Here is a 55,413-nt window from a genome sequence, read left to right on the forward strand (position 1 = left end):
TACATGGACGGCAAGATCGAGATCGACCCGATGATCACCCACACCATGCCGCTCGACGACATCAACAAGGGCTTCGAGCTGATGCACTCGGGCGAGAGCATCAGAAGCGTCGTGATCTACTGACCACGCGCCAAAATGGGCCGCGTTTGAATGAATGCGCTCCGGTTCCACCGCAGAGGAGGGCGGTGCGGGGCGAGGCAAAGGGCAGAGGAGCCCGACACATAAGCGAATGAAGTTTTATCCAGGGAGGACACAATGAAGAAATCACTCTTGATGTCGGCGGCGTTCTTTGTCGGCGCATCCGGCATGGCCATGGCCAACAGCGATCTGCAGACGCGGATCGACGATCCCGCACAATGGGCGATCCAGACCGGCGACTATGCAAACACCCGCTATTCCGAGTTGGATCAGATCAACAAGGACAACGTGGGCAAGTTGCAGGTCGCGTGGACATTCTCGACCGGGGTTCTGCGCGGACATGAGGGCTCGCCCTTGGTGGTTGGGGATGTCATGTATGTTCACACGCCCTTTCCCAATATCGTTTATGCGCTGGATCTGAGCAATGATGGCAAGATCCTGTGGAAATACGAGCCCAAGCAAGATCCCAACGTCATTCCGGTGATGTGCTGCGACACGGTCAATCGGGGTGTGGCCTATGCGGATGGCAAGATTTTCCTGCATCAGGCCGATACCACGATTGTGGCGCTGGATGCCAAGACCGGCGCGGTCCAGTGGACGGCGGTGAATGGCGATCCGTCGATTGGCGAGACCAACACTGCGACGGTGCTGCCGGTCAAGGACAAGGTGATTGTCGGCATTTCAGGCGGTGAATTCGGTGTTCGCGGCTCGGTCACGGCCTATGACATGAACACCGGCGCGCAGGTCTGGCGGGCCTATTCGATGGGCCCCGACAGCGATACGTTGATTGATCCCGAGAACACCACCCATTTGGGCAAGCCGGTGGGAGCGGATTCGGGAATCAATACATGGGAAGGTGATCAGTGGAAGATCGGCGGCGGTTCGACCTGGGGCTGGTATTCCTATGACCCGGAGCTGGACCTGTTCTATTACGGCACCGGCAACCCCTCGACGTGGAACCCGGCGCAGCGCCCCGGCGACAATCGTTGGTCGATGACCATCATGGCGCGGGATCCCGATGATGGCAAGGCCAAGTGGCTCTATCAGATGACCCCGCATGACGAGTGGGATTACGACGGCGTCAACGAAATGATCCTGACGGATCAAGAGGTTGACGGCAAGATGCGCAAGCTCTTGACGCACCCGGATCGCAATGGTCTGGCGTATACGCTGGATCGCGAAACCGGCGAATTGCTGGTGGCCGAGAAGTTCGATCCGGCGGTGAACTGGACCACGGGTGTGGATATGGACCCCGCGTCCCCGACCTATGGCCGTCCGGCTGTCGTGGCCGCCTATTCCACCGAGCAGAATGGCGAGGATGTGAACTCGACCGGGATCTGTCCGGCGGCACTGGGCACCAAGGATCAGCAGCCTTCGGCCTATAGTCCCAAGACGGGTCTGTTCTATATCCCCACCAACCACGTCTGCATGGATTACGAGCCGTTCCGGGTGAGCTATACTGCCGGTCAGCCCTATGTGGGTGCCACGCTGGCGATGTATCCGGCACCGGGCAGCCATGGCGGCATGGGCAATTTCATCGCTTGGGACAATATCGAAGGCAAGATCAAGTGGTCGATCCCCGAGCAGTTCTCGGTCTGGTCGGGTGCTCTGGCCACGGCGGGCGATGTGGTGTTTTACGGCACGCTTGAAGGCTATCTCAAGGCGATTGATGCCTCTTCCGGTGACGAGCTTTACAGCTTTAAGACACCGTCGGGGATCATCGGCAACGTGATGACCTATGAGCATGGCGGCAAGCAATATGTCGGCATCCTGTCGGGTATCGGCGGTTGGGCCGGGATTGGCCTTGCGGCGGGTCTGACCGATCCGAATGCCGGTCTGGGCGCGGTGGGCGGCTATGCGGCGCTGAGCGACTATACTGCGCTGGGCGGCCAGCTGACCGTGTTCAAGCTGCCGGATTGATCGCTGATCTGATCCTGTGACCTGAGCGGCGTGGCACCTTGATGTGCCGCGCCGCCGCACCTAAAGCCCAAAAGGAGTTCCGAATGATGACGATCTGCCGCCTCTTGCCTGTTGGTTTGACCGGAGTTCTGGCGTTGGTTGCCTTGCCGGTCCTAGGCGAGGAGGCCCCGTCGCCCGATGATCCCGAGTTTGCGGCCTCCTATGCGCAAGAGGGACGCTATTTCACTGCCGATGACATTCCCACCTTCAACGTGGCCGAGGATGGCACGGTGGATTGGCGGACCTTTTCGGGGTTTCGCCGCTATCACGCGGAATGCCATGTCTGTCATGGGCCGGATGGCGAGGGGTCTACCTATGCGCCTGCCCTCAAGAATTCGGCTGTAGCGATGGATTATTACGATTTCTTCGGTGTTGTTGCCGAAGGTCGGCAAAAGGTGAATGCTTCGGAGAATTCGGTGATGCCGTCCTTTGGCGCCAACCCGAATGTGATGTGTTATCTGGATGATATTTACGTTTATCTCAAGGCCCGTGGGCTGGGCGTGGTCGAGCGTGGTCGACCGGCCAAGAAAGAGGCGAAATCAGAAAGCATACAGGCGGATGAAGATGCCTGCATGGGCTAAGGCGCTGGCCGTTGCCGTCGCCCTTTTGCCGGGGGCGGGGACGGCGCAGATGGCAGAGTTGGTTTCGCAATCAGCGTTGCGGGTCTGTGCCGATCCGGCCAATGATCCGATGTCGACCGAGGCCGGCACCGGGTTCGAAAACAAGATCGCCGAATTGCTGGCCGTGCAATTGGACAAGCCGGTTGCGTACACTTGGTTTCCCATGGCCACCGGGTTCGTGCGGCGCACTCTGGGTGAAAAACGGTGCGATGTGATCATCGGTTTTGCGCAGGGTCATGAGCTTGTGCAGAACACCAATCATTATATGACCTCGGCCTATACGATCATCCTGCCGCAGACGGGGGAATTGGCGGATGTGGTCACGCTGGCCGATCCGCGTCTCAAGGACAAGGTGGTGGGCATCATCGCAGGCAGCCCGCCGGGCACCCATATGGCGCGCAACGGCTTGATGGCCAAGGCGCGGGCCTATCCGCTGTTTGTGGACAGGCGGGTGCAATCGCCCGCGCTCGACATGCTGCGCGATCTGGAGGCCGGAGAAATTGACGCCGCCGTGCTCTGGGGGCCCATCGGCGGCCCGTTGGTCAAGCGCGAGCATCCGGGGCTGAAGGTGGTGCCGCTGATGCAGGAAGTGGGCGCGCCGAGGATGTTTTACCGGATCACCATGGGGGTGCGCATGGGCGAGGACCAGTGGAAGCGGCAGCTCAATTCCCTCATCCGGCGCAATCAGGCTGAGATTGACGCGATTTTGAGTGAGGCGGGTGTGCCGCTGCTCAATGACATGGGAACTGAGCCCAAGGTGTTGTCACAATGATCCGGGCCGGGCTGGTCGCGCTGATGCTGCTGGCCGCGCCGGTCGCGGCGCAGGGCGTTGCAGAGCCGGAGGGCTATCGTGGGCAACCCTACCGCGCGCCGGTGCCTGAGACATTGGCGGGGGCGGTTGTGGTTGATGCCGGGGCCGCGCATGCCCTGTGGCAGGCGGGTGATGTGGCGTTTGTCGATGTGTTGCCGCGTGCGCCCAAGCCCGCGAACCTGCCTGCTGGCACGATCTGGCGTGAGAAGCCTCGGCTGTCGATTCCGGGGGCTGTCTGGCTGCCCAACACCGGATATGAACGGATCGCGCCCGAAACCGAGGCCTATTTACGGGAGGGGCTGGACGAGGTGACGGGAGGCGATCTGGGCCATCCGGTGCTGTTTTTCTGTCTCGATGACTGTTGGATGTCGTGGAACGCGGCCAAGCGGGCGATGGAAATGGGCCATAGGCAGGTTTATTGGTTCCCCGAGGGCACGGATGGCTGGGACTTTGAGGGGTATCCGCTGGAACGGGTTGAGGCGCGGGCGGGCGAGCCGGGGTCGTAGGGCGGGTGCTGATTGCGGATGGGATTGAGCGTGTCTTCGTTTGGCACCCGCGCGAATAGCACCGCAGGTGCGGCGCGATCGCCAGACTGCCCCCTCGGTCCGGCGATTTTGAAGCATTGCGCAACGCTTGGGGCTTTTACGGTTTTTGCTGGCATAAAGCGGCCGTTCCCGCCGTTGCATCGCCAAACCGCGGTCTGACAATCGCGCGGCACGGTGCACGTCGGGCAATGGCTTGGCCTAGCACTGACCTGCGCGCCTCAATAGGCCGCGAGGCTGGTGCGGGCGCTGGTTTTCGTCCCATCGGTATCGCGCAGGCTGACCTCCGCCGCTGTGGTCCCTGACGGGATGGAGACCCGCAGGCGGGGGTTCTCCGAGAGGGAAATGCTGCCGGTTATGGTGAGGTAGGGCCTATTGTCGAGGCTGACGGTGAGGTCGTCCACCACGCGCATCGGGGTAAAGAGCAGCGTGATCTGATCCATCGCCAGCCCTGAATGGCTGGGATGGCTGATGTCGATATCAAGCGCATGCACCTTGCCTGCGAGTGTGGCAAGGCGGGTGTTCGCGCTCTTGCTTGGGGCTGTGATCGTGGGCAAAAAGGCCAATTCCATGTCGCCCAATGTTGCCAGAGCCGCCACCGGATCGGTACCCGGCGGTGCGGCGCAGGCCCCTTGGCCAGAGGTTTTGAGGAACGCCTCGGCCATGTGCCGCTCGCCCGCGTCGGTGAGGGCCACCAGATGCAGTGGGGTCTGACCGTTGAGGCGGGCGGTCAGGCTAAATGCGAATTCCGTCTGCGGTTGCGTAAGGTGGAATTCGGCCGCAACGGGGGCTGGGTTCTCGTCGATCACAAGCGTGATGACGGTGATACGTTGTCCGGCGGGGGCCGTGACATGGCCACCCAACACGGTGCGCGCATCATCGGTGGCGCGGTAGGGGGCATCCAGCGTGACCTGTGCGCTCTGTGCGATCACGGGCGCGTCGCCGTAAAGGGCGGATTGAATGTCAGGCCAAGTGGATTGCGCCAGCGCGGGACCGCAAAGCAGGAGGGCCGCAAGGGCCAGCGGCAGTCGTATCATGTCATCCCTCCGCAAAGATATGGGTTTTGAAGATATAGCGCATGCCGCGCAGCCATGAATCATCGGTATTCGAGCGGATATCGACCGCACGGGCGCGCACCACCACGCCACTTGGCACGGCGCGCAGCACGAGATTCATCGAGAGAATGAGGTTCGAGACCTTCTGTACCTCGCCCACCAGCACATAATCCGCATCGAGCCGCGCCGCGAGGCGGGTTTCGCAGCCATAGCAATCTGCGGGGTTGCTGACGGTCGCGAGATCCTCTGCGATGGGGCTGAGATCCAGCAGGGCAAAGCCACTCTCGGCAAAGCGGGACCGGACATAGTCCTGGACCAGCACCAGCCGGGCGGTTTCATCAGCGCGCACCGGATTATAGGCGCCTTCGGTCGAGGTATCTATAAAGGTGATCCCGAGAAAGGCGACGCTGGCACCATCGCGCCCCTGCGCCATGGCGGCGGAGACCGACAGAAACCCAGCCAGAAGCCCGAGGAAAAGCACCCGCATCATGCGGGCATGCTATGCGCGGGCGTGGTGGGGCGCTATGCGACTTTGGGGGGAGGGTGTGGGCGCTTTAGACGCCCACCTCAATCATCGCTTTGGCCAGAATCGGCACGGTGCGGGCGTTCAGCCCGGCGATATTGATACGGCTGTCACCGATCATGTAGATCGCATGTTCGGCGCGCAGGCGTTCAACCTGTTCGGGGCTGGCGCCCAAGCGCGAGAACATACCGCGATGCTGGGCGATAAAGCCGAAGCGATCCGAGCCGGAAATACGCTGCAATTCTGCCGCGAGGGATTCGCGCAGTTTGAGCATGCCAAGGCGCACCTCCTCAAGCTCTGACTGCCAATCGGCGCGCAGGGCGGGATCACTCAGCACCATTGTCACCAGTCGCGCGCCGTGATCGGGCGGAAAGGAATAGTTCTGGCGGTTGAGATAGGCGAGATTGCCTTGGGTGATCTTTTGCAGGCTCTTGTCCTGCGCCACCGCCATCAGGATGCCGGTACGTTCGCGGTAGATGCCGAAATTCTTGGAGCAGCTCGCGGCAATCAGCATCTCGGGGCAATTTTCAGCGACAAAGCGCACGGCGGCGGCATCCGCCTCGAGCCCGTCACCGAAACCCTGATAGGCGATGTCAATCATCGGCAGCGCGCCGCGCGCATTGAGCAGGTCCACCACCGCCCGCCATTCGGTCATGTTGAGATTGGCGCCGGTCGGATTGTGGCAGCAGCCGTGCAAAAGCACCACATCGCCCGCACGCAAACCGTCGAGATCGGCCATCATGCCGGTGAAATCGACGCCCACGGTCTCGGGATCGAAATAGCGATACATCACCACCTCAATGCCCATATGTGCGAGGATGCTCAGGTGGTTGGGCCATGTCGGATCGGAGACAAAGACGCGCGCGCCGGGGCTGGCCATCTTGATCAGATCAAACGCCTGACGCACAGCGCCGGTGCCGCCGGGCGTGGCAATGGCCGACACCTGATCGCGCGCAACCGCATCGCCCAGAACGAGGGCGATCATCGCATCGGCAAAGGCGGGATCACCAGCAAGAGCGGTATAGGCCTTGGAGGTCTCGGCCTCCCACAACTGTTTCTCGGCGGCCTTGACGGCGCGCATCACAGGGGTCACGCCTTCGGGGGTCTTGTAGACGCCGACACCCAGATCAATCTTGCTCTCGCGGGGGTCCTCGCGGAATGCTTGCCCGAGGGCCAGAATCTTGTCGGCGGGTTTTTCTTTCAAGGCGTCAAACATCAGGCTTCTCCAGTGGCGACGGGCAGAGTCGGGAAGGCGCCCCATTCTGTCCATGACCCGTCATAAAGTGCATGGTCGGTCTTGCCGATCCGTTCCAGCGCCAGATTGATGATGGCGGCGGTCACGCCCGAGCCGCAGGAGGTAATGACCGGCTTGGTCATGTCCACACCGGCAGTGGCAAAGACGGCGCGCAGGGCATCGGGGTCCTTCATCGTCATGTCGGCGTTCAAGAGATCGGTGTAGGGCACGTTCTTGGAGCCGGGAATATGGCCAGCGCGCAGACCGGCGCGCGGCTCAGGAACCTCGCCGCGAAAGCGGGGCGCGGAGCGCGCATCGAGGATTTCGTAATCGCCCAGTTTGGCGGCGGCCGCGACTTGGGTCACGTCCTTGACCATGTGGTTCTGGCGGCGCACGGTCATGTGGCGATCGCGGATGACGGGCGGCATGTCCTCGATGGCGCGGCCCTCGGCCTGCCATTTCGGGAAACCACCGTCCAGAACGGCGATATTGTCCTGCCCCATCAGCCGGAACAGCCACCAGACGCGGGCCGCTGAAAACAGGCCCTTGGCGTCATAGACCACCACCTGATGCCCGTCGCCGACGCCCATGGCGCGCAGTTTCGACATGAATTTCTCGACCGGCGGGGCCATGTGGGGCAATTCCGAGCGCGCATCGCTGATGTCGTCGATGTCAAAGAAGCGCGCGCCGGGGATATGCGCCGCCTCGTATTCGGCATGCCCTTGGCGCCCTTCGGCGGCCATGAACATGGTGCCATCCAGAATGCGCAGGTCGGGGTCCTTCATATGGGCCGCGAGCCAGTCGGTGGAAACAAGCGTTTTCGGATCATCAGTGGCCATGTGCGCCCCCCGGGTTCAAACGCTTTCTGCCTACAGTCTGAGGGGCAAAAGGGCAAGACCGGGAAGATTTTGTCAGGCGCTCATCGGCGCAGCATTTGTGCAGCGGTGCCCAAGAGCCAGACCGAGGCCAAACCGCAGAGCGCGGCGGCGAGGGTGACACGCAAGAGATAGCCCACGTCACCGCCCCCGGTGAGGGCGGCAATGACCCCGGGCGGTGCAAGCGAGAACAAAAACAGGCCCAAGGCCCCGCCCGCGCCACCGATCATCGCATGCAAGAGCCAGCCAAGGCTGGAGCTGTGCCATAAACCGGCTGCGATCATCCCGACCGTTGCCCCGGTAAAGAGTGCGATCAAGAGTTCCATCCGCGCCCTTCTGGCCCTAGCCGTGATCCTTCAGCAGGCGCTGCTTTTGCCGGGCCCAGTCGCGCTTGGCCTCGGTTTCGCGCTTGTCGTGATTCTTCTTGCCCTTGGCGATGCCGATCTTGAGTTTGGCGATGCCGCGATGGTTGAAATAGAGCACCAAGGGCACAAGGGTCATGCCCTTACGCTGGGTTTCGCTCCAGAGTCGGGACATTTCCTTTTTCGAGACCAGCAGTTTGCGCCGCCGCTTTTCCTCGTGGCCAAAGGTTTTGGCCTGCTCGTAGGGGGCGATGTAGGAATTCACCAACCACAGTTCACCGTTTTCGACCATGGCGTAGCTTTCGGCGATATTGGCGCTGTTGACGCGCAGCGATTTCACCTCGGAGCCCTCAAGGATGATGCCGCATTCGAGATCGTCCTCAATGGCGTAGTCATACCGTGCACGCCGGTTTTCGGCGATCACCTTGTAGTTTGGATTTTCCTTTGCCTTGGCCATTCCGCCTACCTAATGGCGCGCGTGGATACTGTCCAGCGGGACCCCTGCTTCATCGTTCCAAAAATACTCATTCAACCTCATGCCACAGAGCGGGCGCTCGGACGTGGGGCTATTCCGCGGCGCGGCGGAGGCTGGCCATCAGAAGGTGGAATTTTTCGCCCTGAATGGCCACATGGCCGCGCAACACCTCTGCTGCGCGTTGTGCATCACCCGCGCGCAGGGCGGTTACGACCGCCTCATGTTCGGCCATGGATTGCGCCATGCGGCCCCGCAGGCGCAACTGCATGCGACGAAACGGTTTGAGGCGACGGTGCAGGCGCAGCGCCTCTTGTTCAAGAAACGCATTGCCCGCGTGGCGATAGATCATGTGATGAAACTGCTCGTTCTCGCGGTAATAGCCATCGGCGTCGTCGGCTATGATCGCTTCGGTGCACCGTGCATTCGCGGCGTCGAGATCAGCGAGAGCCGATTCGGAGATGCGATGCGCGGCAAGGCGTCCGCAGACGCCCTCGATTTCGGCCATGGTTTCAAACATTTCCATCAGTTCGACCAGACCCGGCTGTCGGATGAATACGCCCCGGCGCGGGATTTGTTCGGCGAGGCCGGAGGCGACAAGCCGTCCCAAGGCCTCACGGATGGGGGTGCGTGAGACATTGAACTGACGCGCGAGGCGAATTTCGTCCAGCCGGTCGCCATCGCTGAAATTGCCGGTAAAGACCAACTCTTCCAGTGCATCAGCGATCTTATCAGCTCGGCGTATCTCCATGAAAAAATCCTAGCGAGAGCGGAGTTTGTGCGCAAGTGGGAAACTCTTGTATACAAAAATCTTGACTCTGAATTCAAAACACCAAAGACTTGGCAGCACGGTCCGGGCTACACCGCCTGGGCACAATGGGAGGAAGATATGAAGAAGATGACTTTCACGGCAGCCGCTGTTGCCGGGATCATGCTGCTGAGCAGCGTTGCCAATGCCGCCGAGTTGCGCCTGTCGCATCAGTGGTCCAACAACGACGTGCGTCACAAGGTGGCGCAGATGGTGGCCGATGATGTGGCCGCCGCCGGTGTCGATCTGGATATCAAGATCTTTGGCTCGCAATCGCTGTTCAAGGCGCGCGAGCAGTATACGCCGCTGAGCCGGGGTCAACTTGACATGACCGTGTTGCCGCTGAGCTATGCCGGGGGCCAGCAGCCTGCCTATAACCTCACGCTGATGCCGGGTCTGGTCAAGAACCACGACCACGCGGCGCGTTTGTCCGCCAGCCCGTTCATGGAAACGATCGAGGCCAAGATGGCCGAGGATGACGTGATGGTTCTGGTGCATGGCTATCTGGCCGGCGGCTTTGCCAGCGCGGACAAGTGCATTACCAAGCCTGAGGATGTGGCTGGTCTTCAGACCCGTGCGGCGGGCAAGGCGTTTGAGCAGATGCTTGCGGGTGCGGGCGCGTCGATTGCCTCGATGGCCAGCTCGGAAATCTACAATGCGATGCAAACCGGGGTTCTGGATGCGGTCAACACCTCGTCCTCGTCCTTTGTGTCCTATCGCATTTATGAGCAGGTGAAATGCTATACCCCGGCCGGCGATGTCGCGCTGTGGTTCATGTATCAGCCGCTCCTGATGAACAAATCCACCTTTGAAGGTCTGAGCGCCGAGCAGCAGGCAGCGTTGCTGGCTGCGGCGGAAAAGGCCGAGGCGTTCTATCTGGAAGAAGCCAAGAAAGAGGATGCCGCGTCGGTTGATGTGTTCCGCGATGCAGGCGTCGAGATTGCGTCGATGACCGAAGAGGATTTCGCCGCATGGCGGGCGCTGGCGACCGAGACCTCTTACAAGGCCTTTGTCGAAAGCGTGCCGGACGGGCAGGCGCTGCTTGATATGGCATTCGCCGTCGAGTGATTGCACAGGCCGCCGCGCCCGCTGAGGCGCGGCGGCTCTCCTTGATATTTTTCCTGACACGAGGACTGACCATGGCTGGCCATGCATCGGGTGCGGTCGCACGCACCGGACAAAATCCTTATCTTCGCTTTGTTGCAGCGCTCTCGACCCTTGCGGGCTGGGTCTCGGCCGGAATGATTGTCACGTCTGTTATCATCACCTGCCAGATGATCTGGATACGCTTTGTTCTCAACGGAGCGACCATCTGGCAGACTGAGGCGGTGATCTATCTGATGATTGCGGCCACTCTGCTGGGCCTGTCCTATGTGCAGCGCCTGCGCGGGCATGTGAATGTTGATCTGATCCCGCTGGCCCTGCCCAGACGTATGCGCAGGGGCTTGGCCGTGCTGACCCTGACGCTGTCTATCGTGATCGTCGCGATCATGCTGTGGTACGGCTATGAATTCTGGCATGTCGCCTGGGCGCGCGGCTGGACCTCGGACACGGTCTGGGCGGTCCGGCTGTGGATTCCCTATCTGGCGCTGCCTGTCGGGCTTGGCCTGTTCTTGCTGCAACTCGTCGCCGATCTGGTGGCGGTGGTGCTGAAAATCGACTCACCGTTCGGATTGGAGGACGCCTGATGGATCCGCTTTTGCTTGGCCTGATTGTTGCGGTGGCAACGATTGTGGTGCTGTTTTCCGGGGTCTCTGTGGCGCTGGGTTTGTTGATCGTCTCGGGCGGGTTTCTGCTTGTGTTTGACGGGGCGCGGTCGCTGGAGCTGATGCCCGAGATTTTCTTTGGCAAGCTCGATAACTTCGCGCTGTTGTCGATCCCGATGTTCATTATCATGGGGTCCTCGATTGCCTCGACCCGTGCGGGGGCCGATCTTTATGAGGCGCTGGAGCGGTGGCTCACCCGTGTGCCGGGCGGGCTGGTGATTTCCAACCTCGGGGCCTGCGCGCTCTTTTCGGCGATGTCGGGATCAAGCCCTGCCACCTGTGCCGCCATCGGCAAGATGGGCATCCCCGAGATGCGCAAGCGCGGATATCCCGATGCGGTTGCGGCGGGGTCCATTGCGGCGGGCGGCACGCTGGGCATTCTCATCCCGCCTTCGGTCACGATGATCGTCTACGGGATCGCCACGGAAACCTCGATCGGGCGGCTGTTTCTGGCCGGGGTCGTGCCGGGGCTGATGCTGGTTGCGCTCTTTATGGCGTGGTCGCTCTATTCCACTTGGAAATCTGGGGATATCAACCTGCTGAACGGGCGCAGCTATTCCTGGGTCGAGCGGTTCGAGATCCTGCCGCGCGTGTTGCCGTTCCTCGCGATCATCCTTGGGGTACTCTACGCGATGTATGGCGGCATTGCCACGCCGTCCGAGACCGCCGCAGTGGGGGCGCTTCTCTGTCTGCTGATTGCGATGGTGATCTACAAGCTGTGGGACCCGCGCGCGCTCTGGGTGGTGCTGCGCGACAGCACCCGCGAGAGTGTGATGATCCTGTTCATTATCGCGGCGGCTGGGGTTTTTTCCTATATGCTGTCGTCGCTCTTTATCACCCAATCCATTGCCGAATGGATCGGCACGCTGGACGTGAACCGCTGGGTCCTGATGGGTGCGGTGAATGTTTTCTTGCTGTTCGCAGGGTTTTTCCTGCCGCCGGTGGCGGTGATCCTGATGGCGGCACCGATCCTCTTGCCGATCATCACCACTGCGGGGTTCGATCCGATCTGGTTTGCCGTGGTGCTGACGATCAACATGGAAATCGGGCTGATTTCGCCGCCGGTGGGTCTCAACCTTTATGTCATCAACGGCATTGCACCTGACATCAAGCTCAAGACGATCCTTTACGGTTCGCTGCCCTATGTCGGCTGTATGATCCTTGCGATTGTTTTGCTGTGCCTCTTTCCGGGATTGGCCACATGGTTGCCTGATGCGGTGATGGGAGCGGCACGATGAGCGTTCTTGCGGATTTGCTGGCCACGGTGTTCGAGCGGCGCTATCGCGGCGCATCGGAACCGGATCACAAGAACCGCAACATTGAGGCGCTGTGCCGTGATCTCTTGGGCAGTTCAGGTGAGGTGTCGGGAATGGCCTTGGCGCGGCTGATCCTTGATCGTTACGCGGGCATGCAGGATGCGGATAAACTGGAGCTGTTTCAGTTTCTGACCGATCACATGGGGGTTGATCCCGAAACCGTGCGCAATGCGCTGGATGCATTCGAAGCAGGGCCGGACCGGGGCAGCTATCGCACCTTTATGGCCGCGTCAGAGCCGCCGCGACAGGAGTTGGCGAGGCGTCTCAATCAGGTGCCGGGGGCGACGGCGCAACTGGTTGCGATGCGGGCGGATCTGTTGCGGCTGGCGCGGGAACACCCGGAACTGGCTGTGGTCGATCTGGATCTCAAACATCTCTTTGCGTCTTGGTTCAATCGCGGATTTCTGGTGTTGCGCCCGATCAACTGGTCCTCGCCCGCTGATGTACTGGAAAAGATCATTGCCTATGAGGCGGTGCATGCGATTGACAGCTGGGACGATCTGCGCCGCCGTCTGGCGCCGAAGGATCGGCGCTGTTTCGGGTTCTTTCACCCGGCGATGCCCGATGAACCGCTGATTTTCGTCGAAGTTGCGCTGAGCCGGGGTATTCCCGGCGCGATCCATGACGTTCTTTCAGAAGAGCGTGCGGTGATTGGCGCGCATGAGGCGGATACGGCGGTGTTCTATTCGATCTCGAATTGTCAGGCCGGGCTGGCGGGGATTTCCTTTGGCAATTCGTTGATCAAGCAGGTGGTGGCCGATCTGTCGCAGGAATTGCCGGGGCTCAAGACCTTTGTCACGCTCTCGCCGATTCCGGGCCTGACCCGCTGGATGGACGAGAGCGGTACACCGCGACCCGCCGAGGCAGAGATGCTGCGGGCGGTCACGGCGCAGTATCTGCTCACGGCCAAGCGCAAGGATGGCGGACCCTATGATCCGGTGGCCCGGTTCCATCTGGGCAACGGGGCGTCGGTGCATGCCATCCATGCGGGGGCGGACCTGTCGCCCAATGGGCAAAAGCAATCGGATGGGGTGATGGTGAATTACCTTTACGACCGGGCGCAGATTTCGCAAAACCACGAACGATTTGCCGGGGCAGGCGTGATTGCCGCCTCTGCCGAGGTGACCGCGCTTGCCGCTGCCGCCGCAAAAAAGACTGAGTGAAGGACAAAAGCCATGGCCAATCCCCTCTATGATACATTGTTCGGTTGCCATGCCGGGCAAACCGCGCCGTTTCTGCATCTCGCGGATGGTTCCGCGCTCGGCTATGATGCGTTTCTGCGGCTGACAGCACGGTATGCGCATGCGTTCACTGCGGCGGGTCTGGTGCCCGGTGACCGGCTGGCGGCGCAAATCGAGAAATCCCCCGAGGCGCTGGCGGTTTATGCGGCCTGCGTGCAGGCGGGCATCGTGTTCTTGCCGCTCAATACCGGCTATACAGGTGACGAGCTAAACTATTTCGTAAGCGATAGCGGGGCGCGGCTGTTGCTTTGTGACGGGGCCAAGGCGGGGGCGTTGCAGGCCGTGGCGGATCAGGCCGGGGCCATTCTCATGACGTTGAACGCCGATGGCACGGGTACGCTCGTCGATGCGGCCAAAGCCCTGCCCGAGACATTCGAGACCGCCGCGCGCGGGCAGGATGATCTGGCGGCGTTTCTTTATACGTCCGGTACGACGGGGCGCTCCAAGGGGGCTATGCTGACGCAGAGAAATTTGCTGTCCAATGCAGAGGTGCTGGTGGACTATTGGCGGTTCACGCGCGACGATGTGCTCTTGCACGCCTTGCCGATCTTTCACACCCATGGCCTGTTTGTTGCGACCAACATCATTCTCTTGGCGGGCGGGTCGATGATCTTTTTGCCCAAGTTCGATCAGGACCGCGTCATCGAATTGCTGCCGCGCGCGACCTCTATGATGGGGGTGCCAACGTTCTACACCCGGCTTTTGGACGATCCGCGGTTTACCCGTGATCTGGTTGCGCATATGCGGCTCTTTACCTCGGGATCGGCCCCTTTGCTGGCGGAAACCCATGTGGCGTTTGAAGAGCGCACGGGGCACCGGATTCTGGAACGCTACGGCATGACCGAGACCAATATGAACACCTCGAACCCCTATGAGGGCGCGCGGCGCGCGGGCACGGTTGGCTTTCCGCTGCCCGGCGTGGAGTTGAAGATCACCGATTTGCAGACCGGCGCTGAGGTGCCACAGGGCGAGATTGGTATTATCGAAGTGCGCGGGCCCAATGTCTTTGCGGGCTATTGGAACATGCCCGAAAAGACGGCTGAGGAACTGCGCGCCGATGGGTTCTTTATCACCGGCGATCTGGGGATGATTGATGATCAAGGCTATGTGCAGATCGTCGGGCGCAACAAGGATCTGATCATTTCGGGCGGGTATAACATCTACCCAAAAGAAATCGAGCTGTTGCTGGATGAACAGCCCGGCGTGTTGGAAAGCGCCGTTGTGGGTGTGCCGCATCCCGATTTCGGTGAGACCGTGGTAGGTTTTCTGGTGGCGCAGAAGGGGGTCTCTCTCGATCTTGAGGCGATTGCCGGAGCGGCGGCGAAGAGCCTTGCGCGGTTTAAGCATCCGCGCAAGCTTATCGTGCTCGGGGAGTTGCCACGCAACACCATGGGCAAGGTGCAAAAGAACATCCTGCGCGCCGAGTATGCAGGGTTGTTCGCCGCGGCGTGAGCGGCAAGGAATCGGACGGATTATGGCCCGGCCGCCTATGGCGCCGGGCCTTTTTCATGGGTGGTTTTGATCTATGAGACCAAAGTATGATCGAAGCTATATGATTGATTTTAAGATATAAAAGCAAGATTTTAGCGTGACTTTACGCAATGTGCTGTGCGCTTGGGCGAAAGCACCTTACAAACTTGTGACTTTTGCTAGGATACACGCATGGGGCGATCCCGCCGCCGCCAAGACCTTGACGGAGACCGCGCATGTTCCGCAAAGCCCTGCTTGTCCTTGCGGGCCTCATGGCCCTCGCACAGCCTGCCCAAGCGCAGGAGGTCAGGGCCGCCGTGCTGCGGGTGGATTACCCGGCGCTCTTGCCGGTGTCGCGGCTGGACCTGAGGCCCGAGGATCTGGGATTTGCGGGTGCACAACTGGCGACTGAGGACAATCAGACCACGGGCCGGTTCATGGGGCAGATCTATGTGACGCAAGAGGTGGCCGCCGTCCCCGAGACTGCGCTGGCCGAGTTCGAGCGGTTGCAGGGCGAAGGGCTGCGGTTCTTTGTGGTGCAGGCGCGGGCCGAGGAACTGCTGGCGATGGCCGGGGCCGCCGTGCCAAGTACGCTGATCTTGAACACGCTGGCCCCCGATACGGCGCTGCGCAGTGGGGATTGCCGGGGTAATATCCTGCATGTCGCCCCCTCGCGACAGATGCTGAGCGATGCGGTGGCGCAGTTCCTGATCTGGAAGAAATGGCCGCGCTGGGCGCTCATTCATGGCTCGCATCCCGAAGATATCGCGCTGGCAGAGGCGTACCGCACCTCTGCGGCCAAGTTCGGAGCAAAGATTGTGGCTGAAAGGGAATTCACCGACACCGGCGGCGCACGGCGCACCGATACCGGGCATGTGCAGGTGCAGCGGCAATTGCCGGTCTTTACCCAAGACATGAATAAGCCTGACGTGATCATCGCCGCCGATGAAACCGATGTGTTCGCCACCTATCTGCCGTTTCACACTTGGCGGCCCTCGCCCGTCACCGGATCGGCGGGGCTGCGCCCGCTGGCGTGGCATCCGGCGCTGGAGGCTTGGGGCGCAACGCAGTTTCAGAACCGGTTCGAGGCATCGACCGGGCGATATATGCGGCCAGAGGATTACACCGCCTGGCTCGCGCTGCGGGTGCTGGGCGAGGCGGTGACGCGCACCAAGAGCGCCGATCCCGCCGTGATCCGCGCCTATGCGCTGAGCGAGAATTTCGAGCTCGCGGCGTTCAAGGGACAAAAGCTGACCTTTCGGGCGTGGAATGGCCAGTTGCGTCAGCCGATCCTGTTGGCCGATGGGCGCATCATGCTGAGCGTTTCGCCGCAGGAAGGGTTTCTGCATCAACGCTCGCTCTTGGATACGCTAGGTCTTGATCAGCCCGAGAGCGCTTGCACTGCCTTTGATCCATAACAGGAGAGACGCCCATGCACCGCCTGGCCCTAGCGATGGCCCTTGTCGCCCTGATGACCAGCCCCGCGCTGGCCGGAAAGGTGTTTATCAGCAATGAACGCGGCAACAGCGTTACTGTGGTCGACAGCACGACATGGGAGGTGATCACCGAATTTGCCGCCGGGAACCGTCCGCGCGGCATTACTGCGAGCCCGGATGGCAAGCATCTCTATGTCTGTGCGTCGGATGACAATGTGGTGCGGGTGTTTGATACGGCGACGTATCAGGAATTGCACACGCTGCCCTCGGGGCCGGATCCGGAGCTTTTCGTGCTGCACCCCTCGGGCAACCCGCTTTATATCGCCAATGAGGATGACAACCTTGTCACGGTGACGGATGTGCACACCCATACGATCCTAGCCGAAGTGCCGGTGGGGGTAGAGCCGGAGGGCATGGGGATTTCGCCCGATGGCAAATATGTGGTCAACACCTCTGAGACCACCAATATGGCGCATTTCATCGACACGACGACCTTTGAGATCGTGCAGAATACGCTGGTCGATCAGCGCCCGCGTTTTGCCCAGTATTCGGCGGATGGCAAGCATCTGTTCGTCAGTGCAGAGATTGGTGGCACGGTCAGCGTGATCAATCCTGACGGCGGCGCGATCGAGCACAAGATCACCTTTGCGGTGCCCGGCATCCCGCCCGAGTTGTTGCAGCCGGTAGGGGTGCGCGGGACCTCGGATGGCAAGAAGATTTTTGTGGCACTGGGGCCGTCAAACCGGGTGGCGCTGGTCAATGGTGAGAGTTTCGAGGTGGAGAAATACCTGCTGGTGGGACAGCGCGTCTGGCAATTGGCCTTCGATGTGGAGGAGAGATATCTCTACACCACCAACGGCAATTCCAACGATATTTCGATCATTGATGTCGCGGCTGAAGAGGTCGTGAAATCGGTGCAGGTGGGGCAACAGCCTTGGGGCGTCGTGGTCGTGTCCGATTGATCCAACGGGGAAGAGGAAAGAGTGATGAAACATATGCTGACTGCTGCCGCCTTTGCCATGTTGACAGCCCCCGCCCAAGCTGCGCCGCTTTGTGACGATCTGGGCTTTGCCGGGCTATTGGCAAAATGCAATCGGGGGGACGAGATCAAAGTTACGCTCGCCTCGGGCAAGCCGTTGGGCGAGGGGCCGATCACCCTGCAATCGGGGGCCTATTACGAGATGGAGATCACCGCCGACGGCAGTGCCGAATTGGCGCTGACAGGGCCTGAGTTCTTTCGGGCGATCTGGATGGATGAGATCGTGATCAACGACATCGAGATCCGCCCAATGGCAATCGACAGTCTGGAGTTTGACGATGCGGGCACGGCGGAATTCTCATTTATCGCGATCAAGCCGGGACGCTATAACCTGTTGATCCCCGGCACGACGGGCGAGAGTCAGCGGCTTGAGTTCATCATTCAATAACTCTGTGCCCCGGTCTATGGTGGTCCTCGGACAGGGCGGGAACGCGGTATGACGGGGTTGAAAATCGAGGGGTTGGGGTTCGCCTACGGGGCCAAGCGGGCCTTGGATGCTGTAAGCTTTGAGGTCAGGCAGGGCGCGTTCTGTGCTCTGCTTGGTCCCAATGGCGCGGGAAAATCGACGCTCTTTGCGTTGCTTACCCGGCTTTTCACCACGCGCGAGGGGCAGATCACGGTCATGGGGCATAACATGGCCCGGAACCCGCGTCAGGCATTGGCGCAGAGCGGGGTGGTGTTTCAACAACAGACGCTCGATCTGGATCTGAGCGTGCGGCGCAACCTGCGTTATTTCGCGGCGTTGCACGGTTTGGCGGGGCGTGCGGCGGAGATGCGGATCGAGGCGGCGCTGGAGCGGATGGCGATGGTCGAGCGTGCGGATGAATTGGCGCGCGACCTGAATGGTGGGCACCGCAGGCGCACCGAAATTGCCCGCGCGCTGGTGCATCAACCCTCTGTTTTACTGCTGGATGAGCCGACCGTGGGCCTTGATACCGAAGCACGGCGTGCGATTACTGCCCATGTGCATGACCTCTGCGCCAGCGATGGTCTGACCGCGCTCTGGGCCACGCATCTGACCGATGAAGTCTGGCCCGAGGACCGGCTGGTGATCCTGCACCGGGGGCGGGTGCTGGCCGATGGGAGGGCGCGCGAGATTGCCGGGCAAGACGGGCTGACCGAGCGGTTTCTGAGCCTGACAGGGGCGCCCGCATGAGGCCGCTCTTGATCGCACTGGCGGCGATTGTCACGCGCGAGGCGCTGCGGTTTGCGCGGCAACGCTCGCGGTTTGTGTCGGCCCTTGTGCGACCTCTGGTGTGGCTGGTGGTGTTTGCCGCCGGGTTTCGCGCGGCGCTCGGTCTGTCGATCATCCCGCCCTATCAGACCTATATCAGCTATGAGACCTATATCGTGCCGGGGCTGTGCGGGATGATCCTGCTCTTCAACGGCATGCAATCCTCGCTCAGTCTGGTATATGATCGGGAAATGGGGTCGATGCGGTTGCTCTTGACCAGCCCGCTGCCGCGTTGGTGGTTATTGTTCAGCAAGATCCTCGCGGGGACGGTCGTGTCGGTGCTGCAATGCTATGCGTTTCTGGCCATTGCGGCCGCGATGGGGATCAAGATGCCGGTGATGGGCTATGTCACGGTGCTGCCCGCGCTGATCCTTGGCGGGGTGATGTTGGGGGCACTGGGCGTGGCACTGTCGTCCTTTATCAGCCAGATGGAGAATTTCGCGGGGGTGATGAACTTTGTGATCTTCCCGACGTTTTTCATGTCCACCGCGCTCTATCCGCTGTGGCGTATGGCCGAAAGCTCGGGTTTCTTGCGGAATATCTGCGCGGTCAACCCGTTCAGCCATGCGGTCGAGTTGATCCGCTTCGCGCTTTATGAGCAGTTTAATGGTATGGCTCTCCTGTGGGTCGCGCTGGCCAGTCTGGCCTTTCTGGGGCTTGCGCTCTGGGGCTATGATCCGGGGCGGGGCCTGATGCGGCGACGGGGATGAGCGCTCTCAGACCTTGGTGTGAGTAGGCCGTTGCCTAAGCCTTTGCTAGGGTGATCAGATGACATCGAAAACGGCGCATATTCCCGGAACACGGCCCGCCTCAGCGGGGCCGGGACGTTTCAGCACGGCGTTGATCGTCGATGATCATCCGCTGTTTTGCGATGCGCTGTCGATGACGCTGAAATCCGTAGCGGGGATCGCCCGGATCGACACCGCTGAGAGCCTCGATCAGGCGCTGGCGATGGTGGCCGAAAATGGTCCGCCCGATATTATCGTGCTCGACCTCAACCTGCCTGATGTGACTGGGTTGGACGGTTTGGCACGGCTCAAGGCGGTGGCGGGCGAGACGCCGATCGTGGTCGTCTCTTCGATGTCAGAGAGCCGCATGGTGTGCTCGGTCATTCATGCAGGTGCGGTCGGGTTCGTGCCCAAGCACAGCCAGCGCCCGGTATTTCGCGCGGCGTTCGAGGCAATTGCGGCGGGCGAGATATTCCTGCCTGAGGGCGTTGTGTTGACCAAGACGCCCGAGCAGCCGGTCAATGACCGCGACGAGGCGGTGGAGCGCCTAGCGCATCTGACGCGGCAGCAGGCGCGTATCCTGCAACTGATTTGTGAGGGGCGGCTGAACAAGCAGATCGCCTATGAGTTGTCGATTGCCGAGACCACGGTCAAGACCCATGTCACGGCTATCATGCGCAAGCTGGGGGTGCAGACACGCACACAGGCGGTGTTGATCGCCCAAATGGCCAGCTTCTCTAACGTCTTGCGCCAGACGGATTAAGCGGATTACGCTCTGGCTGGGGCGGAGGGGCCCCACGGGAGGAGTGATGGACAGCAGCCTGACCGAATTGGGCACGCTGAGCGACAGGTCGATTGTCGCGCGGGCCGAGGTGTCGCATGACGCGGAGGATGCGATTGGCACGCTGCGCCGTGCCATGGGTGACGTGCCGCTGGCGCTGGTCCTGTTCTTTGTTACGCCCCAGGCGGATTTCGAGGGGCTCATGGCCGAGGCATGCCGGGTTTTCGCGGATACGCGCTGTGTCGGGTGCACGACAGCCGGAGAAATCGGTATGGCGGGCTATGCCGATGGCAGTATCGTGGCCGTGGGTTTTGCTGCCGATCATTTCCACGCGGTCTTGCAGGTTGTCACACCGCTCTCGGAGCTCGACAGTACGGCCTGCGTGTCTCAGACGGTGCGGGCGCGGGCATGGCTGGCGACGCAGGCTGGCGAGGCGCTGCCAAATGAATTTGCCTTTCTGGCAGTCGATGGCCTCTCGCTCAAGGAGGACGAATTGGTTGCGGCGCTTGCGGCGGGGCTGGGGCCCATGCCGCTCTTTGGCGGGTCGGCGGCGGATGGCGAGCGGTTTGCGCAGACGTTGATTTCCTGCGACGGGGTGGCATTGCGCAATGCCGCTGTGGTCTGTCTCATGCGCACCGATTGTCCGGTACGTGTGTTTCGCCTCGATCATTTCCAGCCCACTGACCGGCGTATGGTCGTGACGGATGCAGACCCGGCGCGCCGCATCGTGCATCAGATCAACGCCGAGGTGGCGGCGCAGGAATATGCCCGCATTCTGGGCTGCCGGATCGACGAATTGACGCCCTCGACCTTTGCCGAAAACCCGGTGGTGGTGCGGATCGGCGGCCAGCATCATGTGCGCGCCATTCAGCGCGCTGAGGCCAATGGCGACCTGCAATTCTTTTCCGCCATTGACGAGGGATTGGTCCTAACCCTAGCGCAATCGCAGGATATGGCGGCGCATCTGGATCGCGAACTGGCCGGGCTGGCCACCGATACGCAGCCATTGACGGTGTTGGCCTGCGATTGCATCCTGCGCCGGACCGAGGTGCAGCAGCGCCAGATCGGGCCAGAGATTTCGCGCATTCTTGCGGCGCATCGGGTGGTTGGGTTTTCCACCTATGGCGAGCAGATCAACGGGCTGCATGTCAACCAGACAATGACCGGGGTGGCAATCTATCCCCCCATCGAGCGCTAGGCCATGTCGGAAGCACTGATCGACAGGTCTGATTCCCCCGAGCGGCAGAACAGTAAACTTCTCAAGATCATCGAGGTGCTGATGCGCCGGGTCGAGCAGGTGACAGATGACGGCGGTGCCGCCTATGCGCATTTCGAGCGGGCGGTGATTCTGGAGGATCAGATCAGCGAACGCACCCGCGATCTGGAACATGCGCTCGACCTGCTCAATGACTCCAATGCGCAATTGGCGCAGGCGATCCGGCAGGCCGAGCGCGCGCGCTCGGATCTCGCCAATGCCATCGAGACGATTCAGGAAGGTTTCGCGCTCTTTGATACCGATGGGCGGCTGGTTCTGAACAACAGCCGTTTTGGCATGTATATGCCCGATCTGGTGGCCGAATTGCGCCCCGGTCTGGAATTTGCCGATTATGTGCGCCACGCCAGCCAGAGCCGGTTTCTGGAACTGCCCGACATGCAGAGCCGCAGCGATTGGGCGGCGCGGCGGATGCAACTGCATCAGGAAAAGCATGTGATGTTCAACCTCAACCTGACCGGCGATTGCTGGGTTCAGGTCAGTGAGCACCGCACCCGCGACGGCCAAACCGTGATCCTGCAAACCGACATCACCGATATTATCCGGCTGGAGCGGCGCGAGCGCGGCAAGCTGCTGGATGATCAGGCGCAGTTGATCCGCGCCACGCTGGAACACATTGATCAGGGTGTATGCATCTTTGATCGTGGCGGTCAGTTGCGCGGCTGGAATCAGAACGCAGGCAGCATGCTGTCAATTCCGCTCTCTGGGTTTCGGGTCGGGATCGCGTTTGACGTGATCCTTCGTCGGATTGGCAGTGATTTCAAGATAGAGGGTGGGTTGACCGCGCGTGATGTTGCGGCGTGGGTGGCCGCGCAGGACCGGCGCGCGCCACTGCGGTTCTATATGCGCTCTGGCACGCACAAGACACTGGATGTGTTTGCCCGGCAGATGCCGGACCGGGGTTTTGTCATCAGCTTTTCGGATGTGACAGCCGAGCGTGCGGCGGCGCGCGCCCTGGCACATGCCAATGAGCGTCTGGAACAGCGGGTGCGCGACCGCACGCTGGAGCTTGAGGATGCTTTGGCCAAGGCCGAACGGGCCAATGCGTCGAAGTCCCGGTTTGTGGCGGCGGCGAGCCATGATCTGCGTCAGCCCTTGTCGGCGGCGCGGCTCTATCTGGCGTCAATCCACGAAGAGTTGGCGAGCGAGGACCACCGTGCGCTGATGGACAAGGCGCAGCGCGCGTTGACAAGTGTTGAGGATATTATTGACGCCTTGCTTGATATCTCGCGATTGGAATCAGGGCATGTCGAGGTGGATGTGACCCATGTGCCGCTGACGCGCATTCTGGATCAACTGTTCGATGAATTTGCTCCGGTTGCGGCGCTCAAGGGATTGGAACTGCGCTATGTGCCCTGCGCTGTCATGGTCGAGAGCGACGCCAGTTATCTGCGCCGCATCCTGCAGAACCTGATCGCCAATGCGATCCGCTATACCCCCTCTGGTAAGGTGCTGGTGGGTGCGCGGCGGCAGGGGCGCAATCTGCGGATCGAGGTGCGCGACACCGGGCCGGGGATCGCGCCCGCCGATCAGGACCGGATTTTTCAGGAATTTCACCGTCTGGATGCGCATGTCAGCGCCGCCGAGGGCATGGGATTGGGCTTGGCGATTGTGGACCGTGCCTGTGCGCTTTTGGGTCATCCGCTGGAATTGCGGTCTGATCTGGGCTGTGGTGCCTGTTTCAGCGTGACGGTTCCGTGGGTTTACCCTGTCAAACCCGCTCAGGAGGCGCGCGGCATCCCGCAGGCCGGAGGGGTGACACGCGCCTCGCTGGACGGGCGTATTGTGCTTTTGATCGAAAATGATTCTGGTCTGCGTGAGGCGATGACCCTGCTCTTGCGCGGATGGGGCGCGGATGTTGTGGACGCTGCCAATCTGTCCGAAGCGCTGTCGCAATTGGCCGATCTGGGGCTGAACCCGGATGCGATGCTGGTGGATTACGAATTGGACGAAGACGCGCGGGGTCCAGAGGTGGTGGTGCAGATCATTGCGCGGCACGGTCCGATTCCGACGCGGATCATCACCGGGCATTTGAGTGCTGATGTGCGGGTTCAGTGCCGCGCGGCTGGGCTTGAGCTGTTGCCAAAGCCGATCGACCCTGCTCAGCTTGAGGCGTTTCTGACGGCGCTAGAGCGTTAAGGCGATGGCACAGGATGGCGCGCGGCTCGGGCAAGGAAAAGGGCCGCCCGGTGGCGACCCTTTTGCATCCAGAGAGATGCGTGTTCAGAGTTTGAGGTTGGGGATGATCTGCTTTTTGCGGCTCATGATGCCGGGCAGGACCACGGCGTCACCCGAAACGGTCGCGCCAAAGCTCTTTTCGGCAACCGTTTTCACCAGATCGTTGGGGACGAGCAGGGTGGCCTCTTCGTTCAGGATATCCACGACAAAGAGCAACACCTGATCGACACCATCCTCGGCGGCGACGGTTTTCATGCTGTCCATCAGGCTGGCCTTGCGATCGAGCACGATGGCGGGCGACGTGGTTTCCAGCACGCTGACGCGGAATTTGGTGCCTGCGACTTCGTATTCTTTGGAATCCATACGCAGCAATTCGGCATCGGAGAAGGCGGAGACGTCGGATTTTGCCGCGAACATTTCTGCGGCGTAATCAGGGATCGAGATGCCCAGATCAGCGGCCAGACGCTCGGCCACCGCGCGGTCATGCGGGGTGGTCGTGGGAGAGCGGAATTCGAGCGTATCGCTGAGAATGCAGGTCAGCGCCGTGCCCTTGGCCCAATCGGGCATTTTGGCTGCGTCATCGCCCATCAAATCGAGCATGATGGTCGCGGTACAGGCCAGCGGGCGCACGGTGATGTCGATCGGACCCTTGGTTTCCAGGCCGCCAACCAGCTTGTGATGGTCGATGATAGCCTGAATGTCGGCGTTGTTCACATTGGCGGGCAATTCGGCGGGGTTGTTGGTGTCGACGATTACGCAGGGCTGGTCCGTTTCGACATCCGAAATGATGCGCGGTTTGGGCAGATCCCATTTGCGCAGCAGAAAGGCCGCCTCGGTGTTCGGCTCGCCCAGCAGGACCGCTTCGGCCTTGGTGCCCTTCACTTGGTTGAGATACCAAGCCCAGAGGACGGGCGATCCGGTGGAATCAGTGTCGGGGGATTTGTGGCCGAAAACAAGCGTGGTCATGGGGTTAATCCTGTGATTAAGACGGGTTTGCGCGCCTTATAGGCGGGGCTACGGGCTTTGTCACCCGGTCGATGCTGCACTGCGGCATAAATTCCTGATAGGTTCTCTGTTGGAAAGCCAAATTTTTCCGTATCAAACCGGTTGACTCATCTGCGCTCACTGCCTAGCTATGCGTCGTTATCACTCTAACCCCGTGAGTGCTAACGATCTCCAATGAGAGATCACTAGGGAGTAACTTTGAGCCAAGGAGCCTCAGAGATGGCATTTAAACCGCTGCACGACCGCGTGCTTGTCCGCCGCGTTGAAAGCGAAGAGAAAACCGCAGGCGGGCTGATTATCCCCGACAGCGCCAAGGAAAAGCCGAGCCAAGGCGAAGTTGTTTCCTGCGGCGATGGCGCCCGCAAGGACAATGGAGAACTGATCGCAATGGCCGTTAAGGCTGGCGATACCATTCTGTTCGGCAAATGGTCGGGCACGGAAGTCACGGTTGATGGCGAAGAGCTGTTGATCATGAAGGAAAGCGACATTCTGGGCGTGATCGCGTAAGGGTATTCCCCCTCACACTGATCTGACCGGAACTCAAAACACGGGAGCACCTTATAATGGCTGCAAAAGACGTACGCTTTAGCACAGACGCCCGCAATCGCATGCTCAAGGGCGTGAACATCCTGGCCGACGCGGTCAAGGTGACACTGGGACCCAAGGGCCGCAATGTGGTTCTGGACAAATCCTTTGGCGCACCGCGCATCACCAAGGACGGTGTATCGGTTGCCAAGGAAATCGAACTGGACGACAAGTTCGAGAACATGGGCGCGCAGATGGTGAAGGAAGTTGCTTCCCGCACCAACGACGAAGCCGGTGACGGCACCACCACCGCGACGGTTCTGGCTCAGGCCATCGTCAAGGAAGGCATGAAGGCGGTTGCCGCCGGCATGAATCCGATGGACCTCAAGCGTGGTATCGACCTGGCAACCAGCAAGGTTGTCGAGTCCATCAAGGCGGCATCGCGCCCGGTGAACGACAGCGCCGAAGTGGCGCAGGTCGGCACGATCTCTGCCAATGGCGAGGCCGAAATCGGCCGTCAGATCGCCGATGCAATGCAGAAAGTCGGCAACGAGGGTGTCATCACCGTCGAAGAGAACAAAGGCCTCGAGACCGAGACCGATGTGGTCGAAGGTATGCAGTTCGACCGTGGCTATCTCAGCCCCTATTTCGTGACCAACAGCGACAAGATGATTGCAGATCTCGATGACTGCATCATTCTGCTGCACGAAAAGAAACTGTCGAGCCTCCAGCCGATGGTGCCGCTGCTCGAGCAGGTGATCCAGTCGCAGAAGCCCTTGCTGATCATTGCTGAGGATGTCGAAGGCGAAGCCCTCGCAACTCTCGTTGTGAACAAGCTGCGCGGTGGCCTCAAGATTGCAGCCGTCAAGGCCCCCGGCTTTGGCGACCGTCGCAAGGCAATGCTGCAGGATATCGCCATTCTGACCGGTGGTCAGGTGATCTCTGAAGATCTGGGCATGAAGCTTGAGAACGTCGGCATGGACATGCTTGGTTCTGCCAAGAAGGTGTCGATCACCAAAGATGCGACCACCATCGTTGACGGCGCTGGCGAAAAGGCCGAGATCGAGGCACGGGTCAGCCAGATCCGTCAGCAGATCGAGGACACCACCTCGGATTACGACCGCGAGAAGCTGCAAGAGCGCGTGGCCAAGCTGGCCGGTGGCGTTGCTGTCATCCGCGTTGGCGGCATGACCGAAGTCGAAGTGAAAGAGCGCAAGGATCGCGTCGATGACGCGCTGAACGCAACCCGCGCTGCCGTGCAAGAAGGCATCGTGGTTGGCGGTGGCGTCGCTCTGGTGCAGGCGGCCAAGAAGCTTGCGGGCCTCGAAGGCGCAAACAGCGACCAGAACGCCGGTATCACTATCGTGCGTCGTGCGCTCGAAGCACCGCTGCGCCAGATCGCCGAGAATGCCGGTGTTGACGGCTCTGTCGTTGCGGGCAAGATCCGTGAGAGCGAAGACCCCAAGTTCGGTTACAACGCCCAGACCGACGAATATGGCGACATGTTCAAGTTTGGCGTCATCGACCCGGCCAAGGTTGTCCGCACCGCGCTTGAGGATGCGTCCTCGATCGCTGGCCTGCTGATCACCACCGAAGCGATGGTGGCCGACAAGCCCCAGAAAGAGAACGCTGGCGGCGGCATGCCCGACATGGGCGGCATGGGCGGCATGGGCGGCATGATGTAAGCCACCCGTAGCGTTATGCTATTGGACGGGGGTCGCCTTTGGGCGGCCCCTTTTCGTTTTGGGCCCTTGTCGCAATCCGGAAGGATCGGCAGCAGACGCGCCTGAGGTCCGGGCTTTGGGAAGGTCAGGGCTTTTGGAGTTTGATAACCTTGCGAATATTCAGAAGAATGCCACTTCCACGAATTTCTATGTATCCAATACCCTCGACCTCGCACAGATTCTTGATATTGATATTGACGCCCAAAACCCTGCAGTCGCGCTTCACGCGCTCCCGCGTTTCTCGTCCCGCCTCTATGGTGGCGGGGAATGGCTCTTGGTCAGCATTGTAAAATATAAACGGGTTATCGCTCAGATCGCTGCTGTCATATTCGAGCCTGCCGCTGAATGTAATTTCGGCGGAGGTCATGGATTTTAGATAGGTGTCAAAACTCTGAGTCTGGGCCAGTGCCGGAGAGAGCGCGGCGAGAAAGCAGCATGCAACGGCGACTGTTAGCCCGGGTTTCGCCGTCCTCATTTTGTCACCTCACAGGCCATTCGTTGATCATGGATCGCAACCACCCGGTTTGCCAAGCTCATCGTCCCGAGACCCCATGTAACCCATCCGGTCATAGCCAGAGTTTCGCCTCCAAGTCCCACGCCTGTATCGCAGGCCGTGTCGATTCAGCCGATGATCACGCTATCCACAGCTTTGAAGTTTGCAACAACAATCCCACTCATTACCACTGAAGCAGCCAGAGAGCCCGAGGGCGGTCCAATCCCTTTGAGGCCGCGCCTGGTGTTGGCGTTTGGATTTGAGTATTTGAAGAACGCTGAAAACTGCAAGTTCACGATAGTCTGACTGTACCCCCGATGCAGGAGAGGGTAGCAAAGGCTATGCGCCTTTTATTCCTGACTGTTCTCACAATGATCGCTTTTGCCGCCAATTCGGTGTTGAACCGGATGGCCTTGGCGGGGGGCAGCATAGATGCGGTCAGCTTTGGTGTTATTCGCCTGATGTCCGGGGCGGTGATGCTGGCCATTTTGTGTCTGGTGTTGCGCGGGCGGCTTCAGCTCTTTGGGCCGGGCCGTGTGGTCGGGGCGCTGTCACTCTTGGTTTATCTCTACGGATTTTCCATGGCCTACCAAGCGCTTGACACGGGGTTGGGGGCGCTGATCCTGTTTGGCGTGGTACAGATCACCATGTTTGCAGGTGGGCTGATCGCGCGTGAGGCAATGCCCGCGCGGCGCTGGATTGGGGCGGGGTTGGCCTTTGGCGGCCTGGCATGGCTGTTATGGCCCGGTGCGGGGCCGCAGGTCAGCGTGATCCATGGTCTGTTGATGGCGGCTGCTGGTGTGGGCTGGGGTGTCTATTCACTGAATGGGCGCAGAGCCGGAGAGGCGCTGATGGCCACGGCGGCGAATTTCGTGTGGGCGGCGCCTGTGGGGCTGTTTGTGGGGTGGCTGATGCCGAGAGGCGCTGCAGGCGTGCAGCTTGGCGCAGAGGGCGTGATCCTTGCGGTGTTGTCCGGCGCGGTGACATCCGGGTTGGGGTATGCGCTCTGGTACAGCATTTTGCCCCGACTGGCGGCGTCTGTTGCGGCTGTGGCGCAACTCACCGTGCCGGTGATCGCCATGGCCGGCGGGATGGTGATCCTTGGCGAAGCGCTGAGCGCGGAGTTCGTGTTGGCGAGTGCGCTGGTCCTTGGTGGGGTTGCTGTCTCGGTGATCCGGGGCCGGCGCTAGGGGCCAACAATTTCCTCCAGCGGATCATAACCCATTCCGCGCCGAAACGCGACGTGAACAAGGCTGTCTGGTTTGAAACGGAGGCTTTCCATTTCGGCCTGGGTCACCCACTGGCGACGGGTGACGATCCGCTCTGGATCCTGCCAGTCATCAGACAGGGTGCCAGTGATGAGCGTGCAGCGAAAGAACACCTCGACCTGATGAAACCCGGTGCCGGGGGCATGGAATTCATTGATCAGGCAAGGCGGTCCGACGCGGATGGTCAGGCCGGTTTCCTCATGCACTTCTCGGATCAGATTGTCGGGCAGGGACGATCCTGTCTCGACCCCGCCGCCCGGCGCGCACCAAAGCGTGCTGGCGGCATCGGCATAGGCGTTGACCAGCAACAGGCGATCCTGAACCACGATCACGGCGCGGGCGGCGAGGCGGGGAGGCGGCATGCGGGAACCTGCGTGCAAGGGAATGACGCGGATGAGCCTAAGCGGTGCGTGTCAGGGTGAAAAGGGGTTGTGTTTGGCCCCCGCCTTGGGCCAGCTTGCGCGCAACCACGGGATAGGAGCCGGACATGAGAACCAATGCGCGAAATGGGGGCCAATTGCTGGTGGAGTGCCTGCTTGCACTCGGGGCGCGGCACAGTTTTGGTGTGCCGGGAGAGAGCTATCTGGCGGTTCTCGATGCGTTGCATGACACGGCCGGGCGGCTCGATTTCACACTCTGTCGGCAAGAGGGCGGTGCCGCCTTTATGGCTGCGGCCTATGGTAAGCTGACGGCACGCCCCGGCATTTGTTGGGTCACGCGGGGACCGGGGGCGACCAATGCCTCGATCGGGGCGCATACTGCGATGCAAGACAGCGCGCCGATGATCCTTTTCGTGGGGCAGGTCGGCACCGACATGAAAGGGCGCGAAGCCTTTCAGGAGCTGGATTACCGGGCGGTGTTCGGAACCATGGTGAAATGGGCGGTCGAGATTGATCAGGTGGCGCGCATCCCTGAAATCGTGGCGCGGGCGTGGAAAACCGCCGTCACTGGTCGCCCCGGCCCGGTGGTGGTGGCCCTGCCCGAGGACATGCTGACCGATGTGACCGAGGTTGCCCCGCTTACGGGTCCGGGAACCTACCCGGAGCCCGAGCCTGCTGCACAGGCTGTGGCGCAGCTGCGCGACGTGCTGGCAAGCGCCAAGCGCCCCCTCATTGTCTATGGCGGATGCAATTGGTCAGAGGCCGGGCGCGCGGCCTTGCAGCACTTTGCCGAAGGCTCTGATATACCGGTTGTGTCAGTGTTTCGCTATCAGGATCGGTTCGACAATCATTCCCCGGTTTTTTGCGGTGAGGCAGGGGTGGGTATGGTGCCCAATGTGCGCCGGCTGTTGACCGAGGCGGATGTGATTCTGGCGATCAACAACCGATTTGGCGAGAATTCCACCGATGGTTACACGGTGTTTGATCTGCCGCAGCCAGCGCAGCGCCTCATTCATGTCCATGGCTCTGACCTGGAACTGGGCAAGGTCTATCAGCCGGAACTGGGCATTCAGGCGGGGCCCAATGCCTTTGCTCTGGCGCTCAACGCGGCTGGGCCGGTGCAGGGCGATTGGGGGGCGTGGCGGATCGAGGGGCGTGCAGGCTATGAGACGGGGTTTGATCTGCCGGATCTGCCGTCGCCGGTCGATATGGGCAAGGTGGTAACCTATTTACGCTCTGTTCTGCCAGAGGATGCGATCATCACAAACGGGGCGGGAAATTTCGCCATCTGGTCGGGGCGTTTCCTGAAATACGGGGCGGGCATGCGCCTGCTGGCGCCACAATCGGGCGCTATGGGCTATGGCATTCCGGCGGCGATTGCTGCCAAGGTGGTGTATCCTGACCGGCGTGTCGTCTGTTTTGCGGGCGATGGTGATTTCCAAATGACCTGTCAGGAACTGGCGGCGGCGGCGCAGGCCGGTGCGCAGCCGATCATTCTGCTTTTGAACAACGGGATCTATGGCACAATCCGTGCCCATCAGGAGCGCAACTATCCAGAGCGCGTGTCAGGCACGACTATGGTCAATCCGGATTTTGCCGCCCTTGCGCGGGCGTATGGGTTCCACGGCGAGCGTGTGGAACGCACCGAGGATTTCGCGGCTGCGTTCGAGCGCGCCTGCGCGTCACAGACCGGTGCAGTGCTCGATCTCGTGATTTCACCAGAGGCGCTGACCCCGCGTGTGACCCTGAGCGAGATGCGCGCGGCCGGGCTCCGGATGCGGGACAAGGTGTAAACCCTGTTCAGCGTGCGCGTTTGCGCCTAAGGGGGCGGCATGAACAGGTTGGCGATTATCACGGCCCTTATGCTGGGTCTCTGGACCACTGCGGCGCGCGCTGACTGTGTGGTGCTCTTGCATGGGCTTGCGCGGTCGGAGGCGTCTTTTGTGATCCTGCAAGAGGTGCTCGAAGCACAGGGATATGATGTGTTCAGCCCCGATTACCCATCGACAGAGGAAGACATTGAGCAGTTGGCGCGAGAGACTCTGCCTTTTGCTGTGCGGGTTTGTGGGGCCACGCGGGTGCATTTTGTCACTCATTCGATGGGCGGTATCCTGCTGCGGCTCTGGCTCAAGGATAACCGCCCTGAGCAGATGGGGCGTGTCGTCATGCTGGCTCCTCCCAATCACGGCAGCGAATTGGTGGATGAACTGGGCGGGCTTGAGCTGTTTCGCTGGCTCAATGGACCTGCGGGATTGCAGCTGGAAACCGGCCCGGGTGGCGTGCCGGAAAACCTGCCGCCGGTGGATTTCGAGCTGGGGGTGATTGCGGGCACGCGGTCGCTCAACCCTTATTTTTCCAGCCTGATCGAGGGGGCGGACGACGGCAAAGTCTCGGTCGCCTCCACGCGGGTTGATGGCATGGCGGATCATATTTCCTTACCGGTGACGCATACGTTTTTGATGAACAACCCTTTGGTTATCGCGCAAATAGAAGAGTTTCTGGCGCATGGCCGGTTTAACCATGCTCTGAGTTTGGGTGATGTATTGTTGGGGCGGCGGAGGGAATGAGCGAGCTTGATGTGACATTGCGCGGGGCGCAGGTGCTTGGTCCGGGCAGGCTTGAGGTGCGGGATCTGTCGCTGAGCGATGGGCTGATCACCGATGCGCCTTTGGGCCGGGAGGTTGATCTGAGCGGCTATATGGTCCTGCCCGGCATTGTCGATGCACATGGCGACGGGTTTGAGCGGCATCTGGCCCCGCGGCGCGGGGCGATGAAGGATCTGGATCAGGGCATGATCGCCGCAGAGGCGGAATTGGCCGCGAATGGAATCACCACCGCTGTTCTGGCGCAGTTCTACAGTTGGGAAGGTGGAATGCGTGGGGCCGAGTTTGCCGAGCGCGTATTCGACGCCATGCGACAGGTTCGGGGGCATGTCGGGACGGATTTGCATGCGCAGCTGCGCTTTGAGATATCCTTGCTTGAAGAGTATGACGCGGTGCAAGAGATGGTCGCGCGGCATGGCATTGGATACGTGGTGTTTAACGATCATCTGCCGCATGCAGCACTGGCTGCGGGCAAACGACCGCAGGGTTTGACCGGCCAGGCGCTTCGGATCGGGCGCAATCCGGAGAAGCATCTGGAGTATATTCAGGGCCTGCATGCGCGGATGGATGCGGTGGGCCTGGCGTTGGAGCGGCTGAGCGCAGCCCTGCATGCGCAGGGCGTGCGGTTGGGGAGCCATGACGATGCAACCATCGCGGCGCGGCGCGTGGCGCGGGCGCGCGGTATGACGATTGCCGAATTCCCCGAGACCCTTGAGGCCGCCGAAGAGGCGCGCGCAGGCGGCGATACCGTCATCATGGGGGCGCCCAATCTGGTGCGTGGAGGCTCGCACAAGGGAAATGTGAGCGCGGTTGAACTGGTGGCGATGGGCCTCGTGGATGCACTGGCGTCAGATTACCACTATCCCTCGCTGCGGCGCGCGGCATTTCTCTTGGCCGATGGTGGGGTCTGTGATCTTGCGACCGCGTGGGGGCTGATATCCTCAGGTCCGGCGCGGATGCTTGGGCTGACGGATCGGGGCGCGTTGCGTTCTGGTCTGCGCGCTGATCTGGTGGTGATTGCACCCGAAACCCGGCGGGTGATGGCCACTTTGGCGGGCGGGCGTGTGAGCTATATGGCGGGTGAGGTCGCGCGGCGGTTTGTCGGCTAGGCGATCGGGGCACACAGGGGACCGCTACCGCGTAACGCAGCGTTTCGGGGTGACAAGATCGCAGGCTCAAGCCATGGTGCGAGGCAGCCAAGGGAGGCCCGCCATGTCTGATTATCCGCATCTTCTAAGCCCGCTTGATCTGGGGCATGTGACGCTGAAAAACCGCGTGCTTATGGGGTCCATGCACACCGGTTTGGAAGAGACACGCGACTGGAACCGGGTGGCGGAATTCTATGCGGCACGGGCGCGCGGTGGTGTGGCTCTCATGGTCACGGGTGGTATGGCCCCCAATCGCGAAGGCGGGGTCTTTCCAGGGGCGGCGGGGCTTTTTACCCCTGAGGACATAACCAATCACCGGGTGGTGACGGACCGGGTGCATGAGGCAGGCGGCCTCATCGCCATGCAGATCCTGCATGCAGGACGCTATGCCTATGGCAAGGACTGTGTCAGCGCCTCGGCAATCAAATCACCGATTTCGCCCTTTACGCCAAAGGAGCTGGATGAAGAGGGGATCGAAAAGCAGATCACCGATATCGTCACCGCCGCCGTTCGCGCCCGTGAGGCAGGGTATGACGGGGTCGAGATCATGGGGTCTGAGGGTTATTTCCTCAATCAGTTCCTTGTCACCCATACCAACAAGCGCGAGGATCGTTGGGGTGGCAGCTATGAAAACCGCATGCGTCTGCCGATTGAGGTGGTGCGCCGCACGCGCGAGGCGGTGGGCCATGATTTCATCATCATTTACCGGCTGAGCATGATTGATCTGGTGCCCAATGGCAGCAGCCACGCAGAGGTGGTGCAACTCGCACAAGAAATCGAACGTGCCGGTGCTTCAATCCTGAATACGGGGATCGGCTGGCATGAGGCCCGCATTCCGACGATTGCCACAAGCGTACCGCGCGCGGGTTTTGCCTGGGTTACGAAAAAGCTGATGGGCAAGGTGGGCATTCCCGTTATCACCTCGAACCGGATCAATACCCCCGAGGTGGGCGAGGCGGTGTTGTCCGGGGGGGCTGCGGATATGGTTTCGATGGCGCGACCTTTTCTGGCTGACCCCGATTTCGTCAACAAGGCCGCGGCGGGGCAGGGTGCTACGATTGCCCCCTGCATTGCCTGCAATCAGGCCTGTCTGGATCATACCTTTAGCGGCAAGCTGACATCGTGTCTGGTCAATCCGCGCGCCTGTCATGAAACTGAACTGGTGATCGCGCCTGCTGAGGCCTCCAGGCGGATTGCCGTGGTGGGGGCCGGGCCAGCGGGCCTGTCGGCGGCGATAACGGCGGCGGGGCGTGGCCATGAGGTGACGCTGTTTGACCGCGCAGCAGAGCTTGGTGGGCAATTGAACATGGCCAAGGTCATCCCCGGCAAAGAGGAGTTTCGCGGGCTGGTGGACTGGTTTGGCGTCATGGTGGCCAAGTCCGGTGTCGATTTGCGGTTGGGACAGGATGTGACTGCCGATGCTCTGGAGGGGTTCGACGCGGTTATCATTGCTACGGGTGTTGTTCCGCGTGATCCGGGTATTCCCGGGCAGGATGGCCCCAATGTGGTGAATTACATCGACGTGCTGCGTGGCCGTGCGCAAGTGGGCAAGCGTGTGGCGGTCGTGGGCGCGGGCGGCATCGGCTTTGATGTCTCAGAATTTCTCGTGCATGAGGGGATCAGTCCGACCGAAGATATCGCGCTCTGGCGGACGGAATGGGGTGTGAGCGATCCGGCAGAGGTGCGTGGTGGTCTGTCACCACAGGGTCCGCAGCCAGAGCCCCCCGCGCGCGCAGTCACGCTCTTGCAGCGCAAGGCCGAAGCCCCCGGCAAGCGGTTGGGCAAGACGACAGGCTGGATTCATCGCGCCGCCCTCAGGATGAAGGGCGTGAAGATGATCGGTGGGGTAAATTACGAACGGATTGACGCAGACGGCCTGCATGTGAGCTTTGGGGCCGCGCGCGAGCGCCCGACGTTGATCGAGGCCGATACGGTGGTGCTCTGTGCCGGGCAGTTGAGCGAGCGTAGCTTGGCCGATTCGCTGGCGGCACGAGGGATCACAGCCCATGTGATCGGCGGTGCGGATCTGGCCGCCGAACTGGACGCAAAACGCGCAATTGATCAGGGAACGCGGCTGGCGGCGACGCTCTGAGGGCATTTACTCAACGGTGATCGTGATCACCCCTGAGGTGACAGGCGGGTTATGCGGCATATGATTCATATCGCCCATGACCAGTTGCATCGTGTGTATTCCTGGCGCCAGATCCATCGTCACTTGCGTCTGACCACCGCCAAAATGGCGGTGATGCTCATCGGCGGGCAGGCTGGTATTTATTTCTTGCGTGCCATCCGGTCCCTCGCCCAAGGGCGGGCGATCAATGAGTACATGGTGATGGCCGGTTGCTTTCTTTTCGATGCCGGCAGGGGCCACGCCCATGCCTCTGAGGCCAAAAATGATCGTAACAGGCGAGGTGACGGTGGCGCCATCCTCAAGATCAACAAAGTAAACCCCTGCACCCACAGGTGCGGGGGTGTCCCCGGATAGGGCAGGCGTTGTGAGGGATATAAAGGCCGCAGCAGTCAGTGCGATGATACGTGTCATGGTCGCTCATCCCAAGAGCATGGTATCATGAATTGTGTGCAGACTCAGCCCGTAAACAATCACGCTTGGGTGTTTCCGTGTTTCCAGACGCCGAACGATACCGAAGAAATCCAGATATTGTCTGGCGAATGCCCCAGTTGTGCCTGATTTTCCCGCCACAAAGACCGTCAAGACGCAACTCAGAGGTACGAGTATGGATCGCCTGACCGAGATGGAAGCCTTTGCCACAGTGGTGGATCAGGGTGGATTTACAGACGCAGCCCGCAAGATGGGCATTTCAAAATCCGCCGTGTCCAAACACGTCTCTTCTTTGGAGGCGCGTTTGGGGGCAAGGCTGCTCAATCGCACGACGCGACGGGTGAGCCCGACCGAGATCGGCCTGGCCTATTACGATCGGGCGCTGAGGGTGCTGAACGACGCGGGCGAAGCGGACGCGTTGGTGAGTTCCATGCAATCGGACCCTTCTGGCCTCTTGCGCATCTCTGTTGCCACCGATTTCGGGGTCAATCATCTGAGCCCGGTTTTGGGTACGTTTCTGGATGAATTCCCTGATATCACTGTGAATATGGTGCTGAACAACCGCTATGTAGAGCTGATCTCTGAAGGGTTTGACATGGCAGTGCGTATTGGCGAGTTGGAGGACAGCACCCTGCGCGCCCGCAAGCTGACCGAGACCACCAAGCGGATGATCGCCAGCCCGAGTTACTTTGAAAAATATGGGCGACCGCAAAAGATCGACGATCTCAACGAGCACAAGCTGTTGCATTACTCCAGTCAGGCCGGGGGCGCAGTGTGGAAACTGACAGCGCCCTCAGGGGAAAAGCGGCAGGTGCGCACGGCGGGTGGGCTCAGTGTGAACGATGGCCAATCCCTGCTCAATGCCGCGATTTCGGGATTGGGAATCGCCTATCTACCGTCGTTCCTCTATGCACGCGCCATGGCAGAGGGTCTGGTTGAAGACGCAATGCCCGAATTGCCGCTTGAGTTGCAGGGCATCTATGCCGTTTACCCGCCGGGCCGGTTCACCCAACCAAAGGTGCGTGCCTTTATAGATTTTCTGGTCCATGAATTTGCCGATAAGGGGCCGGTGGACTGGTAACGATCTCCTCCTCACCCCTGATAGCGGGTGCCTTCCCGGCTGCGGATGAACCTCTGCGCCGGGTTTTTTTATGGGGTCTTGAAAGGCGCACAGGGAGTGTGCGGGCAATCAGTGTTGCCAAGTCCCCGACCTCGTACCAGTTAGAGCGCTGAAAGTGTTCAACCCACGAGAGGATTACAAATGGCAAACCCAAAGCTTTTGCTGATTTCAGGATCGCTGCGCAAAGGATCGTACAATCGCATGCTGCTGGCCGAGGCCGCAACCGCATTTGGCCCGGCAGAGGTGAGCGAGGGCGATCTTGCGCTCCCGCTCTATGATGGCGATCTGGAAGAGGCCAACGGGGTGCCAGAGGCGGTGAAACACCTTGCCCAGCAGATCAAGGATGCCGATGCCGTGGTGATTGGCGCTCCGGAATACAACAAGGGCATCACCGGGGTGCTCAAGAATGGTCTTGATTGGATCAGTCGGGTGCCGGGTGCCGCGTTCATGGACAAACCCGTTGTCGTGGTGTCCGCATCTGCGGGGCGCACCGGGGGTGAGACGGCGCAATTCATGACGCTGTCATGTCTGACCCAGTTGCAGGCTCGGCTGGTGCCGGGCACGGCAGTGCTGATTGCCGGAGCGATGAATGCGTTTGACGAGGAAGGCAAGCTCAAGGATGAGATGTCGCGCAAGCTGTTGGTAGAGCGCATGGAAGCGCTGCGCGCCCAGGTCGCCTAAATAAAAAGGGCCGCCCGTGAGGGCGGCCCGATCCTTGGTGCTCAACGCAATCAGGCGTCAAGCCAAGCCTTTTCATAGTGCATTTCACGGAACTGATGCGCCTGCACGCCTTTGACCTTGTCGGTGTGGTGCAGGGCCTGATTGCGCCAGAAGGGCTGAATCACGGCACCGCTGTCTTGCAGCATGGCTTGCAGCTTGGCCGAATATTCACGGCGCTTATCTGCGTCGAAAATACCGAGCGCTTCGTCGAGCAGGGCGTCGAACTCGGGGTTCGAGTGACCCGACTCGTTCCATGCCTCACCTGATCTATATGCCAATGCCAACACCTGCACGCCCAAGGGGCGCGGGCCCCAGTTGGTTGTCGAGAACGGATATTTGGTCCAGTCGTTCCAGAAGCTGGAGCCGGGGATCACCGTCCGTTTGACGTTGAAGCCCGCCTGACGCAACTGCGCGCCGATGGCGTCAGTGGTGGTCGTGCGCCAGTCGCCATCGATCGAGATGATGTCGATTTCGGTATCGCCATGACCGGCGGCGCGGGCCATTTCGATCGCCTTGGCGGGATCGGCCGCGATGGCAGGCAGTTCGGCATATTCCGGATGGAACGGGGCCACATGGTGATTCTCGGCAGGCATGCCCTCGCCATTGATCGAAATGGCCAGCAGCACGGCATTGTCACAGGCCAATTGAATCGCGTTGCGCAATTCCTTGCTGTCATAGGGCGCGGTGTCTGCCCGCATGCGCGCAACGATGGTGTTGGCGGTCGGCTTGGACTGTTTGATCAGGCCAAGGGCATCGTAGGATTCGATGAAATCGGCGGTCGATTCGTCGTTGATGTCGATCTCGTCGCCATCGAATGCCGCCACGATCGAGGCGTTGTCCTCGCCAAAGTCGATAAAGCGGATGCCGTCGAGATAGACATCACCGCCCCACCACTTGCCATTTTCGCGGCGCTTATATTCTGCCGCGACGCCGATCTCGATCGAGACAAGCTCGAACGGGCCGGTGCCGATCGGGGCCTTGGCCAGATCACCATCCTCGCCAAAGCTGGGGTGCACACAGAGCGCGGGATAGTCCGACATGCCTGCGATGATGGTGATATCAGGGCGCGGCAGGTTCAGGCGAACAGTGAAATCATCGACACGCTCGATGGCGCCGTCAATCGCCTTGTTGGTCTCGGGATCGATCAATGTCCCCATGCGCGAGGCCATGGAATTGCCTTCGACCGCCTTGTCGCACCAGCGGTTGAGATTGTGGATGATATCATCGGCCGTAAAGGCGTCCCCGTTGTTCCAGACCGCATTCTGACGTACTTTGAGCGTGTAGGTCTTGGCGTCGTCGCTGACCTCCCAACTCTCGAGCAGCATCGGCTGAAAGGTGAAATCCGAAGCCCAGCGGACCATCGGTTCGCAGAACTGGCGGGCAAGGTTGCCCGGCTCGGTCCAAGAATATTTGCGCGGGTCGGTGATATCCATCACGCGGCTGGCCACGCGCAGTACGCCGCCTTTCTTACCCTCTTCCGCATGGGCGGGGGTGGGTACGGCGAGACCCAAAAGGCCATAGGCGGTGGCCGCAGAGGCGCCAAAGGTCGAGGCGAGCGCCACGAACTCGCGACGGCTCATCTTGCCGGCGCGCGTATCCTCGGCCATTTTACGGACGACCGGGCGCACGCTGTTGTGCGGGGTATCATTGGTCATATTCGTCTCCCTGTTGATTTTGTTGTCTTTGCGGCTGTCGTTTTTGGACAGTCTTGTCGGTAGTGTTAGCAGGGTCATCAGCCTGCGCCAGAGTTTTCTGAACGTGTCGGTGTCATTCAGGTAATGTCGCCTCGCCAGCTCATCCCGTGCAAGAGACTATCGCGATTCGATCCCATAGATCGCCTGTTTGCGACAAAAGCCCGCCAAAATGGCTTGAGGCGCGGGCAAGCCGGGGCTAGATGAGCCACAAAGGAGCCCTAAGCATGAGCCTCAATACTTTTGGTCATCTGTTTCGTTTCACCACATGGGGCGAGAGCCATGGACCTGCCCTTGGGGCCACTGTGGATGGTTGCCCGCCGGGGATCGCTCTGGATGAGGCGATGTTGCAGCATTGGCTGGACAAGCGCCGTCCCGGTCAGAACAAGAACATGACACAACGCAACGAACCTGATGCCGTGCGCATTTTGTCGGGCGTCTATGAAGGCCAGAGCACCGGTACGCCGATCCAGTTGATGATCGAGAACACCGATCAGCGGTCCAAGGATTACGGCGATATCGCCCAGACATTCCGCCCCGGTCACGCCGATATCACCTATCACCTCAAATACGGGCTGCGTGATCCGCGCGGTGGCGGGCGCAGTTCGGCGCGTGAAACCGCCGCGCGCGTTGCCGCTGGCGGCGTGGCGCGTGCCGCTCTGGCATCGCTCGTGCCAGGGCTTGAGATCAAGGGCTATATGGTTTCGATGGGCGAGATGGAAATCGACCGCGCCCGCTTTGACTGGGACGCGATTGACGGTAACGATTTCTGGATTCCCGATGCCGCCGCGGCCCCCGAATGGGAGACCTATCTGCAAAAGCTGCGCAAGGCACATAACTCGGTCGGTGCTGTGGTTGAGGTGGTCGCGCGCGGCGTGCCTGCCGGGCTTGGCGCGCCGATCTATGGCAAGCTGGATACTGATCTGGCCGCCGCGATGATGTCGATCAACGCGGTCAAGGGCGTCGAGATCGGTGAAGGCATGGCCGCCGCGCGCCTGACTGGAACCGAGAATGCCGATGAGATTTTCATGGGTGAGAACGGGCCGGAATACGGGTCAAACCACGCGGGCGGTATCCTTGGCGGTATCTCGACGGGGCAAGAGGTGGTTGTACGCTTTGCGGTCAAGCCAACCTCGTCGATCCTGAGCCCGCGCCGTTCGATTCGTATGGATGGCACCCCGATTGAGGTGGTCACCAAGGGGCGGCATGATCCCTGCGTCGGCATTCGCGCCGTTCCCGTGGCCGAGGCGATGATGGCCTGCGTGATCCTCGATCACCTGCTCTTGCATCGCGGTCAGGTGGGCGAGGGCCCGCGCGGGCGCATCGGCTGACATCGTTTTCTTGAAAAGAAAACGATGCGGAATTTTTTGAAAATTCCGGGTCTTCAGACGCGGCGTTGGCGCGAAAGCTGGACGGCTAGAATGCCGCCCATGATCACCAGCACGCCGATCAGATCACCAAGCCGGAGCGCCTCGTTCAAGAGCACGGCGGCAATGACCACGCCAAAGAACGGGTTGAGGAAATGGAATGTGGCGGCGCGGGTCGCACCGATCCGCTCGACCAGCAGGAACCACACCAGCGTCGCGGCAAGGCCGGGGATGAACGTGGTGTAAAGGAAGGCCAGCACAAGCCGCAGACTCCATTCGACAACAAAGGGTTCGGTGGCAAGGCCAGCGATGCCTGCCAGAACCGAACCGACGATCATCTGAAGCCCGACAACCATCATAAAGTTTCCGCCCGAAGCGGCCCCGCGCACCGACAAGGTGGCAAAGGCAAGCGCAAAGACTGCAATCGCACAGAGGCTGACACCGTAAAGATCCATCCCCCCCTGAAGCCGTGCGCCCATGATGATCACCACCCCGGCCAGCCCGGCAAAAAGCCCGAAAATTCCAACCTTGCCAAGCCGCTCACCATGGAGCGCCCAGCTGAGCAGCCCGACCAATAGCGGCACGGTCGAGGCGATGATCGCGGCCAAAGAAGCCTCGATCGTTTGCACCGCCACGAAATTCAATCCGAGATAGAGCGCGTTCTGGCAGATGCCGAAAATGATTGTGGCCCGCCATTGCGCCCGCGTCAGGCGCCAGGTTTGTCCCAGTATCAAGGCGATGGTGATGCCGATGAGCCCCGAGATCAAGAACCGCAGGCCAAGGGATGTCAACGGTGGTGCGGCAGAGACGATAATCCGCGCCGAGGTAAAGGCCGAGGACCACATGAGCGCAAAGCCCAGCCCCATGAGGATTGCTCGGATGTCCATGTCTCTGTCTGTCCCGTCATTGCGCGCGTTTCGGCGCGACCATTCAGGAATTACTGGTAGGGTTCAAGGGACCATACGCGCCGAGTCATCGTATCGGATCAAAGAGCGCGTCACGCAGCGTACAATCGCGCACAGCATCAACTCCGCACGGCACCGGCTCCAGATCATGCGAGAGACAAAGACGCGCCTCTTGGATTCGCCCGGCACGACAGGTGATGGTCAACATGTCAGGTGATAGCCCCGGATTGGCCTTGAGAAATGCCTCTTCGATCACTTTCGCGGGCAGTTTTACCGGTTTTGTCAGCTTGCGAAACACCTCGGGGCGATTGATGCTCGCAAAGGCTTTGCGCGACAGGGCGTAAAACTCTGCGGCAGGCAGGCCCGAGCAAGAGCCGTGCTTTTCCCATTGATACCAGGCAAGGCCCGCACTGCCCATAATATCCTGCATCGTGCGGGTTGTCGCACGAGACGGTGGGGGATGCGCGCTCTGGCAATGCTCTGGCCAGCCGCGATGATACTGTGGCCAAAGCCCATGCAGAACCCAGCCAGAATCTGCGGCGTCATCGCATTGCGTCGCGCCGCGTGCGTCCCCTTCGAGCGCGCACCACGTCGGCGACCAACTCATGCTGAGCACATAATAATCGAAGACACCCGGCTTGTGTGTCTGGGCGCTGGCAGTCAGGGGCAAGAGCTGCAGGCAGATCCATAGCGCAAGAGCACGTCGCATTCTTAGGTCTTTCATTTTATCGACAAGGTGAGTATAAGCCCGCCAAGTTCCCCTACAATGGAAACTCGTTCCGGTCCGCCGGAACCGCCCTTTCAGGCGACGGGGAAGTTTTGGGTAAAGGAGACCTGAGAGATGTCTATGCCGATCATGGCCAAGGCCACAGCCGTCTGGCTGGTGGATAATACGACGATCAGTTTCAAGCAGATTGCCGATTTCTGCGGCATGCACGAATTGGAAGTTCAGGGGATTGCCGATGGCGATGTGGCCGCAGGCGTCAAAGGCTTTGATCCGATTGCCAATAACCAGCTCACGCAAGAAGAAATCGATCGCGCGCAGTCCAATCCGCTGCACAAGCTCAAGCTGAAATTCAATGCTGCGGCGCAGGGTGAAGAAACCCGTCGCGGGCCGCGCTACACGCCGCTCAGCAAGCGGCAGGATCGCCCGGCCTCTATCCTCTGGCTGGTCAAATTCCACCCTGAGCTGGCCGACAGTCAGATTTCCCGGCTGGTCGGGACCACCAAGCCGACCATTCAGGCGATTCGTGAGCGTACCCATTGGAACATCGCCAATATTCAGCCCATTGATCCTGTTGCGCTAGGTTTGTGCAAACAGTCTGAACTGGATGCCGCCGTGCAAAAGGCCGCAGCCAAGAAGGCCAAGGAAGGGGCCGCTCTGACCGATGACGAGCGCCGCAAGCTTCTGAGCACCGAGCAAAGCCTCGGGGGCGATGCAGAGCCGCGCATTCCCACAGCGCTCGAAGGTCTGGAGAGCTTTACTCTGGGGCAAGACTATCACCCGGAAGAGCGAGAAAAGAAATACGACGCCGCGAGCTTCTTTAATCTGCCCGCGTCGGATGATGACGACGAAGACGATGATGAGGATACCGGCCCGCGCCGCCGCTGACATCATCAGTTCAGCCTCACATTGAATTGGCCCGAGTGTGTTGCTCGGGCCTTTTTCTTGCGCAGGTCATGGACAGGGGCTTGATACAGAAGGCGGAGCCATTTCTGCGAAAAGAGACATAGCATTGGAGGGGGGGATCCACGCAGGGTCGGCCACAGGCCTACGGACCTCGGCGCATCAGGGCGTGGGACCTGGCAAAACTCTACGCTGAGAGATGGTTCATCTTTTCTTTCTGAAAAGGATCAAGAACGGGATCAGGCAGATGTCGTCCAAGTCGACGCCAGACCCAGAACATATCCGGCAACTTGGTGCATCAGCGCGCTAACTGAGGCGCGAAACTCTGGCAGGATCAATGCTGCCAAAAAGCCCAGATGCAGCACGGCAATCGCATTGAGTGAGGTGCGAAACGGTTCTTTGCGGGTCTTGTGGCGAAAAATGCCCTGACCGGTCTTGGCGCCCAGAGATCCGCCAATCAGGCAAAGCGTCAATAGCGTGCTCTCAGGCACGCGCCACCGTCTTTCGACAGCACAGCGCTTGTCCCACCAGAACAGTCCCAAAGTGAGCAGGTTAAGGGACAATAAATATAGCAAAGCGAAGGTAAGTGGTGACATGATAAATTGTAGGTATCCGTTTCAGGCAGGGCGGGCAAAAGAGTAGAGGTGTCACACACGCTTGCGCTCTGAGAGTGCCGCGCTGATCGTGCCGTCGTCCAGATAGTCCAACTCGCCGCCAATGGGAACACCTTGAGCCAGTGACGTGAGCGTGACTTTGCCGTCCAATTGCTCCGCGATATAATGCGCCGTGGTCTGGCCGTCGACCGTGGCATTGAGTGCGAGAATGACCTCTGTAATCGCTTCTGCCTCGATCCGGGTGACCAACTGTGGAATTCGCAGGGCCTCTGGTCCGACCTGATCGAGTGCCGAGAGCGTGCCGCCCAGAACATGATAGCGCCCCTTGAAGGCCTGCCCCCGTTCCAATGCCCAAAGATCGGCCACATCCTCGACCACACAGATTTGTCCGTTGGCGCGCTTGGCACTGGTGCAGATATCGCAAATCTCACTGGTGCCGATATTGCCGCAAGTGCTGCATTCCCGCGCGGTGTCGGCGACGGTCTGCATCAGCCGCGCCAAGGGCGAGAGCAGGAGCGCGCGCTTGCGGATCATGTGCAGAACCGCGCGCCGGGCGGAGCGCGGGCCAAGCCCCGGCAGGCGGGCCATCATGTCAATAAGGGCGTCGATGTCGCGGGTGCTGCTCAATCTCGGGTCCGATCAGGGGGCAGGCGTTGGCGTTGGTTTCATGAGATTTTATGACAGATGAAACCCGCGCTTCAGAACGGTAGCTTCATGTCCTTGGGCAGGCCCATGCCTTCGGTGATCTTGCCCATTTCCTCTTGTGCGCGGGACGAGGCCTTGGCCTGTGCATCCTTGATCGCGGCAAGGATCAGGTCCTCTACGACCTCTTTGTCATCAGAGTTGAAGATCGACGGGTCGATGTCGAGAGCTTTGAGTTCGCCCTTGGCGGTGCAGGTTGCCTTGACTAGACCCGCCCCGGATTCGCCGGTGACCATGATGGTATGCATCTCGTCCTGCAGCGCGGCCATTTTCTTTTGCATTTCCTGCGCGGCCTTCATCATCTTGGCCATGTCGCCCATCTGGCCCAAACCTTTGAACATGCTGTGATCTCCTGTGACTATGACCCAAGGGATGGGCCATCGAATGATTTTTCGCCTTTAAGCATATCTGCGGATGAAAGGCGACAGGCAAGAGGCGGGGATTTCAGTCCTCTTCAAACGGATCCCACTCATCCTCGACTTCAGGCAGCGCTTCGGTTTCGGCGTGGTTTGCAATATCCTGCATGGTTTTGACGCGGGCAATCCTGGCCTTGGGAAAGGCGGCAAAGACCGCCTGCACCAGCGGATGCTGTTTTGCCTCTGTCTCAAGCGCATCTTCAGCGGCATGACGCGCCTCAAGGATCGTGGGGGTCGTGGCCGAATTCACAAGGATGACCGCCCAACGGTTGCCGGTCCAGCGTTGCAGGGCGCTGCCCAGACGCTGAGCCAGATCGCCGGGCGCGTCGGGCGTGGGAGTGAATTCGATCCGACCGGGGCGATAATTGCCAAGCCGGATATGCCCCTCGGCCTCAAGCAGCAGTTTGACGTCACGATTGGCGCGGATCAGTTCCAGCACATGCTCGAACGTGGGATAGCGTGCGAGCGCTTCCTCGGGATCAAGCGCCAGAGCGGGCGTGGCGCCACCATGGGCCACAGGGCCGGAGGGCCCGGAATGGGTGGGCGCATAGCTTTGGCCTTGGGCCGTGATGCTCTGGGTCGGGGCAGGTTGTGTGCGGAGGCCGCCACCGCCACCGCCGCCGCCCGGCCCTGTCGGAGGGGCATCTTGCAGACGCCGCACCAGATCCTCGGGGGTGGGCAGGTCGGCCACATGGGTCAGGCGGATCACCGCCATTTCGGCGGCCATCATGGCATTGGGTGATTGTGCCACCTCATCCAGCGCCTTGAGCAGCATTTGCCACATGCGGGTGAGAACGCGCATCGGCAAAGCCTCGGCCATGTCCAGCCCTCGGGCGCGCTCGTCCGGGCCGATGGTGGGGTCATTGGCGGCATCAGGTGTGATTTTTACAACGGAAATCCAATGAGTTATCTCGGCCAGATCGCGCAGGACGGCCAAGGGATCGGCCCCTTCGGCATATTGCGCGCTGAGCTCGGACAGCGCCCCTGCCGCGTCGCCGCGCAGGATCATGTCGAAGAGGTCGAGCACCCGACCACGGTCCGCGAGCCCGAGCATGGCGCGCACCTGATCGGCCGTGGTCTCGCCCGCGCCATGCGAAATCGCCTGATCCAGAAGCGAGGTGGCATCACGCGCCGATCCTTCTGCGGCGCGGGTGATCAGGGCCAGCGCGTCATCGGTGATCTGCGCGCCCTCCTTGTCGGCGATGCGGCGGAGGAGAGCGATCATCACCTCGGGTTCAATCCGGCGCAGGTCGAACCGTTGGCAGCGTGAGAGCACCGTCACCGGCACCTTGCGGATTTCCGTGGTGGCGAAGATGAACTTTACATGTGCGGGCGGTTCTTCCAGTGTCTTGAGCAAGGCGTTGAAGGCATTGACCGAGAGCATATGCACTTCGTCGATGATGTAGATCTTGTAACGTGCTGATGCGGCGCGATAATTCACGCTCTCGATGATCTCGCGGATGTCGCCGACGCCGGTGCGTGAGGCGGCGTCCATCTCCATCACATCGACATGACGGCCTTCCATGATGGCGCGGCAATGCTCGCATTGACCGCAAGGTTCGGTGGTGGGACCGGCCTGCCCGTCGGGGCCGATGCAGTTCATGCCCTTTGCTATAATGCGTGCGGTGGTGGTTTTGCCGGTGCCGCGAATGCCGGTCATGATGAAGGCCTGCGCGATGCGGTCAGCCTGAAAGGCGTTCTTGAGCGTGCGGACCATGGCGTCTTGCCCCACCAAATCGGCAAAGGTCTCGGGCCGGTATTTACGGGCGAGAACCTGATAGCCGGGGAGGGGGGTGTCAGACATGGGGGAGCCTTTGCAGGATTCGGATGCTGACACAACGTAGGGCGAGGGACGGAAGGCGTCCACCTTGCTTTTTGAGTGGGATATGGCAAAGCTGGTGTGAGACGAGGGAGCGCGCTATGGGTTCTCTATAGATGCAGGCCGCTTCGCAGGGGTATGGTTGCGCGAGGTTTTAGCGTTCAAGGTATTGATATAATGAATGATTTTATCATCTATGCGCTGCGTGTCGGCGGTGGGACACTGGCCCTCGCACCGCTGCCGGGGGCGGGGGGCGATTATGCCGGCGATATGGCGCATATCCGCGATTGGAAGCCGGCTCTTGTGGTCTCTCTTACGATGCCCACCGAGATGCACGAGGCAGGTGCGCAAAGCCTTGGGAGTGAGGTGCAGGAGGCGGGAACGCGGTGGATTGCGTTTCCGATCCCGGATTTCGGCGTGCCGGACTATAGCCAGGTCGAGGCGTGGAACAAGGCCAGTCAAGACATACGCCGTGCCTTGGCCGGGGGGGGCAGGGTGCTGATCCATTGCCGGGGCGGCTGCGGCAGATCCGGTATGATCGCGCTCCGCTTGATGATCGAGAACGGCGAGGCACCGGATGAGGCGTTGCAGAGGTTGCGCCATATTCGGCCCTGCGCTGTCGAGACAGAGGCCCAATTGAGATGGGCGCGACGCCGCATAGCGTGAAGCCGAAGGTGTACAATGTGTACCTTGTGGACGCGGTTTGTGTACGCAAGCCCATCTGAGGATCACAGAGCCGTGCCGTGCTTGACAATTGGCGAGGCGCGCGCGACAGACGCGGGCATGATGACAGGTTTCATTCAGGTGGCCGTTGGCGGCGCGATCGGATCTTGTCTGCGCTATGGCGTCGTGCTTTTGGCGCAGCGTCTGGCCGGGCCGGGTTTCCCGATTGGCGTGCTGGGGGTGAATATCCTTGGGTCGTTTCTGATGGGACTTTCGGTTGCGGTTCTGGCACAACGTGGGCTGGGGCATCTGAGCCCATTGATCATGACCGGCCTCTTGGGCGGGTTCACCACGTTTTCGGCGTTTTCGCTTGAGGCCTTTACGCTCTGGGAGCGGGGTCAGGCGATGGCGGCACTGGGATATGTCGGACTGTCGGTGGGATTGTCCATCGGAGCATTGATTTTGGGCGTCTGGCTGGCGCGGGGGTTTTTCGCATGAGCGGTGTACAGACGCGGGTCGTGGGGCCGGATGATGGCGATCAACGGCTGGATCGGTGGATCCGGCGGTTGTTTCCGCATGTTGGTCAAGTGCAGATCGAGAAGATGTGCCGCAAAGGCGAAGTGCGGGTCGACGGTGGGCGGGTCAAACCTGCGACGCGGCTGGAGGTGGGGCAGAGCGTACGCATCCCGCCGTTGCCCGATACGGATGAGCGGCCCACGGGGGCGCTGGCGCGGATCAGCCCGGCGGATGCCAAGATGATCCAATCCTGCGTGATTTACCGCGACGATCATGTGATCGCGTTGAACAAGCCGCCGGGCCTGCCGGTGCAGGGCGGGAGCAAGCAGACGCGCCATGTCGATGGGCTGTCGGAGGCGCTGCGTTTTGGCGCAGAGGAAAAGCCGCGCCTTGTGCATCGGTTGGACAAGGATACTTCGGGGGTGCTGTTGTTGGCGCGGACGCGCGAGGCCGCCAAAGGGCTGACGGCGGCGTTCCGGCATCGCAACACGCGCAAGATTTACTGGGCCGCCGTCGCCGGTGTCCCGACGCCGCGTATGGGCACCGTGCGCTATGGTCTGGTCAAGGCACCGGGGCATGGCGCCAAGGGCGAGGGCGAAAAGATGATCTGCGTGCATCCGCGCGAGGTCGAGACGACGCCGGGGGCCAAGCCCGCGATCACCGATTATGCGGTAATCGAGGCGGCGGGTGCGCGCACCTCTTGGATTGCTCTGATCCCGGTCACGGGGCGGACGCATCAGCTGCGCGCGCATATGGCCGAGATCGGGCATCCGATTGTGGGGGACGGCAAATACGGTGGCTCGGGTCAGGAAAATCTGGGTGATGGCTGGGGCGCGCAACTGGGCGGTGATGTGAGCCGCAAGTTGCATCTGCATGCGCGCTCTCTCAAGATCGAGCATCCGGTGACGCGGGCCATTCTGCATATCACGGCCCCCCTGCCCGAGCATATGCAGCGGACATGGGATCTGTTTCAGTGGGTGCCGTCCGAGGCACCGGAGGACCCGCTTGAGGATATGGCATGAGCCGCCCCTTGCGATTGGTGATTTTTGACGTTGATGGCACGCTGGTAGACAGCCAGGGCGATATTCTGGCAGCGATGCGGGCGGCGTTTGGCCGGGCTGGCGAACCTGCGCCCGAGCGTGAGGTGATCCTGAGCATTGTCGGGCTCTCGCTTGATGTGGCGATCCCGCGTCTGGCACCCGATCTGCCGGGGGATGTGCATGGCCGGATCGTGGGCTGGTACAAGGAAGCCTATATGGGGCTTCGGGCGAAATCGGGGGTGGATGTGTCGTCGCCGCTCTATCCGCATGCGCTGGATACGCTGAAGGCGTTGCATGCGGTGCCCGAGACGCTGTTGGGCGTGGCCACGGGCAAATCGGCGCGGGGATTGGACAAGCTCTTGGATGGGCATGACCTGCGATCCTATTTCGTGACGCGGCAAGTGGCGGATCATCATCCGTCAAAGCCGCATCCGTCGATGCTGCGTGCGGCATTGGCGGAAACCGGGGTTGCGCCGGAAAATGCAGTGATGGTGGGCGACACGAGTTTCGACATGGATATGGCGCAGGCGGCGGGGATCGCTGGCATCGGGGTGGCCTGGGGCTATCATCGGCCCGAGGCGCTGGGTGCGGCGCGCGAGATCGTGCAGGATTTCCGCGCCCTGCCAGACGCGCTGGCGCGAATCTGGGGGTAAGGTGATGAGCGAATGGAAGGCCAAGCGGTTCTGGAAAGAGGCGGGCGTTGTCGAGGAGGAGAACGGGTTCGGCGTGCGGCTGGATGGGCGCGTGGTGCGCACCCCGGCCAAAGCGGCGCTGATCGTGCCGACGCGGGCGTTGGCGCAAGCGATTGCCGCCGAATGGGACGCGCAAGAGGGCAAGATTGACCCGAAGACGATGCCGTTTACCCGGTCTGCCAATGCCGCGATTGACAAGGTGGCGCGGCAACAGGCCGAGGTGGTTGAGATGCTGGCCGCCTATGGCGACAGCGATCTGATCTGTTACCGCGCCACAAGCCCGGTCGAGTTGGTCAAAAAACAGGCAGAGGCTTGGGATCCGCTAGTGGATTGGGCCGAATCGGTCCTGTCTGCAAAGCTGCTCTTGGTTGAGGGGGTGGTGCATGTGCCGCAGGATGCGCAGGCCATCGCGCGGCTCAAGGCGCATGTTGAGGCCCTTGATACATGGGCGTTGACGGCGTTTCACGATCTTGTGAGCATCAGCGGTTCGCTCGTGATCGGATTTGCCTCGCTGAACGATTTTTACCCGATCGACGTGCTCTGGAGCCTGTCCCGGATTGATGAAACCTGGCAGGCAGAGCAATGGGGTAGCGATGAAGAGGCTGAAGAAATGGCCGCGCGGAAACAATATGACTTTTTACATGCCAAGCGGTTTTATGATCTTTCGCGCCGGGATCGGGCAATCTGATCCTTGGGCGGATGACGTTGGGGCAAGTCCAGATTTCCCAAGGGGTTGCCATTGGGTTTCGTGAACAAAGACTTGACGTTTCATGATGAATCCACACAAACTTGGCGTCACTGAGAGGGGTTAAAACCCTGCCAACAGTGTCAAATGGGTCATAAGGCCCGACAAACCGCTCTAGAAGGGCGGATAATCAGGAAGAGGTAAACATGAAAAAAACCGTATTTTTGGGCGCACTGACAGTGGCTGGCCTTGCGGCTGGCGCTTCTGCCGCTGCCACGTTGGATGACGTGAAGGCCCGCGGCAAGCTGAACTGTGGTGTGACCACCGGCCTCGTGGGGTTTGCTGCCCCCGATGCGAACGGTGTTTGGGAAGGTTTTGACGTGTCCGTCTGCCGTGCTGTCGCCGCCGCTGTGCTGGGCGATGGGAATGCCGTTGAATTCGTGCCGACCACCGGTAAGACACGCTTTACCGCGCTTGCATCTGGTGAGATCGATATGCTGGCGCGCAACACCACCTGGACCTTTTCGCGCGATACCGACCTCAAGTTCGATTTCGTTGGCGTGAACTACTATGACGGTCAGGGTTTCCTTGTGCCCAAGTCGCTGGGTGTCAGCTCTGCCAAGGAGCTGGACGGCGCGACGGTCTGCATTCAGACCGGAACCACCACCGAGCTGAACCTCGCGGATTTCTTCCGTGCGAACAACATCAGCTACGAGCCGGTGCCGATCGAGACCAACGCCGAAGGTCAGCAGCAGTATCTGGCGGGCGCCTGTGATGCGTACACCACCGATGCGTCGGGTCTGGCGTCGACACGCGCTGCGTTCGAAGCTCCGGGCGATCACGTGATTCTGCCGGAAATCATCTCGAAAGAGCCGCTGGGACCGCTGGTGCGCCATGGCGACAACGACTGGGGTGACATCGTGCGCTGGACCTTCTACGCGCTGGTCGCGGCAGAAGAAATGGGCATCACCTCGGCCAATATCGGCGAGCTGTCGGCCGCTGCCGGTGGGAACCCGGAAGTCAACCGTATCCTCGGCACCGAGGGTGATCTGGGTACGATGATCGGTCTGGACAACGAGTGGGCCAAGCGCGCGATTGCCGCAGGCGGCAACTATGGCGAGATCTTCGAGAAGAACATCGGCGAAAAGACCCCGATCGGTCTGGCCCGTGGTCTGAACGCACAGTGGACGCAGGGCGGCATCATGTACGCGCCGCCGTTCCGGTAAGCCATTACTGACAAAGGGCGCGGGGTCTTTCCGCGCCCTTTTCACCTGAAGACCACTTAAAAATCGGCCCACGGCAGCGATGTCGATAAAAATCCGGGTCGAAACACAGGGAAAACCCCAGATGACAACGATGACCGACCCTCCCAAGGCGTCGTTTCAGCTATCTATGCTGATTTACGATACGCGGTATCGCTCCTATACCTTCCAATTCATCGCGCTGGTTCTGCTGCTGTTGCTGCTTGGCTATCTCGGGGCCAATCTGGTGAGTAACCTTGCCGCGCAGGGGCAGAATATTTCCTTTGAATTTCTGAGCAGCCCCGCGAATTACGACATCAATCAGCGGCCCATCGAATATGACAGCCAGTCGAGCCACATGCGCGCCTCGATCGTTGGGGTCATCAACACGCTGATCGTGGCATTTCTGGGCTGTGTGACGGCCACAATATTTGGGGTGACTGCGGGTATTCTGCGGCTCTCGCCCAACTGGCTGGTGCGCAAGTTGATGGCGCTCTATGTCGAGGCGTTCCGCAATGTGCCGGTGCTGATCTGGATCCTGATCATCGCAACCATCATGACCGTGTCGATGCCTGCGCCCAACCAGTTCCGGGGCGACAACGCAGAGGCGTCGATGCTTCTGGATGCGTTCGCCTTTACCAACCGGGGGGTCTATGTGCCCGCGCCGGTCTGGGGGGCGGGATCGCTGGTGGTGGTGCTGGCCTTTCTCGCGTCGATTGTGGGGGTGTTTTACTATCGCCATTACGCGACCAAGCTGCTGTATGATACGGGTAAGCTGTTGCCGATGGGATGGCCCTCGCTGGTGATCCTGTTTGTGCCGACCATCCTGATGTATTTCATCATGGGGCAGCCGATCAGTCTCGATTATCCGGTGCTCAAAGGTTTTAACTTTAACGGCGGGCTGCATATCCGCGGGTCGTTGATAGCGCTGTGGTTCGCGTTGGCAATCTATACCGGCGCCTTTATCGCCGAGAACGTGCGGGCAGGCATTCAGGCGGTCAGCAAAGGCCAGACCGAAGCCGCTGCCTCGCTGGGGTTGCGGCCCAACCGGATCATGAATCTGGTGATCCTGCCACAGGCGCTGCGGGTGATCATCCCGCCATTGATCTCGCAATATCTCAACCTCACCAAGAACTCTTCGCTGGCGATCGCTGTGGGTTACATGGATGTGACCGGCACGCTGGGAGGGATCACGCTCAATCAGACAGGGCGCGCGATTGAATGCGTGCTGATGCTGATGTTGTTCTATCTGACGATCAGTCTCGCCATTTCAGCGATCATGAACGTCTACAACAACTCCATCAAGCTGAAGGAGCGCTGAGCATGTCCCGTGATCAAATCGCCTTTGTGCGCAATCACATGCTGCCCGAAGCGCCGCCACCGGCGGCGCAAACCGGGGCGGTGAAATGGCTGCGCGAGAACCTGTTTTCCTCGCCGGGCAATGCGCTGCTGACTTTGGTGTCGATCTTTGTGCTCTATCAGATCGTCACCTCTTCTGCGCCGTGGTTTATCAACGGCATCTGGGAAAGCCCGAGCCTGTCGGCCTGTCGCGATCTTCTTGACGGCAAGATGGGGGGCTGTTTTGCTGTGCTGACCGAGCGTTGGAACCAGCTATTGTTCGGGTTCAAATACCCATCCGATCTTTACTGGCGGCCGGGTGTGGCCTTTGTGTTGCTGTTCGTCGCAGCAGCCCCGGTCCTGTTTGGCAAGATCTTTCCGCGTAAGATGCTGATCTTTACCGGCCTTTACCCGTTCATTGCCTATTGGCTGATCTGGGGCGGGTCGCTTTTGGTGCCGATTTTTGCGCTGTTGGGGGTGCTGGTTGGCGCGTTTGTCTATAACCGCGTGGTGACGATCAGCGCAGGGGTTGCGGTGATCGCTGGCTTTGTGGCGGCGTTGATTTTCTGGATCTCGTCAGGCTATGTGACAGCGTCCATGGAAAATGTGCTGGCCATCCAAGTTGTTGCCTCGCGCGATATGGGTGGGTTCATGATCAACCTGATGCTGGGCGTGGTGTGTGTATCGCTGTCGTTGCCGCTGGGTATCCTGCTGGCGCTGGGGCGGCAATCGAGCATGCCGATCATCAAATGGATCTGCGTGGTGTTTATCGAGTTTATCCGGGGCGTGCCGCTGATCACGCTGCTCTTTGTTGCCAATGTGGTGCTGGCGTATTTCCTGCCGCCGGGAACGAATTTCGACCTGATCCTGCGGGTGATCATCATGATCACGATGTTCTCTTCGGCCTATATCGCCGAGGTGATCCGGGGGGGGCTCGCGGCGTTGCCGCGTGGCCAGTATGAGGCGGCGGATAGTCTGGGGCTTGATTATGCGCAGGCGATGCAGCTGATCATCCTGCCGCAAGCGCTCAAGATCTCGATTCCGGGCATCGTCAACGTGGCGGTGGGCCTCTTCAAGGATACGACGCTGGTTTCGGTCATTTCGATGTTCGACATCGTCGGCATGATCCGGGGTCCGATTCTGGCCTCTTCCGAGTGGAACGGGGTCTATTGGGAGCTTTTCGGCTTTGCCTGCGTCCTGTTCTTCATCACCTGCTACGGCATCTCGCAATATTCCCAGTGGCTGGAGCGTCAGCTTCGCACGGATCATCGGTAAGGAGGGTCACGGATATGGCCGCAGAAACACAAATGAATATCTCGGATCACGTTGCCGTCGAGATCACCAAGATGAACAAGTGGTATGGCGCGTTTCACGTGCTGCGCGACATTGATCTGACGGTTTATCAGGGCGAGCGGATCGTGATCGCGGGGCCCTCGGGATCGGGAAAATCCACGCTCATCCGCTGTATCAACGCATTGGAGGAGCATCAGAAGGGCAAGATCACGGTCGATGGCACGCTGTTGTCGAATGACCTCAAGAATATCGACAAGATCCGGTCAGAGGTTGGCATGGTGTTCCAGCACTTTAACCTGTTTCCGCATCTGACGATTCTGGAGAATTGCACGCTGGCCCCGATCTGGGTGCGCAAGACGCCCAAGAAGGAGGCTGAGGAGGTGGCGATGCATTTCCTCGAAAAGGTCAAGATCCCCGAGCAGGCCAACAAGTATCCCGGCCAGCTCTCGGGGGGGCAGCAGCAGCGGGTGGCGATTGCGCGATCCTTGTGCATGCGGCCGCGGATCATGCTGTTTGACGAACCGACATCGGCGCTTGATCCCGAGATGATCTCGGAGGTGCTGGATACGATGATCCAACTGGCCGAGGAGGGGATGACCATGCTCTGCGTGACCCATGAGATGGGATTCGCGCGCAAGGTGGCGAACCGGGTGATCTTTATGGATCAGGGGCAAATCGTCGAGCAGAACGAGCCGGAGGAGTTCTTTAACAATCCGCAATCGGATCGGACCAAGCTGTTCCTCAGCCAGATTCTGGGGCACTGACCGGGTTTGGGGGCGCTGCCCCCGTCGCCTGACGGCGACTCCCCCGAGGTATTTGGGGCCAGATGAAAGGGGTGGCGTGCAGCCGCCCCTTTTGCTGTCAGGGTCTGCATGTACCCGTTACGGCAGGTCGTGGGGGGTGAGGAAGTGCAGCACGGTGCCGGTGCCGGGTTGGAGCGCGGACCACTCCGCGATGTCGAACCGGGCGATGAGTGTGGCCCCGGTGGGGTAATCGTCAAAGCGGTCATGGGCGGGCGGGGCGGTCAGCACGAGGTCCGCAAATTCGGCGATGCCGGGGTTGTGGCCGAGCATCAGCACAAGGTTGCCGGTGGCATGGCGTAAGGTGCTGAGCATCTCTTCGGCCTCGGCCAGATAGAGCGCTTCATGGAGATCCGGGGCGAGGGGCAGGTTGAGCAGGCGGCAGGTTTCCTGCGTGCGCTCGGCTGTGGAGCAGAGGATCTGATCGGGGTGCAGGTCTTGGGATTGGAGCCAGTGCCCGAGGGCGGTGGCCGCGCGGCGGCCACGCGCGTTGAGGGCGCGGGCGCGGTCAGGCAGGCGCGGATCGCCCCAGTCGGACTTGGCGTGGCGCATGAGGATGAGCGTCTTCATTTGAAATACCCCATGTGAAAGGCAGAT

The 55,413-nt window shown here is 60.6% G+C and carries 57 protein-coding genes and 1 pseudogene (1 of these 58 only partly in view); 38 read left to right on the top strand and 20 right to left on the bottom strand.

The window, feature by feature from the left end:
- From ACN0SW_RS16250 to ACN0SW_RS16270, 5 genes and pseudogenes are all read left to right on the top strand, one after another.
- Positions 1–123: pseudogene (locus tag ACN0SW_RS16250) on the top strand (S-(hydroxymethyl)glutathione dehydrogenase); the annotation flags it as partial.
- Positions 124–255: 132 nt separating this feature from the next.
- On the top strand, positions 256–2,058 hold the full coding sequence (gene xoxF5, locus ACN0SW_RS16255; protein WP_417728978.1) for a lanthanide-dependent methanol dehydrogenase XoxF5: 1,803 nt from the start codon (positions 256–258) through the stop codon (positions 2,056–2,058).
- An 83-nt stretch (positions 2,059–2,141) separates the two neighbouring features.
- Positions 2,142–2,678, top strand: coding sequence for a c-type cytochrome, methanol metabolism-related (locus tag ACN0SW_RS16260; protein ID WP_417728979.1), 537 nt, complete (start codon positions 2,142–2,144; stop codon positions 2,676–2,678).
- Positions 2,662–3,489: a substrate-binding domain-containing protein gene (locus ACN0SW_RS16265; protein ID WP_417728980.1), complete on the top strand. Its 828-nt coding sequence runs from the start codon at positions 2,662–2,664 to the stop codon at positions 3,487–3,489. The genes ACN0SW_RS16260 and ACN0SW_RS16265 overlap by 17 nt, the downstream gene beginning before the upstream one ends.
- Positions 3,486–4,034 carry a PQQ-dependent catabolism-associated CXXCW motif protein gene (locus ACN0SW_RS16270; RefSeq protein ID WP_417728981.1) on the top strand — a complete coding sequence of 183 codons (549 nt, stop codon included), beginning with the start codon at positions 3,486–3,488 and terminating at the stop codon, positions 4,032–4,034. The genes ACN0SW_RS16265 and ACN0SW_RS16270 overlap by 4 nt, the downstream gene beginning before the upstream one ends.
- A 257-nt stretch (positions 4,035–4,291) precedes the next feature.
- On the opposite strand, the gene ACN0SW_RS16275 is transcribed toward ACN0SW_RS16270, so the two are convergent.
- The 7 genes from ACN0SW_RS16275 to ACN0SW_RS16305 all read right to left on the bottom strand — a co-directional run bounded on the left by ACN0SW_RS16275 (position 4,292) and on the right by ACN0SW_RS16305 (position 9,342).
- Positions 4,292–5,107 (bottom strand): quinoprotein dehydrogenase-associated SoxYZ-like carrier, encoded by an 816-nt coding sequence (locus ACN0SW_RS16275; RefSeq protein ID WP_417728982.1) that lies wholly within the window; start codon positions 5,105–5,107, stop codon positions 4,292–4,294.
- Between the two features lies 1 nt (position 5,108).
- Complete coding sequence (locus tag ACN0SW_RS16280) at positions 5,109–5,615, bottom strand: DUF3280 domain-containing protein (protein WP_417728983.1); 507 nt, start codon at positions 5,613–5,615, stop codon at positions 5,109–5,111.
- 64 nt (positions 5,616–5,679) lie between these two features.
- The gene (locus tag ACN0SW_RS16285; RefSeq protein ID WP_417728984.1) at positions 5,680–6,864 is read right to left on the bottom strand and encodes an aromatic amino acid transaminase; all 1,185 of its coding nucleotides are present in this window, start codon (positions 6,862–6,864) and stop codon (positions 5,680–5,682) included.
- Positions 6,864–7,721 (bottom strand): 3-mercaptopyruvate sulfurtransferase, encoded by an 858-nt coding sequence (gene sseA / locus ACN0SW_RS16290; protein ID WP_417728985.1) that lies wholly within the window; start codon positions 7,719–7,721, stop codon positions 6,864–6,866. The genes ACN0SW_RS16285 and sseA overlap by 1 nt, the downstream gene beginning before the upstream one ends.
- Positions 7,722–7,801: 80 nt before the next feature.
- On the bottom strand, positions 7,802–8,083 hold the full coding sequence (locus ACN0SW_RS16295; RefSeq protein ID WP_417728986.1) for an SsrA-binding protein: 282 nt from the start codon (positions 8,081–8,083) through the stop codon (positions 7,802–7,804).
- 16 nt (positions 8,084–8,099) lie between these two features.
- Positions 8,100–8,576, bottom strand: a complete 477-nt coding sequence (gene smpB, locus ACN0SW_RS16300; protein WP_417728987.1) for an SsrA-binding protein SmpB — start codon at positions 8,574–8,576, stop codon at positions 8,100–8,102.
- Between the two features lie 109 nt (positions 8,577–8,685).
- The gene (locus ACN0SW_RS16305) at positions 8,686–9,342 is read right to left on the bottom strand and encodes a GntR family transcriptional regulator (protein ID WP_417728988.1); all 657 of its coding nucleotides are present in this window, start codon (positions 9,340–9,342) and stop codon (positions 8,686–8,688) included.
- 138 nt (positions 9,343–9,480) lie between these two features.
- On the opposite strand from ACN0SW_RS16305, the gene dctP reads away from it, so the two are divergent.
- From dctP to ACN0SW_RS16370, 13 genes are all read left to right on the top strand, one after another.
- Positions 9,481–10,467: a TRAP transporter substrate-binding protein DctP gene (gene dctP, locus ACN0SW_RS16310; protein ID WP_417728989.1), complete on the top strand. Its 987-nt coding sequence runs from the start codon at positions 9,481–9,483 to the stop codon at positions 10,465–10,467.
- A 71-nt stretch (positions 10,468–10,538) separates the two neighbouring features.
- Entirely contained in the window at positions 10,539–11,087 is a 549-nt protein-coding gene (locus ACN0SW_RS16315) for a TRAP transporter small permease (protein WP_417728990.1), read from the top strand.
- Positions 11,087–12,403: a TRAP transporter large permease gene (locus ACN0SW_RS16320; protein ID WP_417728991.1), complete on the top strand. Its 1,317-nt coding sequence runs from the start codon at positions 11,087–11,089 to the stop codon at positions 12,401–12,403. Before ACN0SW_RS16315 ends, ACN0SW_RS16320 begins: the two co-directional genes overlap by 1 nt.
- Entirely contained in the window at positions 12,400–13,644 is a 1,245-nt protein-coding gene (locus tag ACN0SW_RS16325) for a malonyl-CoA decarboxylase (RefSeq protein WP_417728992.1), read from the top strand. The genes ACN0SW_RS16320 and ACN0SW_RS16325 overlap by 4 nt, the downstream gene beginning before the upstream one ends.
- 12 nt (positions 13,645–13,656) lie before the next feature.
- A complete protein-coding gene (locus ACN0SW_RS16330) occupies positions 13,657–15,174 on the top strand; it encodes a malonate--CoA ligase (protein WP_417728993.1) in 1,518 nt (505 codons plus the stop codon).
- Positions 15,175–15,428: 254 nt separating this feature from the next.
- Positions 15,429–16,610: an ABC transporter substrate-binding protein gene (locus ACN0SW_RS16335; RefSeq protein WP_417728994.1), complete on the top strand. Its 1,182-nt coding sequence runs from the start codon at positions 15,429–15,431 to the stop codon at positions 16,608–16,610.
- Positions 16,611–16,624: 14 nt separating this feature from the next.
- A complete protein-coding gene (locus ACN0SW_RS16340) occupies positions 16,625–17,590 on the top strand; it encodes a PQQ-dependent catabolism-associated beta-propeller protein (protein WP_417728995.1) in 966 nt (321 codons plus the stop codon).
- A gap of 24 nt (positions 17,591–17,614) precedes the next feature.
- Positions 17,615–18,055 carry a hypothetical protein gene (locus ACN0SW_RS16345; protein WP_417728996.1) on the top strand — a complete coding sequence of 147 codons (441 nt, stop codon included), beginning with the start codon at positions 17,615–17,617 and terminating at the stop codon, positions 18,053–18,055.
- A 48-nt stretch (positions 18,056–18,103) separates the two neighbouring features.
- The gene (locus ACN0SW_RS16350) at positions 18,104–18,823 is read left to right on the top strand and encodes an ABC transporter ATP-binding protein (protein WP_417728997.1); all 720 of its coding nucleotides are present in this window, start codon (positions 18,104–18,106) and stop codon (positions 18,821–18,823) included.
- Positions 18,820–19,611, top strand: coding sequence for an ABC transporter permease (locus ACN0SW_RS16355; RefSeq protein ID WP_417728998.1), 792 nt, complete (start codon positions 18,820–18,822; stop codon positions 19,609–19,611). The genes ACN0SW_RS16350 and ACN0SW_RS16355 overlap by 4 nt, the downstream gene beginning before the upstream one ends.
- Before the next feature lie 58 nt (positions 19,612–19,669).
- Positions 19,670–20,392 carry a response regulator gene (locus ACN0SW_RS16360; protein ID WP_417728999.1) on the top strand — a complete coding sequence of 241 codons (723 nt, stop codon included), beginning with the start codon at positions 19,670–19,672 and terminating at the stop codon, positions 20,390–20,392.
- 46 nt (positions 20,393–20,438) lie between these two features.
- Positions 20,439–21,608 (top strand): FIST N-terminal domain-containing protein, encoded by a 1,170-nt coding sequence (locus ACN0SW_RS16365; protein WP_417729000.1) that lies wholly within the window; start codon positions 20,439–20,441, stop codon positions 21,606–21,608.
- Between the two features lie 3 nt (positions 21,609–21,611).
- On the top strand, positions 21,612–23,822 hold the full coding sequence (locus ACN0SW_RS16370) for a PAS-domain containing protein (protein ID WP_417729001.1): 2,211 nt from the start codon (positions 21,612–21,614) through the stop codon (positions 23,820–23,822).
- Positions 23,823–23,906: 84 nt separating this feature from the next.
- Here the strand turns inward: ACN0SW_RS16370 and ACN0SW_RS16375 are convergent, their stop codons facing one another.
- The gene (locus ACN0SW_RS16375; protein WP_417729002.1) at positions 23,907–24,827 is read right to left on the bottom strand and encodes a manganese-dependent inorganic pyrophosphatase; all 921 of its coding nucleotides are present in this window, start codon (positions 24,825–24,827) and stop codon (positions 23,907–23,909) included.
- 258 nt (positions 24,828–25,085) lie between these two features.
- Here ACN0SW_RS16375 and groES point away from each other — a divergent pair, with 258 nt between their 5' ends.
- On the top strand, positions 25,086–25,373 hold the full coding sequence (gene groES, locus ACN0SW_RS16380; RefSeq protein ID WP_037246573.1) for a co-chaperone GroES: 288 nt from the start codon (positions 25,086–25,088) through the stop codon (positions 25,371–25,373).
- Positions 25,374–25,429: 56 nt separating this feature from the next.
- Positions 25,430–27,076: a chaperonin GroEL gene (gene groL, locus ACN0SW_RS16385; protein WP_417729003.1), complete on the top strand. Its 1,647-nt coding sequence runs from the start codon at positions 25,430–25,432 to the stop codon at positions 27,074–27,076.
- A gap of 124 nt (positions 27,077–27,200) precedes the next feature.
- On the opposite strand, the gene ACN0SW_RS16390 is transcribed toward groL, so the two are convergent.
- Complete coding sequence (locus tag ACN0SW_RS16390) at positions 27,201–27,590, bottom strand: hypothetical protein (RefSeq protein ID WP_417729004.1); 390 nt, start codon at positions 27,588–27,590, stop codon at positions 27,201–27,203.
- Between the two features lie 359 nt (positions 27,591–27,949).
- Here ACN0SW_RS16390 and ACN0SW_RS16395 point away from each other — a divergent pair, with 359 nt between their 5' ends.
- Positions 27,950–28,798, top strand: a complete 849-nt coding sequence (locus ACN0SW_RS16395) for a DMT family transporter (RefSeq protein WP_417729005.1) — start codon at positions 27,950–27,952, stop codon at positions 28,796–28,798.
- On the opposite strand, the gene ACN0SW_RS16400 is transcribed toward ACN0SW_RS16395, so the two are convergent.
- A complete protein-coding gene (locus ACN0SW_RS16400) occupies positions 28,795–29,238 on the bottom strand; it encodes an NUDIX domain-containing protein (protein WP_417729006.1) in 444 nt (147 codons plus the stop codon). The genes ACN0SW_RS16395 and ACN0SW_RS16400 overlap by 4 nt on opposite strands.
- A gap of 125 nt (positions 29,239–29,363) precedes the next feature.
- Between ACN0SW_RS16400 and ACN0SW_RS16405 the strand changes: the two genes are divergently transcribed.
- From ACN0SW_RS16405 to ACN0SW_RS16420, 4 genes are all read left to right on the top strand, one after another.
- Positions 29,364–31,049 (top strand): thiamine pyrophosphate-dependent enzyme, encoded by a 1,686-nt coding sequence (locus tag ACN0SW_RS16405; protein ID WP_417729007.1) that lies wholly within the window; start codon positions 29,364–29,366, stop codon positions 31,047–31,049.
- Positions 31,050–31,088: 39 nt separating this feature from the next.
- On the top strand, positions 31,089–31,823 hold the full coding sequence (locus ACN0SW_RS16410; protein WP_417729008.1) for an esterase/lipase family protein: 735 nt from the start codon (positions 31,089–31,091) through the stop codon (positions 31,821–31,823).
- On the top strand, positions 31,820–32,968 hold the full coding sequence (locus ACN0SW_RS16415) for an alpha-D-ribose 1-methylphosphonate 5-triphosphate diphosphatase (RefSeq protein ID WP_417729009.1): 1,149 nt from the start codon (positions 31,820–31,822) through the stop codon (positions 32,966–32,968). Before ACN0SW_RS16410 ends, ACN0SW_RS16415 begins: the two co-directional genes overlap by 4 nt.
- A gap of 103 nt (positions 32,969–33,071) precedes the next feature.
- Complete coding sequence (locus ACN0SW_RS16420; RefSeq protein ID WP_417729010.1) at positions 33,072–35,099, top strand: FAD-dependent oxidoreductase; 2,028 nt, start codon at positions 33,072–33,074, stop codon at positions 35,097–35,099.
- A gap of 6 nt (positions 35,100–35,105) precedes the next feature.
- Here the strand turns inward: ACN0SW_RS16420 and ACN0SW_RS16425 are convergent, their stop codons facing one another.
- On the bottom strand, positions 35,106–35,549 hold the full coding sequence (locus tag ACN0SW_RS16425) for a DUF4399 domain-containing protein (protein ID WP_417729011.1): 444 nt from the start codon (positions 35,547–35,549) through the stop codon (positions 35,106–35,108).
- A gap of 193 nt (positions 35,550–35,742) precedes the next feature.
- On the opposite strand from ACN0SW_RS16425, the gene ACN0SW_RS16430 reads away from it, so the two are divergent.
- Together ACN0SW_RS16430 and ACN0SW_RS16435 are read left to right on the top strand one after the other, a co-directional pair.
- Positions 35,743–36,648: a LysR family transcriptional regulator gene (locus ACN0SW_RS16430; protein ID WP_417729012.1), complete on the top strand. Its 906-nt coding sequence runs from the start codon at positions 35,743–35,745 to the stop codon at positions 36,646–36,648.
- A 180-nt stretch (positions 36,649–36,828) separates the two neighbouring features.
- The gene (locus ACN0SW_RS16435; protein WP_417729013.1) at positions 36,829–37,368 is read left to right on the top strand and encodes an NADPH-dependent FMN reductase; all 540 of its coding nucleotides are present in this window, start codon (positions 36,829–36,831) and stop codon (positions 37,366–37,368) included.
- 50 nt (positions 37,369–37,418) lie between these two features.
- Here the strand turns inward: ACN0SW_RS16435 and ACN0SW_RS16440 are convergent, their stop codons facing one another.
- A complete protein-coding gene (locus tag ACN0SW_RS16440; protein ID WP_417729014.1) occupies positions 37,419–39,062 on the bottom strand; it encodes an ABC transporter substrate-binding protein in 1,644 nt (547 codons plus the stop codon).
- A 263-nt stretch (positions 39,063–39,325) separates the two neighbouring features.
- On the opposite strand from ACN0SW_RS16440, the gene aroC reads away from it, so the two are divergent.
- The gene (gene aroC, locus ACN0SW_RS16445; RefSeq protein WP_417729015.1) at positions 39,326–40,429 is read left to right on the top strand and encodes a chorismate synthase; all 1,104 of its coding nucleotides are present in this window, start codon (positions 39,326–39,328) and stop codon (positions 40,427–40,429) included.
- 53 nt (positions 40,430–40,482) lie between these two features.
- Here the strand turns inward: aroC and ACN0SW_RS16450 are convergent, their stop codons facing one another.
- Together ACN0SW_RS16450 and ACN0SW_RS16455 are read right to left on the bottom strand one after the other, a co-directional pair.
- The gene (locus ACN0SW_RS16450; protein WP_417729016.1) at positions 40,483–41,352 is read right to left on the bottom strand and encodes a DMT family transporter; all 870 of its coding nucleotides are present in this window, start codon (positions 41,350–41,352) and stop codon (positions 40,483–40,485) included.
- 85 nt (positions 41,353–41,437) lie between these two features.
- A complete protein-coding gene (locus ACN0SW_RS16455; RefSeq protein WP_417729017.1) occupies positions 41,438–42,079 on the bottom strand; it encodes a ribonuclease T2 family protein in 642 nt (213 codons plus the stop codon).
- Positions 42,080–42,211: 132 nt separating this feature from the next.
- On the opposite strand from ACN0SW_RS16455, the gene ACN0SW_RS16460 reads away from it, so the two are divergent.
- Positions 42,212–42,982 (top strand): DUF1013 domain-containing protein, encoded by a 771-nt coding sequence (locus ACN0SW_RS16460; RefSeq protein ID WP_417729018.1) that lies wholly within the window; start codon positions 42,212–42,214, stop codon positions 42,980–42,982.
- Positions 42,983–43,236: 254 nt separating this feature from the next.
- On the opposite strand, the gene ACN0SW_RS16465 is transcribed toward ACN0SW_RS16460, so the two are convergent.
- The 4 genes from ACN0SW_RS16465 to ACN0SW_RS16480 form a co-directional block, all read right to left on the bottom strand.
- A complete protein-coding gene (locus tag ACN0SW_RS16465) occupies positions 43,237–43,593 on the bottom strand; it encodes a DUF1294 domain-containing protein (protein WP_417729019.1) in 357 nt (118 codons plus the stop codon).
- 51 nt (positions 43,594–43,644) lie between these two features.
- The gene (gene recR / locus ACN0SW_RS16470; protein WP_417729020.1) at positions 43,645–44,238 is read right to left on the bottom strand and encodes a recombination mediator RecR; all 594 of its coding nucleotides are present in this window, start codon (positions 44,236–44,238) and stop codon (positions 43,645–43,647) included.
- 71 nt (positions 44,239–44,309) lie between these two features.
- Positions 44,310–44,654 carry a YbaB/EbfC family nucleoid-associated protein gene (locus ACN0SW_RS16475; RefSeq protein ID WP_417729021.1) on the bottom strand — a complete coding sequence of 115 codons (345 nt, stop codon included), beginning with the start codon at positions 44,652–44,654 and terminating at the stop codon, positions 44,310–44,312.
- Positions 44,655–44,757: 103 nt separating this feature from the next.
- On the bottom strand, positions 44,758–46,533 hold the full coding sequence (locus ACN0SW_RS16480) for a DNA polymerase III subunit gamma/tau (RefSeq protein WP_417729022.1): 1,776 nt from the start codon (positions 46,531–46,533) through the stop codon (positions 44,758–44,760).
- Positions 46,534–46,725: 192 nt separating this feature from the next.
- Here ACN0SW_RS16480 and ACN0SW_RS16485 point away from each other — a divergent pair, with 192 nt between their 5' ends.
- From ACN0SW_RS16485 to ACN0SW_RS16525, 9 genes are all read left to right on the top strand, one after another.
- Entirely contained in the window at positions 46,726–47,214 is a 489-nt protein-coding gene (locus tag ACN0SW_RS16485) for a protein-tyrosine phosphatase family protein (RefSeq protein WP_417729023.1), read from the top strand.
- A 117-nt stretch (positions 47,215–47,331) separates the two neighbouring features.
- The gene (gene crcB / locus ACN0SW_RS16490; protein WP_417729041.1) at positions 47,332–47,709 is read left to right on the top strand and encodes a fluoride efflux transporter CrcB; all 378 of its coding nucleotides are present in this window, start codon (positions 47,332–47,334) and stop codon (positions 47,707–47,709) included.
- Positions 47,706–48,749 (top strand): RluA family pseudouridine synthase, encoded by a 1,044-nt coding sequence (locus ACN0SW_RS16495; protein ID WP_417729024.1) that lies wholly within the window; start codon positions 47,706–47,708, stop codon positions 48,747–48,749. Before crcB ends, ACN0SW_RS16495 begins: the two co-directional genes overlap by 4 nt.
- The gene (locus tag ACN0SW_RS16500) at positions 48,746–49,420 is read left to right on the top strand and encodes an HAD-IA family hydrolase (RefSeq protein WP_417729025.1); all 675 of its coding nucleotides are present in this window, start codon (positions 48,746–48,748) and stop codon (positions 49,418–49,420) included. Before ACN0SW_RS16495 ends, ACN0SW_RS16500 begins: the two co-directional genes overlap by 4 nt.
- 4 nt (positions 49,421–49,424) lie before the next feature.
- Complete coding sequence (locus ACN0SW_RS16505; RefSeq protein WP_417729026.1) at positions 49,425–50,147, top strand: ATP12 family chaperone protein; 723 nt, start codon at positions 49,425–49,427, stop codon at positions 50,145–50,147.
- A 203-nt stretch (positions 50,148–50,350) separates the two neighbouring features.
- Positions 50,351–51,370, top strand: coding sequence for an amino acid ABC transporter substrate-binding protein (locus tag ACN0SW_RS16510; RefSeq protein WP_417729027.1), 1,020 nt, complete (start codon positions 50,351–50,353; stop codon positions 51,368–51,370).
- A 121-nt stretch (positions 51,371–51,491) separates the two neighbouring features.
- A complete protein-coding gene (locus ACN0SW_RS16515; protein ID WP_417729028.1) occupies positions 51,492–52,706 on the top strand; it encodes an amino acid ABC transporter permease in 1,215 nt (404 codons plus the stop codon).
- 2 nt (positions 52,707–52,708) lie between these two features.
- Complete coding sequence (locus ACN0SW_RS16520) at positions 52,709–53,998, top strand: amino acid ABC transporter permease (RefSeq protein ID WP_417729029.1); 1,290 nt, start codon at positions 52,709–52,711, stop codon at positions 53,996–53,998.
- A 14-nt stretch (positions 53,999–54,012) separates the two neighbouring features.
- Positions 54,013–54,780 carry an amino acid ABC transporter ATP-binding protein gene (locus tag ACN0SW_RS16525; RefSeq protein ID WP_417729030.1) on the top strand — a complete coding sequence of 256 codons (768 nt, stop codon included), beginning with the start codon at positions 54,013–54,015 and terminating at the stop codon, positions 54,778–54,780.
- Between the two features lie 117 nt (positions 54,781–54,897).
- Here the strand turns inward: ACN0SW_RS16525 and ACN0SW_RS16530 are convergent, their stop codons facing one another.
- On the bottom strand, positions 54,898–55,386 hold the full coding sequence (locus ACN0SW_RS16530; protein WP_417729031.1) for a SixA phosphatase family protein: 489 nt from the start codon (positions 55,384–55,386) through the stop codon (positions 54,898–54,900).
- Positions 55,383–55,413: the 3' portion of a ferredoxin gene (locus ACN0SW_RS16535; protein ID WP_417729032.1), read on the bottom strand. The gene runs 614 nt beyond the window's last position; only the last 31 of its 645 coding nucleotides appear in the window; its start codon lies beyond the right edge, outside the window — the gene reads right to left on this strand; it ends in the stop codon at positions 55,383–55,385. Before ACN0SW_RS16535 ends, ACN0SW_RS16530 begins: the two co-directional genes overlap by 4 nt.

It is taken from the genome of Roseovarius sp. (genome assembly GCF_048262375.1).
In the GTDB taxonomy this organism is placed as follows: domain Bacteria; phylum Pseudomonadota; class Alphaproteobacteria; order Rhodobacterales; family Rhodobacteraceae; genus Roseovarius.

Coding starts and splice junctions, on each gene's coding strand:
- xoxF5 (WP_417728978.1), top strand. CDS start 256: ATGAAGAAATCACTCTTGATGTCGGCGGCGTTCTTTGTCGGCGCATCC.
- ACN0SW_RS16260 (WP_417728979.1), top strand. CDS start 2,142: ATGATGACGATCTGCCGCCTCTTGCCTGTTGGTTTGACCGGAGTTCTG.
- ACN0SW_RS16265 (WP_417728980.1), top strand. CDS start 2,662: ATGCCTGCATGGGCTAAGGCGCTGGCCGTTGCCGTCGCCCTTTTGCCG.
- ACN0SW_RS16270 (WP_417728981.1), top strand. CDS start 3,486: ATGATCCGGGCCGGGCTGGTCGCGCTGATGCTGCTGGCCGCGCCGGTC.
- ACN0SW_RS16275 (WP_417728982.1), bottom strand. CDS start 5,107: ATGATACGACTGCCGCTGGCCCTTGCGGCCCTCCTGCTTTGCGGTCCC.
- ACN0SW_RS16280 (WP_417728983.1), bottom strand. CDS start 5,615: ATGATGCGGGTGCTTTTCCTCGGGCTTCTGGCTGGGTTTCTGTCGGTC.
- ACN0SW_RS16285 (WP_417728984.1), bottom strand. CDS start 6,864: ATGTTTGACGCCTTGAAAGAAAAACCCGCCGACAAGATTCTGGCCCTC.
- sseA (WP_417728985.1), bottom strand. CDS start 7,721: ATGGCCACTGATGATCCGAAAACGCTTGTTTCCACCGACTGGCTCGCG.
- ACN0SW_RS16295 (WP_417728986.1), bottom strand. CDS start 8,083: ATGGAACTCTTGATCGCACTCTTTACCGGGGCAACGGTCGGGATGATC.
- smpB (WP_417728987.1), bottom strand. CDS start 8,576: ATGGCCAAGGCAAAGGAAAATCCAAACTACAAGGTGATCGCCGAAAAC.
- ACN0SW_RS16305 (WP_417728988.1), bottom strand. CDS start 9,342: ATGGAGATACGCCGAGCTGATAAGATCGCTGATGCACTGGAAGAGTTG.
- dctP (WP_417728989.1), top strand. CDS start 9,481: ATGAAGAAGATGACTTTCACGGCAGCCGCTGTTGCCGGGATCATGCTG.
- ACN0SW_RS16315 (WP_417728990.1), top strand. CDS start 10,539: ATGGCTGGCCATGCATCGGGTGCGGTCGCACGCACCGGACAAAATCCT.
- ACN0SW_RS16320 (WP_417728991.1), top strand. CDS start 11,087: ATGGATCCGCTTTTGCTTGGCCTGATTGTTGCGGTGGCAACGATTGTG.
- ACN0SW_RS16325 (WP_417728992.1), top strand. CDS start 12,400: ATGAGCGTTCTTGCGGATTTGCTGGCCACGGTGTTCGAGCGGCGCTAT.
- ACN0SW_RS16330 (WP_417728993.1), top strand. CDS start 13,657: ATGGCCAATCCCCTCTATGATACATTGTTCGGTTGCCATGCCGGGCAA.
- ACN0SW_RS16335 (WP_417728994.1), top strand. CDS start 15,429: ATGTTCCGCAAAGCCCTGCTTGTCCTTGCGGGCCTCATGGCCCTCGCA.
- ACN0SW_RS16340 (WP_417728995.1), top strand. CDS start 16,625: ATGCACCGCCTGGCCCTAGCGATGGCCCTTGTCGCCCTGATGACCAGC.
- ACN0SW_RS16345 (WP_417728996.1), top strand. CDS start 17,615: ATGAAACATATGCTGACTGCTGCCGCCTTTGCCATGTTGACAGCCCCC.
- ACN0SW_RS16350 (WP_417728997.1), top strand. CDS start 18,104: ATGACGGGGTTGAAAATCGAGGGGTTGGGGTTCGCCTACGGGGCCAAG.
- ACN0SW_RS16355 (WP_417728998.1), top strand. CDS start 18,820: ATGAGGCCGCTCTTGATCGCACTGGCGGCGATTGTCACGCGCGAGGCG.
- ACN0SW_RS16360 (WP_417728999.1), top strand. CDS start 19,670: ATGACATCGAAAACGGCGCATATTCCCGGAACACGGCCCGCCTCAGCG.
- ACN0SW_RS16365 (WP_417729000.1), top strand. CDS start 20,439: ATGGACAGCAGCCTGACCGAATTGGGCACGCTGAGCGACAGGTCGATT.
- ACN0SW_RS16370 (WP_417729001.1), top strand. CDS start 21,612: ATGTCGGAAGCACTGATCGACAGGTCTGATTCCCCCGAGCGGCAGAAC.
- ACN0SW_RS16375 (WP_417729002.1), bottom strand. CDS start 24,827: ATGACCACGCTTGTTTTCGGCCACAAATCCCCCGACACTGATTCCACC.
- groES (WP_037246573.1), top strand. CDS start 25,086: ATGGCATTTAAACCGCTGCACGACCGCGTGCTTGTCCGCCGCGTTGAA.
- groL (WP_417729003.1), top strand. CDS start 25,430: ATGGCTGCAAAAGACGTACGCTTTAGCACAGACGCCCGCAATCGCATG.
- ACN0SW_RS16390 (WP_417729004.1), bottom strand. CDS start 27,590: ATGAGGACGGCGAAACCCGGGCTAACAGTCGCCGTTGCATGCTGCTTT.
- ACN0SW_RS16395 (WP_417729005.1), top strand. CDS start 27,950: ATGCGCCTTTTATTCCTGACTGTTCTCACAATGATCGCTTTTGCCGCC.
- ACN0SW_RS16400 (WP_417729006.1), bottom strand. CDS start 29,238: ATGCCGCCTCCCCGCCTCGCCGCCCGCGCCGTGATCGTGGTTCAGGAT.
- ACN0SW_RS16405 (WP_417729007.1), top strand. CDS start 29,364: ATGAGAACCAATGCGCGAAATGGGGGCCAATTGCTGGTGGAGTGCCTG.
- ACN0SW_RS16410 (WP_417729008.1), top strand. CDS start 31,089: ATGAACAGGTTGGCGATTATCACGGCCCTTATGCTGGGTCTCTGGACC.
- ACN0SW_RS16415 (WP_417729009.1), top strand. CDS start 31,820: ATGAGCGAGCTTGATGTGACATTGCGCGGGGCGCAGGTGCTTGGTCCG.
- ACN0SW_RS16420 (WP_417729010.1), top strand. CDS start 33,072: ATGTCTGATTATCCGCATCTTCTAAGCCCGCTTGATCTGGGGCATGTG.
- ACN0SW_RS16425 (WP_417729011.1), bottom strand. CDS start 35,549: ATGACACGTATCATCGCACTGACTGCTGCGGCCTTTATATCCCTCACA.
- ACN0SW_RS16430 (WP_417729012.1), top strand. CDS start 35,743: ATGGATCGCCTGACCGAGATGGAAGCCTTTGCCACAGTGGTGGATCAG.
- ACN0SW_RS16435 (WP_417729013.1), top strand. CDS start 36,829: ATGGCAAACCCAAAGCTTTTGCTGATTTCAGGATCGCTGCGCAAAGGA.
- ACN0SW_RS16440 (WP_417729014.1), bottom strand. CDS start 39,062: ATGACCAATGATACCCCGCACAACAGCGTGCGCCCGGTCGTCCGTAAA.
- aroC (WP_417729015.1), top strand. CDS start 39,326: ATGAGCCTCAATACTTTTGGTCATCTGTTTCGTTTCACCACATGGGGC.
- ACN0SW_RS16450 (WP_417729016.1), bottom strand. CDS start 41,352: ATGGACATCCGAGCAATCCTCATGGGGCTGGGCTTTGCGCTCATGTGG.
- ACN0SW_RS16455 (WP_417729017.1), bottom strand. CDS start 42,079: ATGCGACGTGCTCTTGCGCTATGGATCTGCCTGCAGCTCTTGCCCCTG.
- ACN0SW_RS16460 (WP_417729018.1), top strand. CDS start 42,212: ATGTCTATGCCGATCATGGCCAAGGCCACAGCCGTCTGGCTGGTGGAT.
- ACN0SW_RS16465 (WP_417729019.1), bottom strand. CDS start 43,593: ATGTCACCACTTACCTTCGCTTTGCTATATTTATTGTCCCTTAACCTG.
- ACN0SW_RS16475 (WP_417729021.1), bottom strand. CDS start 44,654: ATGTTCAAAGGTTTGGGCCAGATGGGCGACATGGCCAAGATGATGAAG.
- ACN0SW_RS16480 (WP_417729022.1), bottom strand. CDS start 46,533: ATGTCTGACACCCCCCTCCCCGGCTATCAGGTTCTCGCCCGTAAATAC.
- ACN0SW_RS16485 (WP_417729023.1), top strand. CDS start 46,726: ATGAATGATTTTATCATCTATGCGCTGCGTGTCGGCGGTGGGACACTG.
- crcB (WP_417729041.1), top strand. CDS start 47,332: ATGATGACAGGTTTCATTCAGGTGGCCGTTGGCGGCGCGATCGGATCT.
- ACN0SW_RS16495 (WP_417729024.1), top strand. CDS start 47,706: ATGAGCGGTGTACAGACGCGGGTCGTGGGGCCGGATGATGGCGATCAA.
- ACN0SW_RS16500 (WP_417729025.1), top strand. CDS start 48,746: ATGAGCCGCCCCTTGCGATTGGTGATTTTTGACGTTGATGGCACGCTG.
- ACN0SW_RS16505 (WP_417729026.1), top strand. CDS start 49,425: ATGAGCGAATGGAAGGCCAAGCGGTTCTGGAAAGAGGCGGGCGTTGTC.
- ACN0SW_RS16510 (WP_417729027.1), top strand. CDS start 50,351: ATGAAAAAAACCGTATTTTTGGGCGCACTGACAGTGGCTGGCCTTGCG.
- ACN0SW_RS16515 (WP_417729028.1), top strand. CDS start 51,492: ATGACAACGATGACCGACCCTCCCAAGGCGTCGTTTCAGCTATCTATG.
- ACN0SW_RS16520 (WP_417729029.1), top strand. CDS start 52,709: ATGTCCCGTGATCAAATCGCCTTTGTGCGCAATCACATGCTGCCCGAA.
- ACN0SW_RS16525 (WP_417729030.1), top strand. CDS start 54,013: ATGGCCGCAGAAACACAAATGAATATCTCGGATCACGTTGCCGTCGAG.
- ACN0SW_RS16530 (WP_417729031.1), bottom strand. CDS start 55,386: ATGAAGACGCTCATCCTCATGCGCCACGCCAAGTCCGACTGGGGCGAT.